Origin of the sequence: Deinococcus betulae (assembly GCF_020166395.1) — a bacterium.
Taxonomy (GTDB): Bacteria; Deinococcota; Deinococci; order Deinococcales; family Deinococcaceae; genus Deinococcus; species Deinococcus betulae.
Window position 1 is genome coordinate 1 of record NZ_JAIQXU010000031.1, and the last position, 57276, is coordinate 57276.

Below are 57276 nucleotides of genomic sequence, written 5' to 3' on the forward strand. Positions count from 1 at the left end.
GGACACCCGACTGCCGAAACAGGGCGAGGTCATGCATGGACCCGAAGGTAGTGGCGACGCACATGATCCTGCGTGTGGACACGTTGATCTCAAGGTGTGCTGTGCCGCTGTACCAGCGGCGTTGCTTGCTGGTTGGCCGCTCACATGGGGTTTCAGCAGCATCCACTGCGATGATCTGGAAGACGTTCTCTTCCCGTTTCAGGCTCTTGCAGCCAGGAAGTCGGAACTCCCCGCTCTGGATCAGCGCCGTTTCGACACGCTCCACCGTGCAGCGCACGGTGGTTTCGTGGATGTTCCAATCGTGCGAAGGTGCGGTATTCCTGCAAGAATTCGAGGGTGAGGAGGAGCTGTTCACACGCGCTGAGGGCCGCGGGTCGACCGGGCTTTTCCTTGAAGCGTTCTCGCTGGCCCAGGACGATTTCCATCTCGGCGAAGGTTTCGGGGTAGATACTGGTGTGCCGCTTGAAGCGCGTGCGATTCAGCGGTCGGATGCGTTCCAGACGGTCGTGACTCACTCATACAGCGTAACGGGGACTTTCGCAGGAGGTCCATTCAGTTGCCAGAACCGATCCAAGAAAATCCGCGCTCGCACGTTCACCAGACGCATTTTAATAATTAGAAAGAAAAAGGCATAGGAGAGCACCTAGCGCTGGAAGAGCTTGAACAAGGAGAATACGCCGAGAAACTGTTATAGCACCATAAACTCCAGCAACCACAACACAAGTCAGAAAGAAAGTCTGGAGTGGAAAGGCGAGGGCTGCTGGCGCTAGCAGAGACCAGACAAGGCCGACAACTAAAAATCCGTTGTAAAGTCCTTGATTCGCAGCCAGGCTACGTGTGGTCCGAGCTTCTTCGATGGTTATGTTAAAAGCTGCGCGTCCTCGAGGGGAAGTCCATAAAAACATCTCTAAAATCACAATATAGATGTGTATTAAGACCACAAGGCTCGTGAGTAGTATGGAAATCAGTTGCACCTAGGTCATCCTCCGAAGATCAGACTTGTTATTCACAAGCATTGACTCTGTTGAGAGCGGAAATGGATGGGTCTTACGGTTTTACACCGCAATAGCCAATCTTTATCGTGTGTCCGGCGTAGGTCTGGAGGCCATCACCGTTAATCCAGCGAGACACATCTCGTCTTGAGATCCCTCCCCCCAGACGATGTATTTCGGCTGAGTGTCCCGTGTATTGTCCCAAGTACAGCTGACGCGCAAGACATCACCTTTCTTCAAAGCGATCGGGGCCTCATACCAATACACGCCCTGCCAATGAAAATCCCAGCGCGAAATGTCCAGCAGCACTTGTTCTTCTGGCGTTCCTGCATTCAGGACTAAACTTGCCGCTTGGCCCCGAGTATGGAGGTGAAGCGTCACACCAACCGCCAACACGTCCTGCTGCACTGGGCGATCACAGGTCGAAGTCGCTGCCTCCGCTCGCTCGCTGGCGTAGTCACGCAGCGTTTGGCCACACAAGGCCAGGAGGCCGTCCACCCGGCGCTGTGCCTGCGGTCCATGCTGCTGGACCGCTCGGGCCACCACCACATCCCGCTGACACGACGGATCAGTTCGCGTGGCCGCGCATGGAATTTCTACAGGTGCCACCACAGACAAGCTCTTGAGCGGCTTCAACTCCGCCTGGACTGGTGCGTACTGAACGGTCATGCGCGTGAGATCGGGCGCCCTCCCCGCCAAGGTGTTGTAGTGCACTTGCATCACCAAGAAGTTGCCCTTCTCTAATCGCCGACCTGTCCCACTGGGAAATACGGTGGCCTCTGCTCCCGGCACCCAAGCCCCAATGCCGAAGACCGTACCGAGTGCCGCGTCCAGGGCGTCGTCCGTACTGCCATGAGCACCATCCGACATCCCTCCCAGCAGGCCGGTTTCGGCCAAGGCATACATCAGGCGCTGGGTGTCGCCTCCAGCGTCCCCATACGCCTGAATCGCTTTTAAGGGATCGCTTCCTGCCTGCTGATACGCCTTCAGCAGTTTGAGCGTATGGACGCCTTTAGCTTGCAGCTGGGGCAACACCCGCAGGAGGGACGGGCGAGCCTTGGATGGGTCAGCGCTGACCGTGTCCAGCCCAGTGCCCCCGAAGCACGGCCAACCCGGCTGCCCGTCCTGTCCGTCCTGAGACTGTGCTTGCGCAGCCTGAAGGGCGGTGACCTGGTTCACCACCACGTGATGGACAATCTCTGGATTCCCTGGTTTAACTTCAAATCCCTCAATGAAGCGGTCCGTGGTCAGACCAGGATTGAGTAGAAAGCAGCGGTAGTCATCCGTCAGGGTGCTTGAGGGCGTATACGGTTGGCCCATGGCCAGGGTGGCGTCCGCCCGCACTTGTGGGGCCGTGGTTTTCACCGCTGGGGTCGTGGGTGAGAGTTGTGACGAAGGATGAGCCTGATGGTCATGCGTGGGTTGATTCTCTCTGGGCGCTGTTTGCGCGAGGACCACACCGATGGCGGCGGCGCCCAGCAAGAAGAGGGTGACGGTCCGTTTCATGGTTTCCCTCCCTTGGGCGCCCCGGCTGCTGCCCAGGCGGCGAAGGTGGCAATCTCTTGGGTCGACAGTGAGCGGTCAAACTTCAGTCTCGGTGTCTTGCCCCCTGGCGGCCAGGGTGGCATGACCCGCTCGGCAGTGACATCGGCAATCAGATCGGCCAATGGGGCTGCTTGCTCATAGGTGCTTAGGGCGAAAGGCGCAATCCCGCCAGCGCGGTGGCAGGAGCCACATTTAGCATCCAGCAAGGCCTTGACTTCACCCTGATAGGTGGGAGGCAAGCGAGATGAACTTGAGGGCACAGTTCTCGCAGTGGCCAGGACTGTGATGCTCAGCCCAGCGAACGCAGACAGCAACAGGAGAAAGGAGCGTTTCATCGTCACGACCTTAATCCGCACTTGTTGAGGAGTTGTGGAGCCTGTGTGCTGCTGGCCGCCGCAACCCACTAGGCTGTGATGGTGCGGGTACTACTCGTTGAGGATGATCCAGAGATCGCCCGGGCCGTGTGCGCTTACCTCCGCCGGGACGGTCACCTCGCGGTTCATGCGGATCACTTCGCAGCAGCGGAGGACGCCCTGCACCGAGAGCAGCCAGAACTCCTGATCCTTGACCTGCTGCTGCCCGGTGGGCATGGGTTTCAATTGCTTGATCACCTCGCCACGAGTTCCACTCGACCCGCAGTGATCATTCTGTCGGCCAGCGGCGATGAGGCCACGCTAGTTACGGCTTTCCGGCTAGGGGCGGATGACTACGTCACCAAACCGTTTCGACCGGCGGAACTGATGGCCCGGGTGGGCGCCGTGGGCCGGCGCCTGGGCGCGCAGCACACAGAACTCCAGGGGCCAAATGGCATCTGCGTGGATCTGCGCACGCGCCGTGTTCAGCGGGCAGGGCACATCCTGGACCTCACGGCCGCCGAGTACGAGGTGTACGTGCGCTTGGTGGCGGAGAAGGGCGCACCGGTCTCACGTGAACGTCTGGCGACGGCCTTGGGGCTGGCTGGAGAACGGGCGGTGGATTCGCATATCCACAATCTCCGACGAAAACTGGGCGAATCGCACGGGATTCGCACGGTGTTTGGGCTGGGCTACCGTGTTGAGGTCGGATGAGTATGCAGTCACACCTGACGTTTCGAGGCCGCGCCATTCGGTTGGCGGGGCAAATTGTGGGCTTGACGCTCCTCTTCCAGGGACTCGCCGTGGGGGTGGTGCTGGGGGGGATTTGGTATCTGGTAGGCCCCGAGCCCATTCAAGCCGGCCAACAGTTGGCCAGAACGGTTTTCGGACCTCACCCTCACCCAGTCCTCCAGGTCATGTTGCCCGTGTGCATCGGCGCTGGACTCTGTGCCTTAGGAGGGGCGTTGGTTTTAGCGTCTCGTTTGGCGGTCAGGACGGCAGCGCCTGTGCTTGAGGCGGCCTCGACGGTGCACCGCTTGGCCCAGGGCGACCTAAAGGCCCGAGCGCAACTGCTGGCGGGGTCAGACGGCGAATCGCGGCAACTCTTGAACCAACTCAATCATTTGGGCGCCTCGTTGGACCGTTTGGAAGGGGAACGCGCGTATGAGGCGGCGGCCGTGGCCCATGAGTTGCGCACTCCACTGACCGCTATGCAGGCCCGCCTGCACGCGCTTCTGGATGGCCTCTACCCACTGACGACGGTGGAGCTGCGGCCCCTAGTGACGCAACTGGATCTGCTCACGGCGCTGGCTAACGACCTACGAACCTTGACCTTGGCCGACGCGGGCCAACTTGCGTTGCAAAAGGACGAGGTGGATCTCAATGAGCTGCTGACGGATGTCGTGGCGGCCGTGCAGCCATTGGCACAAGTGAAGGGAGTGACCGTCCTACTCAGACCTGGCCCTGAGCGTACGGGTCGGGTGGATGTGCGCTATTTGCGCATGGCCCTGGGCAATGTACTAGACAATGCAGTGCGGCATGCCCGGACGGAGGTGGTGGTCAGCGTGGACGCAGGCCGGATTGAGGTTCTGGATGATGGGCCTGGATTGACGGCTGCAGAAGCGGCGCGAGTGGGAGAGCGCTTTTACCGTGCTGACCCGTCGCGGACACGCCAAACGGGCGGCAGTGGTTTAGGCTTGGCGGTGGTGCAAACCATCATGCGGGCGCATGGGGGGCACGTCACTGCAGAGGCAGGCCGCAGGGGACGGTTTATCCTGTGCTTCCAGGAGCTTCACCCATAGCAGGCCAACGCTCTCGTTCTTGACGGCGAGACCGCGCCTCATATGTCACTGGTTGTGGCAAGTTGTTGGGGTAGGGTGACGCAGTGCTGAGTGGTCAGAAGCTTCCCGGCTACCGATTCCCGCTTGAGGTCATTGGGTACGCCGTTTGGCTCTACCACCGCTTCACGCTGAGTTATCGGGACGTTGAGGAGCTCCTGCTGGAACGCGGGATCGCTGTCACCCGCGAGTCCATCCGCACCTGGTGCATCAAGTTCAGCGACCTGTTCGCTCAGGGCCTGCGCCACCGGGAACCCCGATGGGGTTCCCGGTGGCACCTTGACGAGATGCACATAGACGTCGGCGGCGTCACCCACTGGTTGTGGCGGGCCGTCGACGAACACGGTGTGATCTTGGACGTATTCCTTCAGCGTCATAGGGATACAGCAGCGGCCAGATCCTTCTTCACCCGGCTTCTGGGTGAGCAGGGCATCCCGGTCACGATCCACACAGACAAACTCTGGAGCTCTGGTGCAGCCCTTCGTGAACTTCCGGTGCTCTACGGTGTGGAGCATGTCCAGGTGGTCTCCGCGGCTCGCTGCAACAATCTCGTTGAGCAGTCCCATCGTCCCACACGACGACACGAGCGCCAGCAACGCGGATTCAGATCACGGCGACGAGCACAGGGATTTCTCAACCTGCATGCTCGCATCACGAATCTGCACCATCCGGCCCGCTGCACCCTTCCCGCTCACCACCGTCGTCACCACCAGAGACGAGCATTCGTGCTTTGGCGCGACGTCGTGAGACAGGTGGCCTGAACTTCAGGCCATCTGTCTCACCGAAGCTCTTTCATCGCTCCAACGGCAACAACTTGCCACAACCGGTTGGCGGATAGATATGGCCGCCCCAGCCTTCCGGACCAACGGCCGTTTTCTGGCAAGTATTGGCCTGGAGGTGGCGTACGCAACGGCCCTCTCCACACCCGTACTCGTGAGCGTTCTGCAAGTCCTGAGTCAGACGGCGAGGACAATTTCTCGGGACCTAGGGTACGCACAGGAGTGGCAGGCGGACGCAGAATTTTTTCTTCAGATTCTCAAAGGTATAGGCATGATTTCTGTACAGGCGGATTCGGATATCGGTAGTGACCTTATCGCTTATCAGTAGCTGGAACGGTTCTGGCAATTTAACCTCGTCGTAATCGGAGTTACCCAAATGGCCGCCTGATTCTCAGGCAGCCAGCTTCATGGCGGCGATCCAGTGACGCTGCGCTGCGGACTGGTTGATTCGCCTGGTCGTTGAAGGGACGGTGGTTCGGGTCTGGCGGTGAAGATTCGTGGTTCGAGCGTGCAACGCGAGAAATTCCTGAGCTCGCCGTCGTCGCTTGAACCCCAGTTGAGCGCGTTCCTGCTGCCGTGCCCTGCGGTGCGACTGTTCGATCACGTTGTTGCATTGAGCGGTCGAAAGCACTTGGACGTGCTCCACAGCGTGGAGCACGGGAAGCGCTCTGATCGCTGCTCCGTAGCTCCGCAGCTTGTCCGTTTGAATCGCCATTGGGACGTCGTACTCCCGCAACAGGTGCGTGAAAAAGGACGTTGCGGCCTCGGTGTTCCGGTCTTCCTGAAGCAAGATGTCCAGGATCTGACCGTGCTCATCCACGGCTCGCCACAACCAGTGCGTGACCCCACGAACGTTCACATGCACCTCGTCCAGATGCCAGCGAGAACCCCGGCGGGGTTCTCGCTGGCGCAGTTCTTCCGTCAAGAGTGGAGCGAACTTGATGTTCCACTGACGGAGCGTCTTGTGGCTGACGTGTATGCCTCGCTTTTGGAGTAGTTCCTGCACATCACGCTGGCTGAGGGGGAATCGATGATACAGCTACGGCACGTATCCGATCACGCTCAAGGGGTAACGGTGGCGATAAGGCTTCCAGTTAGTCACGGCTCATCACCCTATCGGGCTTAAGTTGCCAGAACCGTTGTCCGAAACGTCTTTGGACAGCTGAATCCTGAAGGTTGGCTTCCGTTGCGCCTTCATGCCATCAAAGCATTCGAAGCCCAGGAGGTCCACTCACGGTAGCCACCGCCAGTTCCTCCATGTCGCCGTCACTCCCCTGAAAGACAGTGCTGGCCGCTCAACTTACTGGCCGGGTCTATCCTGACGGAAGAGGGCTTCAAGTTCAGTAACCGCTTCATCTCTGGGAAAGGCCAGAACGACCTTGCCACTGGTGCGCTGCGCTTCCGCCCACACCCAACCGCCGTGTCGGGCCAGAATGCGCCGCACCTGCACCAGCCCACTTCCCTCCAACACGGGCACTTCTTGATCGGTCCGTACCGCCAGGTCGAACAGGGTGGCCGCCTCCTCCCCCGTCAGCCCGATCCCATCGTCCTCCACCGTGATATGAGTTTCACCCTCCACGTCACGACTCTCCACAGTGACGTACTGCGCACCGCGTGTCTCACTCAACGTGAAGGTCATCAGCACCTCCAGCGCTTGCTTCAGGAGCGCCCGGTCCCCCCGCACAATGGGCAGCGGTCCCACATGCCAATGCAGCCGTTCTCCTCTTATGGTGGCCGACACCTCGGCCCGGACCGCCTCGAACAGTTCCCCCAGCGGCAGGAGGTCCTTCATGACCTCCTGCTGTTCCAGCCGGGCGAGTTGCCGCAGATCCTGGGCGATCCCCTTCAGCCGCAGCACCTCGTCCTGCAGCCGCTCTGAATCCCTGGGCGACAGGCGCTCCACGCCCTCTGAGTCGGTGAACCCTTCCGCCAACAACAAGTGTCCCAGCCGCCGGGCTGGGGCTTCCAGGTTGTGGGCGGTACGAGTGATCACGTTGCCCAGTTCCGCGTTTAGGTCGGCCAGGCGGCGCGTGCGCTCGGCCACTCGGACTTCCAGTCCTGTGTTCAGCGCCTGCAGGTCCTCCTGCGCCCACTTAAGGGCATCCACATCCATGACCATCAGCACCTGTCCCGCGACCTGCCCTGCTGGGTCTCGCAGAGGCAGGGCCGAGACCAGGGTCCACAGCTGCGGGCCGTCATCAGAGGTGTACAGCATCTCGAGACCGGGCACAACCCGCTCCCCCCGGAGCGCCCGTGCACCGGGGAAGTTGTGCGGTTCAACGCGCCGGCCTTCACCATCGAAGCCCACCCAGCGCGCCTGCCTCGCAGGGTCCCGCGAGGGAATCAGGCCCGTGGGCAAGAAGCGGCGCATCTCCTGGTTGTTCAACACCAGCTGGCCGGCCGTGTTGACGAAGCCAACGCCCACCGGCAGCACGTCGAAGATGGCGGCCAGGCGCTCTTCACTTAGGCGCAGGTCCTCTTCCGCACGTTTGCGTTCCGTGATGTCGTAAGACACGGCCAGCACCGCAGAGACGGTGCCCGTTTCCGTTCTGAGCGGCACCCCATGGGTGACGAAGGCGCGACCATGCGAAATATGCTCAAGCTCAAACCCTTCGCCGGTCAGCGCCTGCCGGTACAGCGCCTCCTGGCCCTCAAGCGGCGCAATTTGAGTGACGGTCTGACCCACGAGGTCGCCAGGCTGAAAGCCAGCGGCCGCCAACGCTTCGCCCTGCGCCAGCACATACCGCAGGTCGTGATCCACCACAAACACAGCGCTGCCCGGCAGGTGTTCAATCAGCGCCCGCAGGCGGCTTTCCGATTCGGTGAGGGCCACCGCCGCACGGCCCCGTTCCACGGCAGCCCAGACCCGTTCGGCGGTTTCTTCTGCCAACCCCAGCTCAAACGGCGTCCAAGGCCTCGGTGTGGCTTGCGTGATAGCCAGAATGCCAACGGGCTGCCCGTTCTTGATGACTGGCACGTTGATGAACGAAATGATGTCCAGCCCCAAACACACCTGCCTCAGCTCCTCATCTAACAGATCGGTGGTGTGGGTGTCCGCGACACTGAACGCACGACCCGCATCAATGATTGCCTTGAACATGGGAGCGTCGCTTAGGGGATAGACGCCCACCACTGAAAACACACCTTCCTTTGTGGCGTCTCGCCGGACGAGAGCGCTGTCATTCACAATCTCGCAGTAGTAGCAGCGGTCTGACCCAAAGAAGTCCAGGGTGCTGCGCGTGACCGCCCCTTGAATCTCCGTGGCATCTGAAAGAGGGCGCAGCGCGTCGCCGAGTGCGAGCATAAAGGCCTGACGCTGCTGATTCTCCCGCTCTCCCTCCTCAGCGAAATGAAGTGCCGTCACCTGGGTGACCTGGTGGATGATGGCGTACACCTGACCAGCGGTGTCCAGCAGCGGCGCATTGATAGCCATCCACCAGTGTGACTCGAAGCCACCATCAGGCGTCACCATGTCGTACCGGACGCGTTCCATCACATCGGTCTGTCGCGTCGCCAGGACACGGTCCAGGGAGTGGGCGAGTGCCACTGACCCGAGTGGACCCGGACGGGTCGTGTCGTCGGGAAACATCTCGAAGAGAGCGTGACCGATCAGCCCTTCACGGGTCTTGAGCGTTGCCGCCAGATAGGCGTCGTTGGCGGCGAGGATAGTGAATGGCGGCGTCGGTTCCAGCAGTATGAACGGCACTGGAGAGGCAGTGAACAGCATGTCATACCGCGCAGACTCGGCCCTCTCCCGCTCCTTTTCCCTGTGTTGGAAAAGGCCAACCTGCCGGCCCGCCAGCAGATCGGTGATCGTGGGGCCCAGCGCTTCCCACGGCTGCACCAGGTCAGCCGCGCTGGCGTCAACCACCGCGCGTGGCAGCTCTGCAGGGTCGGCCACGTCTGGCACCACGGTGGTGGCGCCTACGCCACGCAGGGTGCATGCACCTCGCACACCATCAGGTGCCGGCCCAGCCAGGATAACCGCCAGCACGCGCGAACCGAAGCTCAGCGCGAGTGAGGCCAGCAACCGGTCGAGTGGGCAGTCCAGCGAGAGGTCGCCGGTGGGCGGCGTCACGGTGCAACGGCCATGTGGCCTCACTTCCAGGATCATCTGAGGCGGCGCAAGATAGAGGTGACCAGGTTGAAGAATGGTCCCCTCTTCCGCCTGGTGAGTAGGCCGTGGCGTGCAGCGGCTCAGGACCTCCTCGGCGCCCTTGCCCATCAGGGAAGCGCCAATGAGCACCGGCAGAGGCAGATCAACTGGGATGGCCGCGAGCAAGGCAACCAGCAGCTCTACCCTGTCACCGGGTGTGAGGAACACCAGCACGTCAAAAGGTGCTGCGGTGAAAGCAGGGAGGGAAGCCATAGATGGTGGCATTGTAGAGACGCCCTCGCGTCGGGGGTCGGCAATGATGTTCAGTACCCTCAATGTATTTCGAGGATGGCGGTCATCCCCGCGCTAGACCTCCATGTGCGATCTGCTCACAAACGGTCATAGGCGAGACGAGGACAGGCAACTGAGGCCACCCTGCCGTGCTTAAGTCGGTGCTGGCGTCTTGGGCCAGGCGAACCAGAAGGTGGCGCCTTGGTCTACTTTACCTTCGCCCCAAGCCCGCCCCCCGAAGCGCTCACATAGTCGCCGGACGACCGCCAAACCCAGGCCCGTACCCTCGTAGCGCCCACCAGCGTGCAGCTGGCCGAACAGCTCGAAAGCCTTGTCCTTTTGGCGCATGTTGAATCCAATGCCATTGTCTTCCACGCCGATGCGGTACTCGCCCGCGTCCTCTTGAACCAGCACACGGATTCGGGTCTCTGGTCGCGTTCGGGTGAACTTCAGGGCATTGTGGAGGTACTCCAGCAAGATGATCTGGAGGACCTGGCTGTCCCCACTCAGGGTGGGTAAGGGCGTGCTGATGATCAACACGTCGCGGCCTACCCGCTGACTCTCGACGTCTTTGAGCACCTCGCGGAACACCCTGTTCAGGTCCACGCTCCGCAGTCGTGTGCGCAGGAAGCGCATCTGCATATAGCGTTTCAGGGAGTTCAGCAAGCTCTGCGTCTGTTGCAACCCCTCTTGGGTGTGCCTTAAGTGCTCGGACTGGTCCGGCTGCTGCCGCGCGAGAAGCAAAAAGCTCTGGGCGCGGGTCAAAATCCCCTCCAGGCCTTGGCCGAAGAGGAGCACAACGCTCTCAAATTCCTCCTGAAGGTGCTTCAACTGGAGGGTCTGGCTATGAAACTGAGCCTCCTGGACGTGTTGGACTTCTAAGAGGGCACGGTGCGCCAGCTTGAACGCGGTCACGTCGGTCAGTGTTAGGTGATATTCGGGCGACGCCCCTTCCCGAACGTGCAGCGCCGCTTCAACAGCCACCTCCAGCACTTCTCCTCTTAGCGTCAATAATTGGAGCTCACCCTTCTGCCGACCTCGGCCTTCAAACACGTGGCTCAGGAGCACCGCGAACGCCGTCCGGGAGGAGGAGGAGAGGACCTTGGCAAAGTTCCGTCCGAGCAGACCTTCCTGAGACGACCCAATCAGAGCAGCGCCACACGCGTTGACGGCCTGAATACGGCTCTGGTCGGTCAGCAGGAAGGCCGCTCCGGGACTCTCTTGAAACAGTCCTTGTGCCTGATGGAGGGATGCCTGGAGGTGCAGAACCTGGGCTTGCAGAGACTCAAGTCGACCGTCCAGCGTGACGGGGACATCTACGGACGTCCCCACTTGCGGAGGTAAGGGATCAGGATTCATGGCACTCCCTGAAGATGATGAAGAGCGGTGCCCGAGATATCGGGGGAACCGCCGTACGGAGAGTGACATGCTCTGCACAGCTGACCGAAAACAGTGAAAGGGCTAAAGCCAGGGGAGGATGCAGAGGAAGTGCAAGAGTTCGCCAAGGTTACAAGGAGAACAATCCAGCTAGGAAGCTTATGTCGAAGGACAGGCGAATGCAGTGCCAGTGTAGAGGGTGGGCAACAATACACCTTGAGCTGAACATGAAGATTCTTAGAGAAGAAAGGGGCAAGATATAAGTTATTGCTCAAGAAAACTTCATTTAAGGGACGGGAGGAGTGGATTTGTGGGCAGGCAGGAGAAGAGAATCACATCTTCTGGACTGACATGAGGAATGTTAAGGTTTTGGAGCTTCAAGTATTGGAAGGCTTGCCTGCAGAGCAGACCAGCGTGCCGGAGTTGATGCGCGCCCCGCCCCCAAACAGGCGCACCCGCTCCTGAATGTACTCGGCAGCAGGCGTGTTGCCGGCGGAGCCCCATTAGACAGCGCGCGCAACTGCGGTGCTCCGCCCAAACGTAAGGCGGCGGGCACGCGGCTCCCCAGAAAGCGCTTCAGGGTGTCGTGGTGTTTGGGATCCAGACTCACCGCCACCTGAGCAGCCTGGAAGTCGGCGCTGATGGTGTACGCTCATTTCTGGTCGTCCAGCGCGTCCTCAACGAGAGGGGCGTAACGGGCGACCTGATGGGCGCTGTACGCTACGGTGACGGTCTTTAGAGGGTTGTGGCAAGTTGTTGACTTCAGGAGACCGGAGGAATCTCAGAATGGCAGGCGGTCTGACCCTCAGGCCGCCTGCCACACAGTTTCGCGCCACATCTGAAAGGCAATTCGTTCATGATGACGACGGCGGTGAGCGGGAACGGTGGAGCAGGCCGAGTGGTGAAGATTCGTCAAGCGGGCGTGCAGGTCAAGGAAACCCTGAGACCGTTTTCGGGATCTAAACCCTCGCTGTTGCCGTTCATGCCGCCGTGCCCTGCGATGGGACTGCTCAATCAAGTTGTTGTACCGTGCGGTCGAGACCACCTGAACGTGCTCCACGGCGTGGAGCACGGGGAGCTTGCGAAGGGCGGCACCGTAGCTCCAGAGTTTATCGGTGTGAATACCCTGTGGGACGTCGTATTTACCCAGTAATCGCCGGAAGAGCGCTCGGACGGCCTCGGTATCCCGGTGTTGTTGCAGAAGGATATCCAGCATGGCTCCCTGGTCGTCGACGGCCCGCCACAACCAGTGCGTGATGTCGCCTACGTCCACGCACATCTCATCAAGGTGCCATCGGGAACCACGACGTGGTTCCCGATGACGGAGGCCCTGGGCGAACAGGTCGCTGAATTTGATGCACCAGCTGCGGATGGACTCGCGGGTGACGGCGATCCCTCGTTCCAGCAGCAGTTCTTCGATGTCTCGGTCGCTGAGGGTGAAGCGGTGGTAGAGCCACACAGCGTGTCCAATGACCACGAGGGGAAACCGGTAGCCGGAGAGCTTCTGACCACTCAGCACTGCGTCACCCTACCCCAACAACTTGCCACAACCGCCTGACGCAGTTTGGTTCGAAATCTGTTGGTATGGAACAGCAGTATTCCGGGCAGGTCGGCAAGATCACCAACTGTCAATGTTTGGTCTCGGTGACATTGGCTCGGGATAAGAGTCTGATTTTCCTCCGTCTAAGACTCTTCCTTCCCGCTGAATAGCCCTTTGACCCTGGGCGCTGTCTGGGGGTGGGTGTTCCTGTGGAACACCCACTCAGATCCACCAAGTGGCAGATAGCCCAAGGTTCTCCACATGTTCAAAAATGCCGACACCAGCCAAACCCGGCACTTTTTGAAACACTTGTCTAGATCGATGGCGGATGGTCGCAGCTTCCCGATACCGTTGGCGAAGTTGGCAGGGGCAGCTCACACTGGGGAATGTTACGATCCGAATCGTTGGCTCCAATTCCCGAAGAAACCGCGCGGGTCGCGCGCCTGGCGTTTCCGAAGGGCAACCTTTACCTTCGGCTGCGCGACGAATTAGGCGTTCTGTATGCCGATGAAGAGTTTGCCGCACTGTTTCCCACGCGCGGCCAACCTGCGCTCCCTCCTTGGCGACTGGCCTTGGTCACGGTGGTGCAATTCCTCGAAAACTTGACGGATCGGCAGGCCGCTGAACAGGTTCGGGCACGTCTGGACCTGAAATATCTGCTGGGACTGGACTTGACGGATCCTGGTTTTGATTTCAGTGTGCTCTCGGAATTTCGAGCCCGCCTGGTGACTGGTCATGCCGAACACCTGCTCCTGGACACTCTATTGTCTCGTTTTTGAGCGGCAGGCCTGCTGAAACGATGTGGGCAGCAACGAACCGATTCAACCCATGTGCTGGCCGCAATTCGGTATTTGACGCGGATTGAATTCGTGGCGGAATCTTTCCGTGCCAGCCTGAATGCCATCGGGCGCGTAGCGCCCGACTAGTTGGTACCCCATATCGACCCACGGTGGCGGGAATGGTATGACCACCGGATTGAGTCCTACCGCTTTCCCAAAGGCGAAGCGGCTCGCCTCGCGTATGTCCTGCAGATCGGGCAAGACGGGTTTACGCTTCTGGACGCGCTGGACACCGATCTGAACGCGGCACATCTGGCCCAGCTTCCCGCCATCCAGCAATTGCGCCTGGTGTGGTTCCAGCAGTTCATGCGGACGGATGGTGTCGTGCAGTGGCGACCTGGGACGGCGGAACCGCCGTCCGCTCAGCGGTCAGAGTCGCCGTATGACCCTGAAGCTCGATATTCGATCAAGCGGGGTCGCGCCTGGCTGGGTTACAAACTGCACTTGACCGAAACGTGTGATCCTGCATTACCGCACCTCATCACCCACGTGCAGGTCACGGCCGCGTGCGTCCAGGATATTGACGCGCTGCCAGCTGTCCATCAGGCCCTTGAGCGGAAAGTCTTGTTGCCCACGCGACATCTGGTGGATTCGGGCTATGTGAGCGGGTCATTGATGGCGCAAAGTCTGAAAGACTTTGCGGTAGAGCTGATTGGACCACCCCGCGCCTCGTCAAGCTGGCAACAACAGGATCCCCATGCCTTCAAAATCAACGAGTTTGTCATCCATTGGGACGAGCACTTCGCTGTGTGCCCCAGAGGGCACCGCTCCTCAAAATGGCAAACGGGTCGAAGTAAACAGGGTCTTCCAACCACAACCATTTCTTTCCGAAGCGGATTGTGTAACCGATGTCCTGAAAAGACGCGCTGTACGCAGTCTACGCGTCGTGGTCGCAGTTTCACGGTGCAGGATCAAGCTGGATACGAGGCGTTGGGGCACATGCGCAGTCAACAGGAGACCGACGCCTGGAAGGTGATGTACCACCGGCGGGCCGGGATTGAGGGGACCATTGCCGTCGCGGTGCGGGCTTATCAGGCCAGGACCGCTCGATACCGAGGCGAAGCAAAAGTACGGGTTCAGGGGATGGCCACCGCCGCCAGCATCAATCTGGAGCGGGTGTTTGCCTGGTGGTTAGAGCGGCCACGAGCCACGACCAGAACCGCGCGATTTGCTCGTCTTCCACTCTCAGCCTGACTTCGCCAACGGTATCGCTTCCCTGGTGGAGCCCCTGACTGCGTCTTCCTCCGACAACCTCACACACCCTCTGGTCCCTATCCATCAAACTGTTCGAGCTGTTCCAGCAGCAGCACGCGCAGGAGGCCTTTCCAGGGACGGAGGTGGGCCTGGCGCTGGTGCGGCGGATTGTGCTGCGGCACGGGGGTCAGGTCATGGCTCACAGTGATGGGACAGGCGCGACCTTCGGCTTTACCCTCCCCAAGGCCACACACAGGGCTATTGAATCCAGGTAGGGGAGGTGCCAGGAGAGCTGCCGTCTGACGCAACAGGGGCGTCCACCAGAGAAGCTGCGACCATCTGCCATTGATCTCTCCCTCACCCAGTCAAAAGGAAGCGGCGGCCTAAGGTGAGGCCGCCGCTCGTCTCTCCCGTTTACTGCCGGTGCTCAGGATGCGGATCTTCGCTCAGCCACTGCTGGTTCACCTGTTCGTGATTCAGGTTGAGATGGACATGCGCGTCCACATGATCGACCGCACTCAGCGGTAGCCAGTGGTGCTGACCCGAATCATCCTTGGTTAATTTGATGTAGTCCCCATCCACCCGGTCGACTTCGCCGTGGGGAATGGCCATCCGCACAAAAGACGGGCATGTGCTCTTTGATCTGTTCCTGTCCAGTCATCGTTTGTCCTCCTGGCCCTGAGCGTAAGGGGCAGCTTCCCTTCACCTGATGAAACCCCGCCAAACCTACCTTCATATCTGAGTAGATTTACATATGAATGGTGGCTCAGCTATCATGGGCGTATGCCGCCCTCCCCGAACCGGCCTGCTCCACCGGACCCCCTGACCTACTTCGTAGACGGGATGGACTGCGCCAGTTGTGTCCAAAAGGTCGAGCGCATGGTGGATACCCTCCCAGGGACTGAAGGGGTCAAGACCAGCTTTACCAAGCAGACGCTCACCTTGCAGTTGGACGAGGCCCAGACCCCCCGGGCCACCCTCGAAAAAAACCTCAAGGCTCTGGGCTACACCCCGTCTCTGGTGGTGTCCAGGCCCGCCAAACCTGCGCCTGAGCACGCCGGGCAAGATCACCCTCACGACCACAGCGCCCACGATCATGCCGGGCACACCCACGAGGTGGCCCCAGCCGGTACCCCCTGGTACCGCACCGGGCAGGGTCGCCTCGTGGTGATCTCCGGCCTCCTGCTGGCCGCTGCCTGGCTGCTCAGCTTCGTCGAACCCCGCTTCGCCACCGCCGGCTTCGTGGCCGCCACCCTGCTCGGGGTGTGGCCCCTGGCCCAGAAAGCCGTGGCCAGCGCGCGCCTGGGCGATCCGTTCAGCATCAACATGCTGGTGAGCCTCGCGGCCATTGGCGCCGTGGCCATTGGAGAAGCCCCGGAAGGCGCCGTCGTGGTGTTCTTCTTCGCCGTCGGCGAACTCCTGGAAGGGGTCGCCGCTGGCCGGGCCCGCGCGGGGATTCAGGCCCTCGCTGCCCTGGCGCCCAAGACGGCGCTCCTGCTGGACGGGGGCCAGACCCGCGAGGTGCCTGCGGACGCCCTGCAGGTCGGCCAGACGGTGCAGGTCAATCCAGGCGCGCGTGTCCCTGCCGACGGCACCATTCTGACGGGCACCTCCAGTCTCGACGACAGCCCCGTGACTGGCGAAAGCGTGCCGGTGGTCAAGACTTCCGGAGACCCTGTATTCGCCGGCAGCATCAACACCGACGGCACCCTGACCCTCCGGGTGGACAAGGCCGCGTCAGACAACACCATCGCGCGGATTATCCACATGGTCGAGGAGGCCGAAGGCAGCAAGGCCCCCACGGCCCGCTTCATCGACCGCTTCAGCCGGTACTACACGCCTGGGGTGGTCTTGGTCTCGGCCTTGGTCGCGCTCGTGCCGCCGCTCCTCTTCAGTGGGGCCTGGCACGACTGGCTCTACAAGGGCATCAGTCTCCTGCTCATCGGCTGCCCCTGCGCCCTCGTGCTCAGCGTGCCGGCGTCCATCACCAGTGCCATCAGCGCCGGCACCCGGCGCGGCCTGCTGATCAAGGGGGGCGGCGCCCTGGAAACCATCGGCACGGTCAAAACCGTGGCGTTTGACAAGACGGGCACCCTGACGGCAGGGAAACCACAGGTGACGGACGTGGTGGGGCTGGGCCGCACAGAGCATGAAGTCCTGCGCCTGGCTGGCGCCGTCGAAGCGGGCAGCAGTCACCCCCTGGCCAAGGCCATCACGGCGGCCGCCAGCCGGGCCGGCCTCACGCTGCCCACCGCCACCGACGCGCAGGCCCTGCCCGGCAAAGCAGTGAGCGCCACCGTGGAAGGCCGCCCCTTGAGTGTGTCGTCGCCCCGTCACGCGGCATCCCTGGCCCCGCTGAACGCCGAACTGCAGGCCACCATCACCCGTTTTGAGGAGCAGGGCCGCACGGCGGTGGTCCTGCTGGACGGATCTCTGCCCCTCGGGGTGCTGGCCATCCGTGACGAGCCGCGCCCAGATGCGCGCGCGGCCATCGCGGAACTGCGCCGTCTGGGGGTCCAGCCCGTCATGCTGACCGGGGATAACGCCCGCACCGGGCAGGCGATTGCCCGCGACCTGGGCCTGGACGTGCAGGCGGAACTGCTGCCGGAAGACAAGCTCCGCCTGATCGCTGGGTTCAAGGCTCAGGGTGGCGTGGCGATGGTCGGCGACGGCATCAACGACGCCCCCGCCCTGGCGCAGAGCGATGTGGGCATCGCCATGGGCGGCGGCACGGATGTGGCGCTGGAAACCGCCGACGCGGCGCTGCTGCAAGAACGGGTCTCGGGCGTGGCCGACCTGGTCAACCTCTCGCGGGCGACCATGGGCAACATCAAGGTCAATATCGCCTTTGCCCTGGGGCTCAAGGCCATCTTCCTGGTGACCACCCTCCTGGGCTACACGAATCTCTGGATGGCGATCCTCGCCGATACGGGCGCCACCGCGCTCGTGACTGCCAATGCCCTGCGACTGCTCGGCTGGAGCGCGCCTCGCCTCACCCTTACCCCAAAGCCGACGCCTCAGCATGCCTGAGATCACTCTATATACCGTCCCCAACTGCGCCGACTGTGAAGCGGTCAAACGCCTGCTCAGCCGGTGCGGCGCTGCGTTCCGTGTTCGGGACCTCCGACAAGACCCCAGTGCAGTGGCTGAGCTGCAGCAGGTCACGGATGTTCGGGTCGCGCCTGTCACGGTGATTGGGACCCAAGTGTTCTTCGGTCCAATCGATCAGCAGCGGCCCGGCCTGTTGGCGGCGTTGGCAGGCCAGGCATGAGCTCTGTCCGGCCGGTCCTTTGGGCTCCACTGGCCCTGATCGTCCTCCTGCTGGTGCTGGAAGGACTGCTCAAAGCCTGGGCCGTTGAAACCCTCAGTCCGGGGATCAACCGTCCCCTGATGCCTGGCGTCCTGCACCTTGGGTTCACGTATAACACGGGCATGGCGTGGGGCCTGCTAGGCAGCTTCGCTGTACCATTGGCCATCCTGCGGCTGTTGGTCGGTCTGGGCCTGATTGGTGCACTCCTCATGTCTCGCGTGCGGCCCCTCTTCACCTGGCCAGTGGCTCTCATTGCAGCGGGCTCTATAGGCAACGCACTGGACGGCCTGGCGCGCGGCGCGGTGGTGGATTACCTGACCTCACCACTGCTGGACCGAGTATCAAACATACTGAGCAGTCGCCCCTTTCCCATTTTTAACCTGTCTGACGTCCTCGTCTGTGTTGGCGTGGCCGCGCTGCTGGTCGCGTCCTGGTGGCAAGAGCGGCGTACCCAGCGCCAGACCTCACCCACGCCAACCACCTCTCTTCAGGAGAACATATGAAACGATTGATGCTGCTGTCCCTGACTGTATTCCTCGCAGCCTGTAACCAGACGGGTGGTGACATCGAAGGCGTTCAGTCCTTCAAGTTCGAAGGCGGCGCCCACAAGTCCGGTCGCCTGGAGTACGCCCAGCGCCCGCCTGCGGGGGGCGAGCACAATGCCGCCTGGCAGAACTGTGGGATCTACGACCGGCCTCTGTACGACGAGTACGCCGTCCACAGCATGGAACACGGGGCGGTCTGGATCTCGTACCAACCGGGTCTGAGCGCCAGTCAGGTGCTGCAGCTCAAAGACAGCCTGGCTGGGCGTACGTACATTCTGCTCTCGCCCCACGAGTCGCAAAAGGCGCCGATTGTGCTGAGTGCCTGGAATAAGCAGCTGGAGGTGCAGGACGCGTCAGATCCGCGCATCAAGTCATTCGTCCAAACCTACGAGCAGGGCGGTGAAGCCCCGGAGATTGGAGCCTCATGCAGCGGCGCGTACGACGACACGGTCTGATCGGCTGGATTGGCGTGGCTGTGCTGGCGGTGGCTTTGAGTGTTGGTGTGGCGGTAGCGTGGCCCCAGCGGCCATCTGAAGCGAGTCCAGAGGTGACGTTCGCGCGGGATATGGCCGCGCATCACGCTCAGGCTGTCAACATGAGCGTCACGCTGGTCAAACGCGCGGCTGATCCAGAGATCCGCTTGCTGGCGCAGGACATCCTGCTTACCCAACAGGCCCAGATCGGCCAGATGCAGGGCTGGCTGATGGCGTGGGGCCGCCCACTGGCCGGTCGTGAAGCGCCCATGGCCGGCATGAACCGCTCTGCGATGGGCATGGCGTCCGCAGCCGACGAGGCGTCCCTGCAGACACTGCCTCCCCGCACGGCCGAGACCCGCTTTCTAACCCTGATGCGCCGACACCATCAGGGCGGCGTCGAGATGGCCACGTCGGCCCTGGGCACCGTGCGTCGTCCAGAGGTGCGGGCCTTCGCCCAGCGGGTCGTCACGGCGCAGCGCTCTGAGATTCAGGCAATTGACGCCCTGCTGGCCGGGCGCGGCGTGACGCCTGAGCCGCTGCCCACCCACAACATGGACATGATGAATCATGAGTGAACACAATCACGCGCATAGGGCGGCCGCCGGCGCCCGTCAACTGACGCTGGCCCTGCTCCTGACCGGGAGCTTCCTGGTCGTTGAGGTGGTGTACGGGCTGCTCTCCGGCAGCCTGGCACTCCTTTCGGATGCGGGCCACATGCTCACGGACGTGATGGCACTGGCCTTATCGCTCTTCGCACTCAAGCTCGGGCAGCGCGCGGCTGACCGACGCCGCACGTTCGGGTACCGCCGCGCCGAGATTCTGGCGGCCACAGTCAATGCAGCCGCACTGTTCGCGGTCGGGTTGTACATTCTGATTGAGGCGTACCGGCGGCTGCAGGAGCCGGTCGACGTTCAAACGACCCCCATGCTGATCGTGGCGACGGCGGGTCTGATCATCAACCTGATCAGTGCCCGCATCCTGACCCAGGGCAGTCAGGACAGCCTGAACATCAAGTCGGCGTATCTGGAAGTGATGGGTGACCTGCTGGGGTCTGTGGCCGTGATTGTGGGGGCCATCCTGATCCGGTTCACGGGTCAGAGCTGGATTGATCCGGTGCTGGGCGCCTTGATTGGGCTGTGGGTGTTGCCGCGCACCTGGGCGCTGCTCAAAGCCAGCGTGAACGTGCTGCTCGAAGGCGTGCCGGAGGGACTAGACCTAGATACCCTGCGCGCCGACCTGTTGGCGCTGCCAGAGGTCACGGGCGTTCATGATCTCCATGTGTGGAGCGTCACGAGTGGCCAGCACAGCCTGACGGCTCACGTTGTCAGTGCCGCGTCCATGCCACTGGTGCAGCGTCAGGTGGCTGACATTGCCGCCAAGTACGAGATCGACCACGTCACTGTCCAGATTGAGCCGCCTGGGGAGGCCTTGGGCGCCCACGATCATCTGCATTCCTGATCTTCCAGCTGCAACGAGCCTCTATGACCCTGACCAATTCCACGAATACCCTCCGCTCTCGCCCCTGGCAGCGCTCTGTGACGCTGGCCCTCCTGGCGGTCGCGGCGCTGCTGTCGGCTACTCTGCTCTTCAACCGTCTGCGTAATCCACAGGGCCTGCTGGGCACAGCCTATCCATCAGGGACCGCTGCACCTCCGCTAGAGGGCACTGGAGATGATGCCCAGCCGCTGGCCTTAGCTGATTTCAAGGGGAAGACAGTTGCCGTCTTCTTCGGCTTTCTGAACTGCCCGAACATCTGTCCGACGACTCTGGCGGCACTCGAACGAGTCAGGCAGACCTTGCCTGAGAATCAGCGCCAGGAGCTGGTCAGCCTCCTGGTCACCGTGGACCCGAAACGGGACACGCCGGCCGAGTTGCGTACGTACGTCCGCTCCTTCAGCGCCAACGCGCGCGGTCTGGTGATTCCTGCCGCCCAATTGCGTCAGGCGGCGGCTGCCTGGGGTGTGGGCTTCGAGTACTCGAACGTGACGGCTCCAGACCGGTATGACGTCAACCACACGACGGGGATTTATCTGGTGGACCGGGAAGGGCAGCGCCGGGTGGTCTGGGACTACACGCAGCTGAACCTCACGGACCGAATTACGTCGGACGTGCAGACGGTGCTGCGGTGACGGCGGGTCAAGCGGTGAGCGTCTACACTGACGTAATGAGAACAGCCTCTCAGGACGACGTATGTGAAGTGCCTTGCCTGCATCCAGAGGCCGTCCAACTCGCCCGCACGCATCAACCCGAAGAGGGATGCATTGAGAACGCGGCCGCCTTCCTGAAACTGATGGCAGATCCGACTCGCCTGAAAATCCTCAGTGCGCTGCAAACCACCGAGCTGTGCGTGTGTGACCTGGCGGCCGTGGTCGGCATCAGCGAGAGTGCCGTCAGTCATCAGCTGCGCCTGTTGCGCACCGGCCGCATTGTCACCTTCCGCAAAGATGGCCGTGTCGCTTATTACCGCCTCCTGGATCACCATGTCACGACAACCATCCGCAATGCCCTGGACCACGCCCGCGAGTAGAGGTAGAGGACTTTCCCTCGCGTTGGCCCTCTTGGGGGGCGTGGCTATTGCCCTGCCCACCGGATGGTGGCTAGCCGACACGCTGCGCTGGCGCTCACCGCTGTACTGCATTGAGCGCCCCGGCACGCTGTGGAATGGTCTGACCCCCCTCCCTTCTGGTCTGACGCCCACCTGCCCGAACAGCGCGAGCTACCGTCAGGAGGTGCGCGACGGGGAAAGCCGCGTTGAGCAGTACCTCGTGCCAGGCTGGCAGCCCCTGGCGGCAGCCGAAACCCTCAGGGCGAAAGGCTACGTCCTGCTGGACGACGAGCTGATGGCTCCAGATCACTATTCCGCCTTCATGGGCAAGACACTTCCAGCTGAACTTCATTACACAGCGGTCAAGCAGGGCAACCAGACCTTGATCACGATCAGTGGGGCGCCGCGTTGACGAAAGGCTGGGTCGTCGGACCGTCGGCGGCTGGGGGCTCGGCTGACGAACCCTCCCTGCGGCTCTGGACCCCTCAGCCGAGGCGCGTTGGGTGTGCCCAGGGGTGAACCGTTCCTTGCAGCCCTGGGTGCTGAGCCTGCTGAGTCTGCTCGGCGCGTTCGTGTATCTGGTTCGCGATCCAGTGGCGCCGCCTGCGCCGGCGAGGCCAGCCCATCAAGGCCACGCTCCGGCGGCAGGTCATCAGGACTCGGCAGAGGCCCACGGGCCTCACTGCGTGTACTGCTTCTCGGCAGCCTTTGCACTGGCGCCAGACCATTTGCCGGAGCCAGAACACAGACTTAATGGGCCGGCCCTCAGGGTGCAGTCCCCTGACACTTTGGCTCTTCGCCTGGTGTGGCGCGTGCAGGCCCGGGCGCCACCCAACATGGGTTGCAACCACAGCGCCAGACCCAGCGAAGGGTCACGCTGCTCGGCCACTCACCTCTTTCTCCAGTTATGAAGGAGTCCCATGTTGCGTCTTGTCCTTACACTGCTGTCTACCACGTTGTTGTCTGTCGCTGGCGCTCACGCCACTGTCCGTACGGAAGCAGGTTTGGGTGAAAGCAAGGTCGGCATCACCGAAACCTACCGGTTGAATGTCCCCACTGAAAAAGAGATCAGCACGACCCAGATTCGGCTGGTGGTGCCGAGTGGGGTCAGTCTGACCCGATTCGAAACGGCGCCCGGATTCACCCGCACCGTCACCAAGAACGCGGATGGCCTCGTCACGGAAGTGGTGTGGAAAGGTCGCGTGGCTCCAATGGAGTACGCCCGCTTTTTCTTTCAGGCCCGAAACCCGGCGGCGGCTGGTGACGTGGTCTGGAAGATCTATCAGACCTACAGTGACGGCTCGGTAGCGGCTTGGGATGGCAGCAATCCTGAGCAGGGGCCGGCGAGCACCGTGACTATCAAATGAGGCGCCACCTGCTTGGGCTGATCGCCTTGACGCTGGGCACCGCGCAGGCGCACGCGGCCCTCACCCGGGTGATACCGGCGCCTGGCAGCACGGGGCCGGCGCCTGTAGCCGTGACGCTGCAATTCAGTGAACCGCTGAGCACCCGGTTCTCCAACTTCCGCGTAATGCGCGTCCCTGCGTCAAGCACGCCGGCGCAGGCGGCGACATCAGCTCTGTCGTTGAAAGCCGATGCTTCCACGCTGGCCACAGCAGCGGTGAGCTTGCCAGCCACAGCGGCCCTGATCCGGTTGCCGTTGAAAACGGCGCTGCCCAAGGGCGTGTACGTGGTGGCCTGGAAGATCCTGTCGGATGACAGCCATCCAGTCACGGATTTCCGGACCTTCACCATTCGGTAGGGCGGCGGATGTCTGTTCTGGCACTGACGAAGTTGCTGATGTATCTGGGGTCTGCCCTCTTGGTGGGTGGGATGGCGGCGCGAGCCTGGCGGCTGGACGGCCAGCCCGGTGGCGGTTGGCTGGCATTCGGGGCGGCGCTGGTCTCGGCCGGTGGCCTGCTCCAGATTGGGGTCACCCTGTTGACGCTGGGCTACCTGACCTGGCCGGATGTGCCGGTCTATCTGCAGCAGACCGTGCCGGGCCGGGCCGCCCTGACACTGCTGCTGGGCACAGCGTTGCTGCTGGCCAGTGCCCTCTCCCGCTGGCCGACCTGGCTCAGTCTGTTGGCGGCCGGCACGCTGCTCTGGGGGCTGGGTGGGCTGGGCCACGGCGCCACCCACGGCCCCAGTGTGCGGCTTCTGCATGCGGTTCACGCCGGCGCGATGGCCGTGTGGTTGGGCGGTGTCCTGACCCTGCTGAGCGGGCCTGAGGAGCGCCTGCCCGCCTTGCGCCGCTTTGCACCCGTGGCAACGGTCTGTGTGGTGATCCTGGGCGTGACGGGCGTGGTCGCCACCTGGGAACACGCGGGTGGGTGGCCAACGCTGACCACCCGCTACGGCCAGCTGCTGCTCCTCAAACTGGTCTTCGTGGTCCTTGCCCTGGCGGCCGCTGGCGTTCTGCGGCGTTTCCTCGCTCAGCGGAAACAGGTCTACAGCCTCCTGTCGCTGGAGCTGGTGCTGCTGGGACTGGTCGTGACCCTCACTGCGTCTCTGTCCGTCACCCCAACACCCGCACACGGCGCCGTACCGACGGCCCTGCTTCTCGGGTAGGAATGATCAGCAGGCCGAGGGGGACATGTCCCCCTCGGCCCTTTCCTTTTCAAGCCGCGCCCTTCTTACTCGTGCGGTGGCGGCTGATCAGGATCACAATAATCAATGGCTGCACTTTGGAAGGCCCCAGTCACAATTTCACGCTTGAAGGGATAGCCGACCCGGACGCCTTCGGCCGCGCATTCGAGGGTGAAACGCTCGCCAACCGCCACGGCCGTGTCGCCCAACACGAGGGGCCGCTGAGCTTCAAAAATAGAAGCGTATGGGGTGCAGAAGTAAAAGCCGACCGGCTGACCTTTCTTGCTCTTGGCCAGTGCGGCGCCACCTGTCTCGACGGCTCGCCGGATCTCGTCCCAGAGGGCGACGCTGGCGGCTGGATCAGGGTCGAGCGACCACATCTCACCAATGACCCGAGTCGCTTCCGGGTTGCGTTTCAGCGAAGCGACAGAGGCCGCGTCCGTCATGGCCCAGGGGTCAAACCCTGGCTCGCCCGGCAATGGCGTTCGGTGAAATGGGCGGCCATCCCGTGATGACCTCGGCTGGGCGCTCTCAGGAACCCGCTCCCCCAAAAGGACGGGATAACTGATCAGCTGCCCCACACGGTAGAGCGCCTCAATCGCCGCCTTGGCCTTGGTTTCAATCTGTTCGTGAACGTCAGTCGACACGCCTGACCGGTACATACTCGCCGCGTACTGAGCCCCAGACATCGCGGCAGCGAATTGACCCCTGAGTTTGGCCACTTTGGCCTGATCGGCCGCTGGAGTGGCCTGTTCAAGGTTGTGCATCGCGGCTTCGGCATGCAGCTGCAGAGCATCCAGGGCGGCCATCATGGCGCTGAGGTGCGGCTGAGGACAGGGCTCGACCGGCGACCAAGCTGGAAGAGCCGCTGGGAGGGTGCCCGGGGGCAGATCAAATTCCGGATCGTGCTCGGCCTGACTCGCGTACCCGAGCCAGCGCTGCACTTGTTGATAGTAGGCCTCAACCTGGTCATAGGTCACGGGCGGCACGAAGCCCACCGTGTCTGGGTCGGCGGTTTCGTCAGCCGCCAGCATCTTGTCGCCCAGGGTTTGCAGCGCGAAGGCATTCCAGGCGCAAGCGAGCTCCAGTCCGACGTGACGCTGGAGGGCAAACGGACTGACGCCGCCGACCAACAGATCGAAGCGGCGGCGCTCGGCGGCATCAAGTAAGGGATGAACGGCGGCGCCAGCCTGCCGGTATGCGTACAGGGTCTGCGCGTCACGCTCGCCCCGTGTAAAAGCGCGCACGCGCGCCCAAATGCCTGGCGTATCCATACCACTCACTGTACGGGGAGTTACACACCTACGTTGGCAAATTGCTTGAAGAGATGCAGGCGCTCTCCGCCTACGATGTGCCAACACCTGATCGGATGACCAGACATCCTGTTGACATAGGCCACCTAGCGTGCCGGTATGACTGTGATCAAAACCACGCTGTTGACTGGCAGCCTGCTGACGCTTCTCGCTGGCTGCGGTCTCAACAGCCAGACCACGACCGGACCCACCCGCCAATGGTTGGCGGGTGACTCCCATATCCACAGCTACTACAGCCCTGGCTATGACACCAAGACCACGCCGCCCACGCCCATCGTGGGCGGGCCCGACGGTGACGCGCAGTACACCATCGGCAAGAACGCCGAAATGGCCGTCAAGTATGGCCTGAATTGGATGGTCATTACGGACCACGGCGGCCCCAACCATTCCAAGTTAAACATGGAGCGCGCTTACCCGGAGCTCCAACAGGCCCGCACCCGGTTTCCCCAGCTCCTCAGCTTTGTCGGCATGGAACTGAACATGCCGGCCATGGACCACCACACCCTGATGATTCCCCGGAGCGAGAAGGAATCTCAGACCCTCGCAGAGATTGAGAGCCGCTGGGACGCCCGCGAAGCATTTCCAGTCGACGCCTCCCGCAACACAGAAGAAAAGGCGCTCCAGACCATCAATTACATCAAGACCATGGACGGCACCAAGCCCATTCTCATGGCCAATCATCCGGCCCGGTCCGCCACGGCCCTGGGCACCTACGGCAGCGACACCCCACACGAACTGCGCAACAACAACGACGCAGCGCCCAACGTCTACGTCGGCTTTGAAGGCGCGCCAGGACACCAGGCTGGGGCCCTGAACCCGGACGGCAGCCTTAAGGCAGGTGCGGGCAACCGGGGCGCTTACGGCAACGCCCCCACCTACGGTGGCTTTGATCAGATGACGGCCCGTCTGGGGGGCCTCTGGGACTCCATGCTGGGAGAAGGCCGGCGGTTCTGGATCGTGGCGACTTCAGATTCTCACGTGCATTACACCGAGGGGGGCGCCGACTTCTGGCCTGGGGAATACCAGAAGACATACGTGAAGGCTGAGCCGTCCTATGACGACATCCTTGACGGCCTGCGCAGCGGCCGCACCTTCGTGACGTCTGGTGACCTGATTTCCGAGCTGGATGTGACGGCCTCGACTGGACCGTCCAGTGCTGCGACAGGTGGCACTCTGAAACTGGGCGGCGCCAAAGACGTCACGGTCACCATTCGGCTGCGGGACCCCGCGGGCAAAAACTTCCACAATGACGCCCCCGAAGTCAAACGGGTGGACCTGATCGTCGGCCGGGTCACGGGCAAGGTGGCTAGTGCGCAGTACGACAGCGACACCAACCCCACGACAACCGTCGAGCGCCGCCTCAGCGCGGCCGATTGGAAACGCGAGGGCGAAATTGTCACCATGACCTACACACTCAAAAATGTCAGCGCTGACATGTATGTGCGGGTGCGCGGCACCACCACCGACCAGCAGGAACCGGCAGCTGATCCCAAGGGCGAGAACCCCTGGGCCGACCTGTGGTTCTATTCAAACCCCATTTTTATTGAGCAGTAATTGAAGGCCAGCGGGACCAGCTCCAGGCTGGTCCCGCTGCCGTGCCCTGAGAGGTACAGCCACTCACAGACCGCGCCCGCCGCCCTGTGGGGCGTTTTCAAGCTTCGTCTGAGGTACTTTTATGCCGACCATTGTTCTCTCGACCCAAGCGCTCAACCGGATGCTGATCTGGATCTTAGCTCTGGGCCTGGCTGCTGTGTCTGGCCGCGCTGAGGCGCACACCACCTCGGACTATCAACTCGATCTCTCGGTCGAAGGGGCGGCGCTGCAGGGCACCTGGGACGTGATGCTGCCTGACCTAGCCGGAGCCGTTCCGCTCGATGCAGATCAGGATGGCCGGGTCAGCAATGAGGAACTGACCCGCTCGGGGGCCTTGGCGCGGGATTACATGCTCGCCCGGCTCCAGGTCAAGGCCGACGGCCAGTCCTGCACCCTCACGGACCAGGCCATGCAGGTGGGCAAGAAGGATACGGGCCGCTTTCTGCGGTTGCAACTGACTGGGCAGTGTCCGCTGATACCCAGCACGGTTGAGGTGACCAGCCGGCTGTTCATGGACCAGAAGGACACGGCGCTGCACCGTGGTTTCCTGAACTTGGAAGCGGGCGGCCGCGCCTCGACCAGTGTCTTCACCCCGGCGTCCATCACGGCAGAAGTAACGCTGACCCGGCCAGGGGCGTGGCAGAACTTTCTGACCTTCATCTGGTTGGGCATGACGCATATCTGGGCGGGGCTGGATCACGTGCTGTTTCTGCTGACTCTTCTCTTGCCGACCGTACTCAGACGTCAGGGTGGACAGTGGCAACCCGTCGGTCACTTCCGCGAAGCGCTGGTCAGCGTAATCAAAGTGGTCACCGCCTTCACCGTCGCCCACTCCGTGACCTTAACGCTTTCGGCCTTGGGCATCCTGACCTTCCCGTCCCAAGTGGTGGAGTCGGTGATTGCCGCGTCCGTCGTGTTCGCAGCCCTGAACAACTTGGTCCCACTGGTCCAGGAACGGGCCCGTTGGGCGGTTGCGTTTGGTTTTGGCCTGATGCACGGCTTCGGCTTCTCCAGTGTGCTGAGCGAACTGGTGGAAGACCGGCAGGCACTGGTGCAAAGTCTCCTGGGCTTCAACATCGGCGTTGAACTAGGCCAGTTGGCGCTGGTGGCCGTGGCGGTCCCCCTCCTGTTCTGGATTCGGGCTACAGTCTTTTATCGCCGGGCGGTGTTTGCCCCGGCCTCGGTTGGCGTGGCCGTGGTGGCGACCGTCTGGTTTGTGCAGCGGGCGTTACCGGCTGGTTAAGCGGGGAGCGGACTGCTCAATCATCACTGAGCGATGTGAGCGGAGGAGGCCGAAAACCTCCCCCGCTTACGTTGTGTATCACCGCTCCGACGCCGTGACGTCCTGTACAGGGGCCAAACCCAATTGAAGCGTGTACCTGGCTTTGTTGGTGCTCGAACTATCACGTCCAGCGGCTCGCATGACATGGGTCATGTACAGCTGGACCAAGTCTTGCTGTAGTGCTTTTGCCTCCTGTGGGGTGAGTCCCACCGTCACATTTGTATACCAGGCCGCCGATGCCTCTGATTTCAACAGATCTTCTTGACGCCAATCGGGATCGTGATCTGGCGCGGCCTCCCAGTTCAGTGAGCCGTTTGCCTGCTGATACATCCGCACATGCCAGCCGCCCCCCTCACCTACCACCGCTTGAATCAGGCCTCGACCAAACTCCTCGCGCCGCTGACTGTCGTGATGCATGAACAGCGCGAGCAGGGTCTCTGCTTGCAACGCGGTGAACGGCAAGATGAAGCGGTCGCCCACAGCCTGATACCGCTTGACTTTTCGGCCTGGGCCAGACGAGAGCGGCAAACCCTTCAACAGGCCCAGCTCGCTGAGCCGCTCGATTTGATACAGCATCGTGTCTAGCCGCACGCCGGCAGAACGGGCCGCTTGGCTGGCTGAGAGTGCCGACCCCAGAAATGGCCGGAGATATTTCAGCTGATCCCGGTGAGCCAGGACTTGTGCAGCCCGAGGGTCGCCAATGCGATGCCAGTCTTTCGTTGAAAACGACGCTTTCTTTTCGACCATAGTGCGACCTACTTTACTCAAGGCGCATAAAACTCATCTGTGAAACCGATCTGCAGTTCGTCCTGCAGAAGGATTTCCTGCGTCCTAGAGAGGAAGTTCCATGAAGACATTCCATCTGATCGCGCTACCGCTCCTCCTGGCGGCCTGTGCCCAGCCCACGCCACCCACCATCGAGACCCCACCGGGCAAATTTGGTCGCTTGGCTCTTCCAAAAGACGTGTACGACACAGATCTTAAAATGGCTCAAGCCAGCAACGGCTACACCTACGTCACCACCGAAACCGTGGTCGCTCAACTGAACAAGACTGGTCTTCAGTTCCCCGTCACCGGAAGTCTGCCGGAATGGGCGCGTGCTCTGGTGGATAGCCGACACCAACTGACTGCGGGCAGTCTCACCACTGGGCAGCCGATTGACGTAGCGTCCCCTGTTCAAATTACGGCCGCTGAAGGTGAGGCCAGGGTCTCACAGCGCGCGCTCTCTGAACTTGGCAATGCGGTACTGGTGCCTCTGCATTTGAAGGATGGCCGCACGGCTGGTCTGGCTCGGCTGCCGCTCTACCGGGACAATGAAGTGACGACCTCGAATACGGAGTTCATTCTGTTTGAGGAGCCCGTTCAGCGGTTGACCCTGGAAGTAGACGCACGTGAGTTCCGACCGGCAGAGCAGGTGCGTCCAGTGGGCAAGGGTGAACTTACACCACAGCCGACTGAAGATGGACCTTCTGTCCTGTTCGCTGTGGCCATGACGGCAGCTGGCACGTATTCGCCCTTTGATATTCGGTGGGCGATTGTGCCGACTGAAGGTCAAGCCGTCACATTGATTCCGCTGGGGCTCCCCGCGTTCTACACCAGCGGCGGTGAGTATGTTCCCGCATCCGACGAATCAATGTCCTCCGTGGCATCGCTTCGGTCCATACCACCTGAAGAAGCGCAGCGCGTGCAGGACTCGTTCACTCGACCCAGCAAATCACCTTACATGTTTGAAGGCAAAAAAGGACGGCACTTATGATCTGGCTCTCAGCCCGTGTATTGCTCACCACCCTGCTCCTGACTGGCGGCACAGCGTATGCGTGGAAGCCCATTACCCATAATTATTTAGCAGAAGAAGCGCTGCGAGATGCGCTGGACGACGGCTTCGTCACCATTCCCGTGCTGGTCAACGGGGCGCCGCAAAACCCGCCCGTCACGCAAACGTACAGAGTTGATCCTGACCTGCTGCTGGCCCTTCGTGCCAATATCGCCCAGTACCGGGCCGGCGTGCTCGGGCCAGATGCCTACCCAGATATCGCCACGGGTCAACAGGTCATTCATCCGCCACACTCAGCCAACAAAGACGACGGCTCTGTTCGGAAAGGTTCTGATGACTGGCTCCAGCACTTGTATACCAAAGGGCAACAGTCGCAAAGTGGAGCGGTCAAGGCATTCGTCACCGGCTACCTGACTCACGCAGCAGGCGACGTCTTCGCGCACACCTTCGTCAATGCATATGCTGGCGGTCCATTCGATGTGGATCCACATACCAATGCGGCAAAACATTTGGTGATCGAAGGCTACATGGGCAAGAGAACGCCGAACTTGGTCGAGTATGACTATTCCGGTACGGTCACCAGTGGCCGATTCGATGGCGGACTCAATAACCGAATATTCTATCCGAGCGGAGATTTCAGTATTAGTGGCGTAGAGAATTTCATCTATGATGAGATGATTGACATTTCTCGAAACACATCTCTCAAAACCCTCTATGAGGGTCGAACGAATGTTGCCTCTATTCCATATATTTACTCAAACCTTCGAAATGTTTTGGGTAAACATATTGACTGGTATTATGACGAGAAGAGATCACTAGAGACAAAAATTAAGAATTGTAAATTTTATGATATCTGGTGCATGAACAAGTACAATTTTCTTTACCTCAATCATGTAACAGTGGTTTGGGCGACGAAGGAATATGCAATTGAGTGGCAGCGCGACATTGACGATGGCCTCAAGGAATGGGCCAAGACAAGTCATGAGCTGGCCCTTCAGATGATTTATCCCTCCTCAGACGGCAACCCGGCTAATGCCGGGATTGATACCGACCGACGAGCGAAAGTCAGCGCCATTATCGATGATTATCTGTTCAACCATCTGGCCAGTATGTCGGGTGCCCCGGACCAGGCCGGCCGCGTGGCTTACTGGGTGCTCAAGTTTATTGACGAACAGTTCAATATGCCGGAGTCCATCAAGAAGGCGAAGGCTAATCTGATCGACTTCATGCTCAAGAATGCAACAGGCAAGACCAGGACTGAATGGGAAAGTTACATCACCAGTCCAGAGCAAAAATTTGATCCCGTAATGACGATGGCATACGGCATTGACAAGGACACTCGTCTGCCGCAGCAGGGCACGCTCATCAATCTCCAGCAGATGAATCAGACTGTGCTGAATCTGCCTCTAGACAGCAGTGGTCAACCCGATCCTGCTTACAACCGCCCAGAACTCCGCTTTTCAATTGATAAGTTTTCGCCCGCTTACAATACCCTGATCATGAGCAAATTGGTGCTACTGAGCCCATCTGAGTTCTCCCGCTTTGTCCAGGGATTGCCATTCGAGGGAACCCGGCCCACCTCAGTTCGGCCCAACGCCATGCTGGGTTTCGTGTATTCCCTGGATGGCCGGAAAGATAAGCAAAATCCACGCGTGTTATCAGAGGTCTATGGGGATTGTGGAGCCTATAACGCTGTCTTCAAGCCTCAAATCGGGGATGACCGCTGCACCAACCGAAACACGACGCCCGGTCAATCAGTTCCTGGAAATCCCAGTGGTCTGACCGCAACGCCAGAGGATAGCCGGGAAGTGTCGTTGGCGTGGGTCGCTGGGTCCGGGGCAACTCAGCATACGGTGGAGCGCCGAGCCCTCCCCTCAGGCACGTACGCAGTGATTGCCACTCTGGGTGCAACTGCTCAGGGGTTGACTGATCTGAATGTGCAGCCATCACGGCGCTACGCCTACCGAGTCAAAGCTGGGAACGCGGCGGGCTACAGCACGGGTACCGAAGTCAGCGTGACGACGCCAGCGGATCAGGCGCCTTGCCGTCCCACCGGCACAGCAACCGGCCAACCGTCAAGCAAAACCGACGAGGCCGCACCTGATTTCGTCAAACCCTGCTGAACCCTGATTGAAGGGCCCGCCTCTGACTTCGTGTGTCAGAGGCGGGCTCTTTGAATCTCAGACAAGATCGAGAGACGCTTTCAGCCAGGCATGAACGTTTGAAACAGGAGATAGGCGTTCAAGCCGATAATCAGGGCCGCGATGCACCAGCCAATCCCCTGAACCGCGCGCGAACTGACCAGTTCCCCCATGACCTTCGGCTGAGCCGTAAAGATCAGGAGTGGCACCAACGCGAACGGAATCCCGAAACTCAGGATGACCTGCGACAGAATCAGCGTGTCCGTTGGGTTCAGGCCTAACAGAATCACGGCGAAAGCGGGCAGCATCGTGATCGTGCGCCGCAGCCACACGGGAATGCTGAACTGCACGAAGCCCTGCATCACCACCTGGCCGGCCATCGTGCCGACTGTGCTGCTCGACAGCCCAGAGGAGAGCAGCGCCAGACCGAAGGCGATGGCCGCCGCGCCACCAAGCAGGGGCGTCAGGGTGCGGTACGCCAGAGTCAGATCCGCAATGTCAGTTCGGCCCGACGTGTGGAAGGCGGCGGCAGCCGCCGCCAGCATGCTCATGTTGATCAGGGCGGCCAGCCCCATCGCCAGAAAGATATCGGTGCGCGACATGCGGGCCACCTGCCGCTTCTCGGCGGCGGTATGTGCCGGAATCCGGTTCTGCGTCAGCGCACTGTGCAGGTAGATCACGTGTGGCATGACGGTGGCCCCGATGATCCCAACAGCCAGATAGAGGCTGTCTGGACCCTCGAAGCGCGGCACAAAGCCGCTGAGCGCCTCAATGCCAGGGTGACTCAGCACGATCTGCACGAGATACGCCAGCGCGATCACGAAGACGAACCCGGAAATTGCCAGCTCCAGTGGACGAAAGCCGCGTTTCTGCAGGGTCAGCAGACTGAAGGTGATGATGGCCGTCAAGATCGCGCCCCACAGGAGTGGAATGCCGAACAGCAGCTGAAACGCCAGCGACGCGCCCAGGAACTCGGCTAGATCGGTCGCCATCGCCACCAGTTCCGCTTGAACCCAGTAGGGCCAGGCGAGTCGGGGCCAACGTTCCCTGATCATCTCCGGCAGATTCTTGCCAGTGGCGATGCCCAGTTTGGCGCTGAGATCTTGAATGAGCATCGCCATGAGGCTGGCCGCCAGAATGACCCAGAGCAGAAGGTAGCCGAACTGCGCGCCGCCCTGGATGTTGGTGGCAAAGTTCCCCGGGTCCATGTAGGCCACCGAAGCCACGAAGGCGGGGCCCAAGAAGGGCAGGAGCCGGGCCGCGCCGCGCCGCGTGGAGCGGCCACTCAGGACATCGGTCGCTTCGGTGGTCATCCGCTCATCGAAACTTGGGGCTGGAGACTTCATGCAGAAACCCCCTGGGCCACGCGAACTTGACGGGCCAGCGTGACTGACAGCACCAGGGGTGCGGCGCCGCTGACCTGTACCGTCACCGTGCCCAGCGCTGGACTGGTCTCGAGGAGCGTCACCGTGACGCCCGGCGTGAGGCCGTGTGCCATCAGCCCTTTGAGGGCCGCCGGGTCATGAGGGACGCGCAGGATGCACACAGGTGCGCCAGGGGCAGCCGCAGTCAAACTCACTTCACTCCGGGAAGGAAGGGTTCCGTCGAGTCCTGGAATAGGGTCGCCGTGTGGGTCAAAGGCCGGCTGGCCCAGCCAAGCGGCAATGCGGGCTTCAAGTTTCTCACTGATGACGTGTTCGAGTTGCTCGGCTTCCTCATGCACCTCGTCCAGCGGAATACCGAGGGCTTCATGGAGGTACAGCTCCAGCAACCGGTGATGCCGCAACACTTCGAGTGCCACGGCTTCACCTTCCGGCGTTAGGCGCGCGCCCTTGTACGGGAGGTGGGTCACCAGGCCCTGCTCGGTCAGGCGGCGCAGCATCCCGGTCACACTGGCGGGATTGACCCCAAGCGTGTCGGCCAGCGCCTGCGTGTTCACCGCGCTCTGCTGTCCCAGGAGATAGAGGTATTTGAGGTAGTCCTCGACGGCGGAGGACAGCGTACGGTGCGTCATGCCCCTAATTTAGCTCAGACTAAAACTGGAGGTAGGCTGCGCCTAATACGTCGACCATGAGGTAGTAGAGAAAAGGATAGCCATAGTTTGAGCTGCACCTTGACATTTTTTTAGGTCTGCCTAATATGAAGTATGGTCTCATCTAAAATAAAGTCGTCTGGTCACCGGCGGCTCCCGTGAGTTGGCTGCGCTCGTTCTTGTCGCGGCGCGATGTGCTGCGGGTTGGCGCTGGCGGCGCGGCTGTTCTGGCGGGCAGCGCGGCTCTCGGGCAGGGCCGCACGGCACACGGTGCTGGACATGCTGAAGCGGCTTCTCCCGGCTCAGCGGTTCCAGCCGCTCACGCGGGCCATGGCAACAACCTGATGGTCGGAACCGTCAACCACAAGCGAAACGGCTTCGACCCTATGGCGATGCTCACTGACTGGGACTGGGGCAAAGCCAGCATCCTCCCCAGTGGGCAGACCTTACGCGAGTACACGATGATCGCCCAGAACAAGGACATCGAGATTGCGCCGGGTGTCTTTTTTCCTGCCTGGACCTACAACGGCCGGGTGCCTGGGCCCACCCTGCGCTGCACGGAAGGTGACCGGCTGCGCGTCACCTTCATCAACCAGACGGCCCACCCCCACACCATTCATTTCCACGGCGTGCATGCTGCTGAGATGGACGGCGTGCCTGGGGCCGGCCCTGGAGAAATCCAGCCTGGCGGCCGGTTCGTCTACGAGTTTGACGCCGAGCCGTTCGGCTGCCACCTCTACCATTGTCACGCCACCAGCCTCAAGCGCCACATTCACAAGGGCATGTACGGTGCCTTCATCGTGGATCCCAAAGGTGGGCGGCCGCCCGCGCAGGAGTTCGTGATGGTGCAGAACGCCTTTGACACCAATTTCGACGGGGCCAATGAGATCTATGCGGTCAACACGGTGGGCTTCGAGTTTGCGCGTCGCCCTATCCCGGTGCGCAGGGGCGAACTGATCCGCATCTACCTGGTCAATATTCTGGAATTCGACCTGATCAACTCGTTTCACCTGCACGCGAACTTCTTCAATTACTACGACACCGGCACCACCCTGGAGCCGACCAGCCGCATCGTCGACACCATCACGCAGGCCCAGGGCCAGCGCGGCATTCTGGAATTCAAGTACAAGTTCACGGGCAACTTTATGTTTCATCCGCACATCAGTGAATTCACGGAACTCGGTTGGATGGGCTCGTTCCAGGTGGTCGAGCCAGAGGCGTATCCAGCGGCCTTGAAGGCCGCCGGAGTGGACGACCAGTGGGCGCGGCGCAGCCGGCAGGGCATCGCCGGAGGCCAGTCGTGAGTGCGCCGGCGGCGCCCGCTGGCCGCTGGGCCAGCTTGTGGGGCCTGGCGGTGGTGCCCCTGTTGCTGCTGGGCGCCGTGCTGGCCTACCTCGTGGCCACAGGCGGCGGCCTGAAGACCTTACAGGGCCCGCCCGTCGAGCAGCTCAACATTGGCCGCGTGACCCTGCCGGAACGCGGCGTGATTCAAGTGCAGGTCGTCAATGATGGGCCGCAGACCGTGACGGTGCCGCAGGTCATGGTTGATGACGCCTTCTGGTCGTTCACTGCTGATCCCCCCGGGCCCATTCCCCGTCTGGGCCGCGCCACCTTCATGATTCCGTACCCCTGGGTGGAGGAGGAGGCCCACAAAGTCGCCCTGCTGACCACGCTGGGCACCGTGTTCGAGGCGGAGATTCCCGTGGCCACCCTGACGCCGCAGCCGGGACGCGATCTGTTTCTCCGCTTCGGGCTGGTGGGGCTCTACGTGGGTGTGGTGCCGGTGGTGCTGGGCATGCTCTGGTTTCCCTGGATGCGCCGCCTGAGTGCGGGCGCCATGAACTTCATCCTGGCCCTGACGGTGGGTCTGCTGGTGTACCTCGCCGTGGGCACGTACCTGGACGCCCAGGAGTTCGCGGCGGCGCTGCCGGCCTTCTGGCAGGGCACGCCGGCGGTGCTCCTGATCGCCCTCTTGACCCTGGGTGTGTTGCTGGCGCTGGGAAGCAAACGCCGGACCGAGGAAGCGCCCCTGGGCCTGTCGTACCGGATCGCCACCGGCATTGGACTGCATAACCTCGGTGAAGGCCTGGCCATCGGGGCGGCGTTTGCTCTGGGCGAAGCGGCACTAGGCACCTTCCTGATTCTGGGCTTTACGCTGCACAACATCACGGAGGGCCTGGGCATCGTCGCGCCCGTGGTGCGCCAGCAACCGAAGTTTGTTCAGTTCGCCTGGCTCGCGCTGATCGCGGGCGGGCCGGCCATCCTGGGCACCTGGCTGGGCGGCTTTGCCTTCAACCCGGTTCTGGCGACGGTCTTTCTGGCCGTGGGGGTCGGCGCCATCGTTCAGGTGGTGTGGGAGGTGGGCCGCCTGGTGGCGCGCAATACGGCGGCGCTGGGCGCACCGCTGGTCGGCTGGTCGACCCTGGGCGGGTTCACGGTCGGGGTCGCCCTGATGTACTTCACGGCGTTCTTCGTCAAGTTTTAAAGGGAAGGGGCCCAGGGAAAGACGCTCTGGGTCTCTTGCCTGGCTTTATATATGAATGTATGCTCAGATATGGAATCTCAAGTGTCTTATCCGGCGCTGTTCGCCCTCACGCTGCTCTACCTGCTGCTCGCGTTCGTCTGGCGCTCGGTGCTGGTCTGGCGGCAAACGGGGGCCAATCCGTACGTGTTGCCCCAGGATGATAGTCCGCAGGGATATGTGGGCGCGGGCATGCGCCTGCTCATGGCTGCTGTCCTGCTGACCACGGGGGGACTCGCCGCCGCGCCCCAGGCAGCGGCGCTGGTAGGGACGCTGCCCTGGTTGGTCAGCCCCGCGCTTCAGGGTGGGGGCTGGCTCCTGATGGCCGGTGCCCTGGGGCTGACCGTGGTGGCCCAGGCCCAGATGGGCGCGTCCTGGCGAATCGGGCTGGATGCGCGGGCGCGGACCGCTTTGGTGCAAAGCGGCGTGTTTGCCCGCTCGCGCAATCCGATCTTCCTGGCCATGCGGCTCATGCTGCTGGGTCTGTTCCTGGCCGCGCCACAGGCGGTGACCCTGACGCTGCTGGTGGCGGGGGAGGTGCTGATACAGGTTCAGGTCCGGCTAGAGGAGGCCTACCTGCACGGCGTGCATGGGGAGACGTATGTCGCTTACCGCGCGCGGGTACCGCGCTGGCTGTGAGCTGCCTCCGACGAGACCGTGGCGGCCCTCTGGCGGAGGCAGACAGCTGCAGCACACGCACGCCACTGTGCCGTCAGACCGCGCTGGCCAACGTCCCCATGAACGGGCTGGTGAAAACCCGATTCTCCGGCTCATTGCTACTGCAATGCCACTACCGAACCACACGCGAAAGGGCGACACCTGACTGCCGAAGCGCAGAAGTGAGGGCGTTCTCTGCTTGTCGTCTAGAACGCAGAAAAGCCATCTGGCGCTGACCAGCGCTGGCGACCAGATGTCGTTTGCTCTGAGGGTCAGGACGCGAAAACCGGAACGCTACAGTGCCTTTACTCCACGCGTCACGATTCAACCGGACTCACCCACACGCGCGGCCTCTGGAGGTGTCGTTTCACAACCTGACCCCACGTGCGTCCACAGGTCACCAGCGGCCCTGCTTCGCCAGGCGCTTCCCCAGACTGTCGCTCGTGAGGCGACCGACGTTCTCGTTTCACGGAGTTCTCTGATGGCCTATACCATCCCCCAGGCGACACGGCCTTTCACGGCGGCGGAGCAGGCGCTCAGGCCGCGTGCCCAGCAACAACTGCTTCAGAAACGGTTGAACGCTCACACCCTTGAGCAGCGGGGCGAGCAAGCATTCCGCCGCGCTCTACGCAGCACCGAGCAGCCCCTATTCTTTGCCGCGCCGCCTCCTGTCCATACTGCTGCGCCGCTCCCTCCGCCGTCAGCGCCTCAGGTGATCCCAGCCTCCCTGGATACTGCGATGGAACGTATCCGACGCCCCGGGCCGGGACACTCGGCACAACGCATTCATGGTCTACCGCGCACTGGCCCAGGCGGTCTACGCGCTGATCCAGGTGCGGGCGCAGCAGCACATGCACACGACCACGTACACCTTCTTCACCGTGCTGGACCTGCTGCCCGTCGTGACTGGCCTGTCCAGTGACCAGTGTGAACGCGCCACCCGGCGCCTGCAGGACCTCGGCCTGATCTACAAGACCTCCGGGGCCTTGCCCACCCAGACGACCAGGACGCGCCACTACCAGGGCGGCACGTGGGTACCGACCACCTTCCTCAACGCGGAGACTGGCGAGAAGGTCTCCACGCACGCCTGCGCCGGCACGTGGGTGGCGGTGCTGCTGCGCCCTGCCCCAGGCATCAAGGCTAGGGTCGTCAGCCATGAATTGCCGCCCTGCCCCCGGGATCTGACCACCGACCGCAAAACGGGGCGCACCGCTTGGCAGCGCCTGCAGGAAGCCAAGATCAAAGTGCGGGAGTCAATACTCTTTTCAGGAGATAAGTTCGATATCACTTCCCTGTTCCAGTGGTCGTTACCAGAAAGCAACCAGAAATCCCTGGGTACTATAGATTCCCGCACTTCCGTGTTGGGAGACGCGCAGACGCCGCAGGAGCTGGTGTGGAGCCTCAGCCGCATCGCTAGCGTGCACCCACATCACCGCCGCGAAGCCGTGCAGGAAGGTGCAGCCTGACTGGTTCAACTGCTTGATGACGCTGGATGGGAACGGCACTACTACCGTGTGCTCTGGCGGGCCACCGAAGCAGAATTCCGGGGGCACCCAGCCTATACGCGACTCGCTGCGGCGCTCCAACCCACTCTGATCTCCAAAGCGGAACTCGGCCTGTCGCGACCAGGCGCGTGGCTCATGCATCAACTGCGTGAATCCACGTGAAATCTGCGTAAGCGACTGCGGTAGGTCACGGATTTCCAAGAGCACGATCTGAGGACAACGTACTTGGTGGCAAAACCACAGCACGTAGAGACCCACAGTTCGTTGAGGACAGTGTTTGCCGGAAGTGGGGTCGCCCGCTGGATTCTTTGACGTGTTCAGCAGTGAAGCGAAACTGGAGAGGCAAGAGAGGACGTCTAGCGTCGGAAAAGGCGCGATAATTACGCGGAATGACTACTGCCGAGTCCACCATCACACTGCCAGACGGCATGATTTTTGATTACATCACCAACAAGCCTGTCAAGGACTCTGCCAAAGAACAGGTGCGCCAGCGCACGGCGCACGCCATCCCCAGAGAGTTCGGCATCAGCCTCGCTGACATGACGATTGACTTCCCCATTCCGGTGGGTGGCCGCAAACGTAAGGCGGACCTCGTCGTGTTCTCGCATGGGGTGGACCACACGCTCGAAAACGTGCAGCGTATCGTGCTCGTTAAAGCGGAACCCACCAAAAAGAGTGCCGCTGGCCTGCGAACGCACGAACAGGCCGAAGAGGACCTGCGCGAACTGGAAGAGCTCCTGGCGGCGACCCCGAACGCCCGATACGGGATGTGGACGAATGGAATGGAATTATTCTTCCTCGAACGGTATTCCACAAAGTTCGAAGAGCGCTTTGAGCCGATTGCCGACTGGCCTATGGGTGATGAGAGCCTCAGCGACCAGAACTTCGCGAGTGTGCAGCGGCTGCGCCGGGCAGACGCAGAAATGCTCCGCACGACTTTCCGCCGCTGTCACAACTTCATTCACGGGAACGAAGGCATGCCCAAAGACGCCGCCTTCTGGCAATTCCTGTATCTGATCTTCGCGAAGATGCAGGACGAACGTGCTCCCCGCACCGGCCGGCGCTTCTTCGCTGATCCTCGGGAACCTTACGATCCGGCCGGTCAGCAGAAGATTCGTGACCGCGTCATTCCCCTGTTCAATGCTGTGAAGAAAGACCACCCGGAGATCTTCAAAGGGGATGAGCAGCTCATACTCAGCGACCGGGCTCTGTCGTTCATGGTGAGCGAACTCGGCCGGTATGAGTTCACCCGCGCGGAAATCGACGCAAAGGGCGCCGCGTACCAGGAGATTGTGGGCACAAACCTGCGCGGCGACCGCGGGCAGTACTTTACCCCGCGCGGCCCGATCAAATTGATGGTCGACATGCTCAATCCGCAGCCGCACGAGAAAGTTCTTGACCCGGCCAACGGCACAGGCGGGTTCCTCGTCTCTACCCTCGACCACATCCGTCACCTACTTGAGGACGGCCTCGATCCCAGCCAGACGGAAGACCAGAAAACCGTGCAAGCCAAACTGGCCCAGTACGCCAGTCAGAACCTCTTTGGAGCAGACTTCGATCCCTTCCTGGTTCGGGCCACAATCATGAACGTCGTAATGAGCAGCTCGGGCGAGGTGAGGCCCAACATTTACAACATCAACAGCTTGGAATTTCCTGGAGGCCACCTCAGCGGCACCGCAGAAGCCCGCCAGCACATTCCGCTGGGCAGCATTGACGTGCTAATGGCCAACCCACCCTTCGGCAGCGACATCCCCATCACTGACAAGAACATCCTGCAGCACTATGACCTGGCGTATCAGTGGAAGAAACAGGACGACGGCTCTTTCATGAACACCGGCAACCCGCAAAGTAGCGTCGCGCCGGAAGTTCTGTTTGTGGAACGCTGCATCAAATGGGTGAAGCCCGGCGGTCGCCTCGGCTTAGTGCTGCCTGACGGCATCCTCGGGAACCCCGGTGACGAGTACATCCGCTGGTGGATCATGCAACACACATACGTCCTGGCCAGCGTTGACCTGCCCGTCGAAACCTTTATCGTCGAAGCGAACGTTAACATCCTGACTAGCCTGCTCCTGCTGCGCCGCAAGACCGAAGCCGAGCGGAACTCGGAAATGTTTTCGCCGATTCCCTTCGAATACCCCGTCTTCATGGCGGTCGCCGAGAAAGTGGGCTTCGACCGCCGAGGCAACACGTTGTACAAGCGTCACCCGGACGGCGAAGAAATCATCGAGGAATACGACGAGGAACAGGATGTGCGGATCGCCGGACGAACCGAAACTCGCACAGTTCGCAGACGCCGCAAACTGCTGGATAACGACCTGCCTGTCATTGCGCGGAAGTACCACGAATTCCGCGCGCTGCACCCCATGCCCAGCGCCCTGGACGAAGCATGAAAATCGGGAATCCACATCGACCTGTCACGAGTGCTTGGCTGACGAAAGAAGGACACCGCCTGGATGCCCCGCCTTTCCTTTCGGGAGCGGTTGAAGCCCGAGTGTTGCTAGATAAATTAACGGTACCAAAGCAGCGCCTTAGTGATGTGACCGCTGGTTATAACGGAGGTATATATAACGGTCCCCAGTTCAAGCGGAATTACGTGACCAATCAAGAGCACGGTGTGCCATTTTTAGGAAGCTCTTCGATGCTACAGGCTGATTTAGGCGACTTGCCACTCATCAGCAAGAAATTGGCGAACTCACCAAAACTCCTGCCCTTACATGTTAAGGAGGGAATGACTCTCATTTCCTGCTCCGGCACGATTGGTCGAACAGTATATGGGCGATCCGAAATGGTTGGCCTGCTCACTTCACAGCACATCATGAAGGTCGTGCCCGATCCGTCTGCTATCCTACCAGGCTACTTGTATGCATATCTGAGTAGTAGATTTGGTAAAATATTAATAACAAGTGGAACCTACGGCGCAATTATTCAACATATTGAACCAGAGCATATATCAGAACTTAAAGTCCCGCGATTTGAATCGGATTTTGAGATGCGTATACACGAGATGATTGAGGAGGCTGGTCATTTGAGAAGTAGCAGCGCTAAACTTATTCAGACTATATCTGAAAATTTTTTAAGATATATGGCTTCAGACATCGAAGCAGAGACAGATAGCATCAATCTGGGCTTCCCATCATCTAATAAAATTTTGAAGAGAATGGATGCATCTTTCCATAGTGATAAACATAATTCGGTAATTCAATCGATTTCTACGGTGAAGCACGTTATGCTGGGCGATATATGTCATGATATAAATGAACCGCCTAGAATAAAACGCACTATAGTAGATAAAGGCGAATGGAGTGTGCCATTCTTTGGCACTTCCGCAATAATGAATGGTGAGCCAGAACCTAGCTACTATGTTAATAGGAAAAATTTAAGTGACTCATTTATAGTTAAGGAAAATCACATACTATTGCCAAGGTCTGGCCAAGTGTCAGGCATTATAGGATGGCCGATAATGCCTGTTGGGACGGTTAAGCTGGGAGCGGTTTCAGAAGATGCAATTAGAATCGTAATGCCAAATATTGACCAAGCATGCTTCGTGTTTCTATTTTTGAGAACCCGGTTGGGCCAAACACAACTAAAGTCTAGGGCTTTTGGTAGTTCTATTCCCCACCTTAATCCAAAGGAAGTCGGTCAAGTACTCGTACCGTGGCCATCCGACTCCGAGGTTGAAGCGATCGGTAGTGAAGTTTTTCGCGCTATCCAGATGCGAGATAGAGCCATCGGCTTAGAGGCATCTGCACGTCATTTGATCGAGCAAGCAATTGAGGAGAACTATGTGCCACCCGAGGTCTAGACTGCACTGAGATCACTCCCGAGGTGCACCTGTGGCTCATGTGTTTCCAGTTGGTCAACCAGTCAACGACGCCGAGCGCAGGGCCATTGCGGCCCTGCGCGACGGCTTACCGGACGATTACGTCCTGATCCATAACTTCGAGATCGACTATCAGAATCAGGTTTTTGAGGTCGACCTGGCGATCATGGCTCCGCATGCGCTCTATATCGTAGACATCAAAGGCACGCGGGGCCGCATTGACGTAGTGGGTGGAAAGTGGCTCCCAGATGGCCGGGCACCCTTCCCGTCTCCGCTGGCGAAGGTGCGGCATCACAGCAAGGTGATCAAGGATCTCGTCAAGAAGTATGGCGAGACCCGTGGCTTTGATATGTCGGCCATGTACACCGACGCGGCGGTGATCCTGACGGCGCCGGACGCCCATCTGGTGGACACAAGCGAGCGCGACGCCCTGCGGACTGTTCGCCTCGCGGACGCCCCTGCTTATTTCCAGGATCGGTTAACCCTGCCGCACTGGGTGAATGGTGAGATGCAGGGGCTCTACCGCGTGGCGTCAGGGGCCTTCGAATCGGTGCTGCAGGTGCCGCCTGAGAAGTCCCTACGGTTCGGCTCCTGGCTAGTGGATGATCACCTGGGGTCAGGGCCGGATTTCGAGGAGTACCGGGCGCACAATGAATTGGCGTTGGCGGGTCGCTCTGCTCGGTTGCGGGTGTACCGTCTGGATAATTACCTGCCGGTTGAGGAGCGTTCGTTGCAACGCGCTCAGTTGATGAACGGTTTCCAGATGCTTGAGCGCCTTCCGCCGCACCCAGCAGTGCTGCCCGCTCGGGAGTTCTTCGAGACCCCGGACAGCGACGCGTTCGTTCTCGTCACCGAGGACCCTGCAGGTCGCGCGCTGCTGCTACACCTGCGCCGACCGGACCTGCCGCTGACGTTCGATCAGAAGATCCGGGTGGCGAAAGATCTCCTGGGCGGCCTAGCACATGCCCACGCCTATCATGTGGTACACCGGGCAGTCACCCCAGACCGTATCCTCGTGACGCCGGACGGCACTTCGCAGCTGCTGGGCTTTGAATATGCCCGTCTGGAAAGCGACGAACGCCGTGAACACACGCGGGCGTTGGGCCTCCTTGAGGACGTCGAGAAGCCTTACCTGGCACCCGAAGTGCTTGATGATCCCAGTGGCGCGACGGCCAGAAGTGACGTGTTCTCGGCCGGCATTGTCCTGTACGAGTTGTTCACAGGCGAGCTGCCCTGGCGAGACGTGACCGAACTGCAGGAACGGGCCGGTGTGTTCGCCGTGAAGCCCAGCGAGTTGCGCGCAGACTTACCCGTGTGGGTGGACGAGTGGCTTCAGCTGCTCTGCCGGGTGGACCCAGCGGACCGCCCCACGGCAGCGGAGGCCCTAAGCGCCCTGGAGACGCACCTCAAGCAGGTGGCAGTGACTGACGTGACCCAGCCCACGCTGGACACCGTGGGCGAGCCGAACTACATGGATCTCCCAGCGAACTTCCGGCTGTCAGAGAAGTTCCGTGTGTTGGGCCGTCTGGGCAAACCCGGGTCGTTCGGCGCGGTGTACGCGGTGGTGGATACCTTCGGGGACGTCAAACGCGCCATCAAACTTCTGCGGCCGGACCGCAGTGCTCAGCTGGAGCGCCTGAAGACGGAATACAAGACCCTGCTGAACTTGCCGGAGCACCCCCGCGTCGTGCGGGTGTACGGCGCGGAGCAGTTCCCGAACAAGATCCTCTCGCTGGTATTCGAGTTCGTGGACGGCCATGACATCGGGGCGCTGCTGGAGAATGACGGGCGCCTGGCGGCCAGCGACGTGCTGATTCTGGGGCGTCAGGTGGCCGATGGCCTGCGGCACATGCACGCCCATAAGGTCTTCCACTGCGACATCAAGCCGCGGAATCTGATGTGGTCGAGCGGCGGCGTCAAAATCATCGACTTCAACGTGGCCGTGCGGACTGACCTGGTGGACGAAGATCACTTGGGCGGGACCCGGCGGTATTTACCGCCGAATGCGGATACGACAGATCTGTCTCCAGAAGCCCTGGCGGACCGGGACGTCTTCGCGCTGGGCGTGACGCTGTACGAGGCGCTGTCGGGCGTATACCCGTGGGATCCGTCCAGGACCCCAGCGGCCGGGCGCGCGCCGCGGCCCCTGACAGAGTTGTCCGGCCTGACGGACCTGGACGAGGACTTCGCTGGCGTGCTGATGAAAGCCATTCATCCTCAGCGCACGCAGCGATACCCCACGGCGGAAGCCTTGTTCCAAGCGCTGACGGGCGTGCGGGACACGCGTCGCCGCGCCCTCCCGGTGCGTACGCCAGGGCCAAAGCCCCTTCCGGACAACCTGCTGCAGCCGGAGCAGCCCAACACAAACCCATTCGTGGTTCACCTCAGCACCCTGTACAGCCAGAGCCGCCGGAGCAACAGTGGCACCCGTGGCCTGTCTGAGTACGGGAACCTGACGTACGCCGCTACGGCCCTGGACCGCGACCTGCTGCCGGCCGTACGGGACGGCACGTACCGTCTGGTGATTGTCACTGGCAACGCTGGAGACGGGAAGACCGCTTTCCTGCAGCAGTTCGAAAGTTCAGCCCGACGCGAGGGCGCCGCCGTCACGCCGCTGCACAACGGCTTCCGTGTCGAGTGGGGCGGGCGCAGCTTCCTGGCCAACCTCGACGGCAGTCAGGACCAGGACGGCCAGTTGAACGACGAGGTCCTACTGGACTTTTTCGCGCCGTATAAGGATGGGGCCGCGCCCATCAGTGAGTCTCACACCCGCCTAATCGCCATCAACGAGGGCCGGCTTATGGATTTCCTCACCACGCACCATCAGGCTTTCAGCACGCTCCGCGCCAGCGTCGAAGATGGACTGCGTTCCGGCCTGCCTCAGGGAGACACGGCCGTAGTGAACCTCAACCTGCGCAGCGTCGTGGCCCAGGTGCCGGTGATCGAGGGCAGCAAGGTGGAGTCGGCGCAGATCCTGTCGATCTTTGACCAGCAGCTGATAGCGCTCACCAACCCGGCGCTTTGGGCCGCCTGCGAGGGATGCGACCTGAAGCTGCAATGCTACGCCTTGCACAACGCCCGGACCTTCAACGATCCCACCAACGGCAGCCGCGTTCGGGAGCGGCTGCGGACGCTCTACACGCTGGTGCACCTGCGGGGTCGCCTCCACATTACCCTGCGTGACCTGCGGTCTGCGTTGGCGTTCACGCTCACGTCGGGTCGCGACTGCGACGAAATTCATGACCTGTACCGGCAACGCGAGACGCGCCCGTACCTGCAGGGCTTTTACTTCAACGCCTGGATGGGCGGGGACGACAACGCGGACCGGCTGCTGAAGGAACTGGCGGAATTGGACGTGGCGCGCCTGAATGAGCCTCAGCTGGACCGGTCGTTGGACTTCCACTTGGACCAGAGCCACCGGCTGTTCACCTTTGACGGCCGCACAGAGTTTGACCGTGAGGTCCTGAACACGCTGTTTGCATCCCTGCCGCGCCTGGCCGGGACCAACCCTGAGCAGCTGCGTGAGCGCTTCAACATCCACCGCACGTACGTCGCCAGCATGCGGCGGAAACTCTTCTTCGAGCGGCGAGATCAGCAGTGGAGCGACATGATTCCGTTCCGGTCCGGGCAGCAGCTACTTGAGCTCCTGCAAGCGGGCGCCGAGAAGATGAGTCAGGCCAAAGACGGCCTACTGCGGGCGCTGAATCGCAGTGAAGGCATCATCAATCCGGCCATGATGACCGGGCAGCTGGCCCTTCAAGTGCGGGAGGTCGAGCGCGGCGCCATCCGGAGTTACCGCCTCTTCCCGGCGGACCGGATGATGCTCCGCGCGCAGGACACTGCCGACCGGGCCAAATTCGTGGAGCACACGCCCACGGGCCTGACCCTCGATTACCGCGAGGAGGACCACTCCGCGCAACTGGTAATCAACCTCGACACCCTGGAAATGCTCGGACGCCTGAACGTCGGGTACGTCCCGAGCGTCGAGGAGCGGGAAGGCCGGTACCTCAGCCTGCTGGCCTTCAAGAACGTCCTGGCTTCGCGGCCCTACGACGAAGTCCTCCTCGCCGTCACTGACGAGGAGCTGTACCGCCTTAACCGCAAGGAAGGCGGCGGCTTAACCCTCCGTCCGGCCACCATGGAGCTTTGAATGTCACTGACCCTGACGAAAACCGACAAGGACTTTGTGTACAGCAAGGTCACCCTCATGGACTTCAAGCCCGTCTCCATGGAACGTGTGCTGGTCTCCTTCCTGGCTCGACTGCGCAACAACGGCAACACCAGCACTGTGATTCGGCGTGAAGGCGTCGAGCTCACGATTCCAGGACTGGTGGAGGAGTATCTGAACAACCCGGAGCTGTTCGAGGGATTTCAGGAACACAGAGACGTCGTGCTGAGTTGGTTCGAAACCCACCTCGTGGACATCGTGAACCGCGGCAAGAAGAACGCCGCGTTGGCCTCCCCCCGTCCCCTGCACGGGTACGTCTACCGGTTCCGCAATGCGAAGTACTCCAAGGTTTATGGCATCGACCGGCAGCTCTACGAACTGCTGTCCTCCGCTGGCCGGGAGGGGCAGCTGGCCTTGAGTTCCCTGCGGGCCTTCTTCTTCCCTGAGGAAGACCCCATGACCGGTGCAGCGACCCGCCAAGCGTCTCTGGTGGACGTTGAAACGGAAACGCTGCAGTATCTCAAAGATCAGGTCAAGCGCGACACGGCGACGAAAGACCGCGAGATGAACTTCAAGCCGCTCTGCTACGTGGCTCCCAAGGTGCTGGCGGAGGATATCTCCCGGCTGTTGGCATACCGGAACCATGTGCCGCGCAGTGTGATGGTCGAGTACCTAGTCACCTTACTGGGGTTCCACCTGGGCCTGTACCTGCTGCGCATGATTCACGTGGTGCCCCGCATGGTGGAAGCCCGAGGGGAGCTGGGGCTCTGCGGCCACGGTGACCGCTGCCGTTGTCGCCAATCCATGCTCGTTGACGTGGCCGGCCTGCCGAGAACCAGCATGGCCCGGTTAGCACAACAGAGCATGCAAAACCATATCGATCAGATTCCTGTGTTCATCCGCGCCAACTTCGCGGCCCGCAAACTGGAAGATTACGCTGCCCAGCTCCGTAAAACGCGGGGCCTGACGCTCGAGAGCCTCAATGACGTGCTGCGCCTTAGCCACGACCAGTTCATGCCGGACCGAGAAGGCTATTTCCAGAATCGGCTGGGGCGCCTGCTGGACGATCAGCCCGAAGATGAGCTGCCGCCGGAGCAGCACCGGCTGCTGCAACTGGCCACCTCCAATATGGACAAGTATCTGGAGCTGATTGTGTTTGAACGGTCGGACTATCATCGGAAATTCGTACAGAATGCCATTGACTCGTTCTTCTTTAAGAACTCGGCTTCGGCTTTGATTGTCCAGCCCAGTGGCTTTGGCGCGCCCAGACGCTTCGTGCTCGGAGGGCGAATCCTTGAAGTGCTTCTGCAGATCATGCTGCTCAAACCTGGTGGTCAGTACGGTTTCCATACGGGGCCGCTGCGCTTCACAGAGCTTCTGGATGAACTCCGGGAACGCTACGGCATTTTCATTGACCGGCTCCCAGAGGAACTGGGCGACGCCAGCGTGAGTGATCACGCGGCCCTGCGCGGGAATATCGACGCCATGAAGGTCCGGCTGCGCGAGCTGGGCTTCTACCGCGACCTGTCGGACGCCAGCGCCACCCAGTTCGTCACGCCGCGCTACACCGTGGCCAAGACGGGCCGCTCGAAAGGGACCGCATGACGCGCGTCAAGAAAGGCATGCGCGCCATAACGGCCGACGATATGAACACCCTTCTGGCCTCTCTGCTCGCGCCAGCGCTGCTCTCGCTGGTTGGCCACCGCGCGCCCGGCCACTGCATGCGCGTGACGGACCTGAATCCCGATCTCGCCCGGCAGATCTGCGCGCAGCTGCACCAGACGCAACCGGACGTTGAGGTGTACGTTCTGGTGGGCGAGCAGCCCGAGCACCTGAATGTCCAACCCTACGGGGTGACCGGCACTCGCCTGGTAGAACTACGCAACCCGCTGTCCGATGGGTCCTTACGCCCGCCATTGCTCGTCTTCATTCCGGCCGGACTGCACGCCTCCGCGGAAGACAGCTTCAGCGTCGCGACCTTCGAGAACATCACGTTCCCCCACCTGTACGAAGACGCGCGTGACCTGCTCCTCAGCGGGTTTCCCATGCACACCCGGACGCTGACCGAGGCGGTCCTGACCCTCAATGAGGCCAAGCCCAGCCGCGTGGATATCGTCCGGTACCTGCTGACCATCGCCTTGAATGAGCACGACCCGAGTGTCGTGGGCGCCGCGCTCTACGAACTGCACCTGCTGCCTGACTTCAAACTCCACGTGGCGGGCGACGCCCTGGCCCTGCGGCTACGTCAGAACCTGGACAAGGCCAAGATCATCCTTGATCAGAGTCAATCGGAGCGGCACCGGGCCCTGAACGTTGGTGTCACCGATCTCGCCTTCCGCAAACACATTGCCAACTCGCTGATGGACTTCCGCACTGAAGGCGTCGGGGCGTGGCTTAGGCACATCGCCACGGACCCCGCGCTGTGGCCCCTGGCGTTTGACCGCTGGCCGCTGCCCGACGCCGTCGCGCAGGATCGGATTTTCATTCAGATCACCGGCACCACCCTTCCTCAAGCCACTGAGGGCATGCTGGGCCTGCAGGCCGGTGAGCCGTACCTGCCCATCGGTGACGGGGCCCTCAAAAAATTCAGGATTGATTTCAAAACCGACCCTGCGCCGAGTCAGCTGCCGAAGATCTCCAAGTTCGTGCTGGAGATCATCTCGCAGGACCAGGGTCCGGTCGGCGTGCTCACCACCCGCAAAGCCTGGCCCAAAGGGGACAAAGCGTACGCCGAGTTCGCGATGACCAAACTGGCCCGGGCGGAGTGGGGACCGGGCCTGCACTACGTTCGCATTCGGCCCTATGCCGCAGACGGCAGCATCATTGACCTCGTCGACGAAGACAACGTCAAACTCCCCTGGGGCGGCAGTCAGGAAGACGAGTCGCGTACATACCCCAATGAACAGTGGTTCTTCGTTTCCTCCGACGCGGAACCGGATGACGCTCCGCCGCAGCGGGCCATCCCGCGCCTCCCCAGCCTGACGGCGGCCTGGCTACAGCTGAAAGCCAGCGAGAACGCTCAGCAACGCAAACGCCCGGTCGCGCTCGAACGCCTCACTTACAAAGGCGAGGACAGTGTGTTTGAAGCCTTCTTCGGTCGAGATGGCCTGCGGCACATCATGGCCCCCACGCAACTGGCTGAGCTGGAGCGCCAGATCATGACGCTGGCTCCCCAGGAGCGAGTGAGCGTGCTGACCACCCTGCCTAAGCAGCGTACGTCCATCCTGTCCAGTGACCCGGTCCCTGACTTGAGCCTGAGTCCGGCCACGCGGGCATACCTGACCGAACGGCAGCGCATGCTGGAGCGAATCCGCGGTTCACACGGCGACGGCCTCGTGGCCGCGCTGGACTTCCAGGACCCGGAGGTGCAGCAGGCGGTGCGGAGCCTGGTGCAGACGTATCAGGACGTCCTCCAGGCCCTCTGCCTGCGCGGGGATCAGGAGGCGCTGGTGGAACTGCGCCAGGTGTTGACCTGGGACACGCTGCGCACCCTGATTTCTCAGCAGCGGTCGCTCAAGGACGTGCTGTTAATCGCGCCCACCCACCCCCTAAAACTGCTCTGGAGCGCCAGCTGGGCTTGCCTGGGCCAGCAGTGGACGCAGGAGGCCTTGCCGCCCGCTGTCCGGGAATTCTACTTCACCAGCCTGCGGCCCCACGCCTTTCCGGTGCTGGGCAGCACGGGAGACGGCAGCTTGATGGTGCCGGTCACGGAACTGGCCCCCGGGTGGACCCTATGCACCGCCCCGGCAGAGCGCGACCCGCGCGGGATACTCAGTGACCTCTGCGCGGGCCTGCAACTGCCCGAGCCTGTAGGTGAAGACGGGCTGCGGGCAGAGGAACTCGCCCGCCGCTTCAGGCGGTACCTAATTCAGCACCCGTACCTCAGCGTCCTGGCCATCAATGCCTTCAACGCCGGACAGGCGGGCCTGCTGGCGGACGCGCTCGTGCTGCTGCAGAAGTCACCCGAACTGCGCGACATGGCTTACGACGTCCGGTTGTTCGTGGACGATCCGCTGGCAGCCGGCGTGGGACAGGGTCTCCTCAACCTGCTTAATCACGGTGGGAAGACCACGGACCGCAACGCGGAAGCGTTCGGCATGTCAACCGGCGACACGCTGAGGCCGAAACTGGGTCTGGCCATCCGGCCTTTCAGTGAGTTCCAACGGGACGGCCGCCAGCACACCGCCCACGTCTCGTTGCTCTTTGATCTCTTTCCAGCCGGGGAAATCAAAGCGCAACCCGCCCGGGATGAGGACCAGCTGCTGCCCTTCCACGGACTGATGCAGGATTTCAGTACCCAGTACACCGAAACCGATGAACTGGCTCGGTGGGAGCGGCAACCTGTTTTCGGCACCGCAGAACCGATCACCGGAGATGATCAGCTGACGCCGTACCTGGGCAGCCTGCCTAAAGCGTTGTCCGCTAGCTTTACGGCAGTCGCCACTGGCGAGTACCAACCCCAGCTCAAACCCACCGTGACCCTCACGCTTGGGTCCGAGCAGCGGGCTCTCCTGCACCAGATTCACGAGGTCAGCGACTGGGTCATCACCATCGACCGGAACCTCGGCGTCGAGTTCTTCGACCATGGCCGGGAAGAACGCCCCGAGTACCTGATTGACCACGCCTCGAAAACGTCCAGCAACTTCCAGTTGGTGGTCAGTTCCCGCGAGAACGAAGAACTTGAGGTGATGCTGCGCCCGGTCCTCAAAGAGTACGGCCTGCCGCAGGGCCGGGCGCTGGCCACCCTGACGGCCCTACACGCCTTGTCCGGTCGGCTGGCCCTGAAGCTGCTCTCCACCAGCAACGAGCAGGCGGAAGTCCTGGGACTCGCGTTGGCCAAGCTGTTCCTGGAATACCAGGGCGCCCTCCACAACCAATTGATTGTTCCCCTCGACACGCACCCCGAGCTGAACCAGGCCGAGGACGCCTTGGACCTCCACGTCCGCCGCACTGACCTCGCCTTGATCGACCTAGACGCGGAGACCCGGACCATCACCGTGCGCCTAGTTGAAGTGAAGTGTTACCGGCACGTGCACGGGTTGTTAGGCTACGAGCAACTCAAGCTCAACATCGCCGAGCAGGTCAGGGACAGCGAAGTGCGCCTGCAGCGCCTATTCGCCCCTCAGCGCAAGGAGACCCACCCGGCGCTGGCTCCACTCCGGGCGCGGCAGTTCGCGCAACTGCTCGCGCCGTACCTGGACCGTGCGCAGCGGTACGCCCTGATCGAGCAGGGCGCCTATGACAGCGGTCACGCCCTCCTCAGCACCTTGGAAGAGGGATACGAACTTCACTTCGAGCGTTCCGCCGTCATCTTCGACTTCAACGCCGATCAGTACGAAATGACCGTGGAAAGCGGCATCGAATATCACCGGGTCGGTTTTGACGCCATTCAGGACCTTATGTCCATCGCCCCGGAGCAACGCGGGCAGGCTGTAGACCTGGCCCTCACGGAAACGTCGACGCTCCCCAAACTCAACGACGTCAGTTTCCAGCCCAGACGAAGGAGACAGTCCACCGGAGAGAACGAGCCGCCGTTCGAACCGCAGGATACGCGCGAACCACCCAGCCCTTCTCCTGACCAGCCAGCCGTGCCGCCCACCGGTGGTCCGGCGGATGAGCCCCCAGAACGTGAAGCGCGCGTGGCCCCGGTGCTCCCTCGGTCCCCAAAGACGCCACCACCTGCTGTACCTGTGGATCCTGTGTCAGTGGCTGAGACGCCCGAAGCACCGGTCGCCGACGAGCGTCCCGTACCGGTACAGGTTACGCCGGTAGTGGAATCACCTCCGCAGGGCCTGACCTACGACTTTATCCTCGGATCGACAAAAGACACGCCTCAGTTCGGTCTGTTGGGTGAATACGCTGGTCGCAAAGTCGCCCTGGACCTGAACGAGACCCACACGATCAGCCTCTTCGGCGTTCAGGGCGGCGGGAAGAGCTACACGCTGGGCACCATTATTGAAATGGCGACCATGCCCATTCCTGGCATCAACCAGTTGCCTTCGCCCCTGGCTTCGGTGATCTTCCACTACAGCAACACGCAGGAGTATGCCCCGGAGTTCGTGAGCATGAATCAGGCGAACACGGAAGCCCAACAACTCGCCATGCTGAAGGCAAGGTATGGCGCGGATGGGCACCCCCTCCAGGACATCCTGCTGCTGGCTCCACAGGACAAAGTGGAGGAACGGCAACGCGAGTACCCAGAGCTGACAGTCAAACCTCTGCTGTTCTCCGCAAGCGAGTTACAAGTCAGCCACTGGCAGTTCCTGCTCAATGCCATCGGGAATAACAGCATGTACATGCGGCAATTTAAGTCGCTGATGAGGGAACACCGCAAAGACCTCAAGATCAGCGTGCTGCGCGAAGCAGTGGAGAACAGCACTATGACCCCCCCCGCGAGGGAACTGGCGCTGGTTCGGCTCGACCTGGCGGCCGATTACATCCATGACGACGCGCAGATCAGCAGTTTCCTGAGGCCAGGGCGCCTGCTCATCGTCGATCTCAGGGACGAATTCATCGAGAAAAGTGAAGCGCTGAGCCTCTTCGTGATTCTCTTGCAACTCTTCGCCGACGCCAAGGTCGACGGTCGACCATTCAACAAGCTGGTGGTGTTTGACGAGGCACACAAGTACATTGACGATCCCGAGTTGATTGGGAACGTCGTGGAGATCATCCGCGAAATGCGCCACAAAGGCACGAGCATTCTCTTGGCCAGTCAGGACCCGTCGTCTGTCCCCGTTAAGATGATTGAACTCAGCACCCAGATCATCCTGCACAAGTTCAACAGTCCGGCCTGGCTCCGCCACATCCAGAAAGCCAACGCGGCGCTGGCGAGCCTTACGCCTAACGGCATGGCTGAATTACGCCCCGGCGAGGCGTTCATCTGGTCGAGCAAAGCGTCAGACGCGGCCTTCACCAGCCGGGCCATGAAGATCTCCGGTCGCCCGCGGGTCTCACGTCACGGCGGCGACACCAAGCAGGCCGTTAGGAGTGACTGACGCAACCCGGTCACTCTAAACTGTCAAATCTCAATACCTGACAGATAGAAATTTTTATCATCCAGGAGCAGGTAAAGGGGATTTAAGAAGGTCGAAGTATGTGTAGGCCTGACTACCAATAGTTTGGACAGTTTTCAGGCAAGGCGATCATGACATGAGCAAAACGTCGTCTGGGAGGCTCGTTACGCTGCCCTCCATCTCAAACTCTCCCACAAGTGAGAGAAGAGAAAACAGCGCGCTCTCCGGGTCGATCTACGCGGACCGCTGAAACTGTTGAGGGTTTGTAAAATAGGATTTCTCTTAATAAGAGAAAAACTGTTATACAATCGTGTCATAGCGCGTTCTGGTCACCTCTGGTTTTAAAACGCTGACAGACCCCAGGGAAAAATCAATTTATAGGCGCTGGATCGGTGTTTTTTTATCTAGGCGCCGTGCTCTCTCCTCTATTTTTATGAGGTGTCTTATGAGTGTTCGCTCAGAGCGGGTACGTCATGCGCTGGAGATGTTCCACGCAGCAGGGCAGCAAATGCCCATCCATACTGACGGAAGTGTTGATTGGCTCAGTCTTGGGTTATGGATTGGTAATGAGCCAGATATCTTCCAGCGCTATTCAAAACTCAAAACGCTCGTGTTCGCGAAGATGGCTGAGCATCTGAGAGGGCCAGCCAACCCAACTCTGACATATGAAATACTGCTGACCTCAGGCGCCCAAACTGCTCTATCAGATTCGTCACTCGCAGTCTATAGAAGCACCATGCGTACTTATCTTCGGACATCAGGCACCTCTTTACAGAATTCTGTCTCCACCGAATTACTTGATTACAGGCATGCTCTCAGCCGGGCCATCTTGATCGAAATGCAGGTCCAACAGCCGAAATGTAATCTGAAATCTCTTAGATCCATTCTCCGCTGGTGGCGAAAGCAAGCTCTTACTCTGCTTTTCCAAAGTCATTCCCAAGCCCAGCCGTTCCAAACGCTTTTACTCATTCTGAATGAATGCGGCTTTACTTCTGATGAATTGGACTGCAACCTTCATCTGGATGTCGGTACCATTCGGACCATCCTTACGCAACCGTGTTTTGCCCCCCAGACTAGTGAGTTGATCCAGCAGATTGAGAGCCTATTGGATCTTCCCAAAGGCTTATTGATATCTTCTCCTGGGCAGGACTTCAGCGAAGCGACTGTATCTTGGCCAGAGGATTTTTGTCAGGTAAGCCGACCTGGAATAGTAAAGCGCCGCCAGAGAGTTCTTGACTTGCTTCCTTATCACTTTGAAGATCTTTCAGAGAGTGAAAGAGAAGAAGCATTTCAAACTGCATTAACGAAGGTGCGCGACGACTCTGATCTGACTCAAAACCAACTTCGCAGAAGAAGATACTACCGTACAATGTTGCTTAAAGCAATTGAAGGGTTGAGTTCACCATGGGAAGAAGAGATTGAACAGCTTGTTCAATTCAAGACTGAGGATGTTCTGCTGGACATCGATATGCATAGAAATAATAAATGGAGTGAGGCTACAGTTGAAATAAGAATCCGAGGCGTTAAGACTTTTATAGCTTTTTTGCATCTATCTCGAAGTCAACAGCCTGATCTGAGTGGATTAGGTATAGACGCGCATTTCCTAACTCTTCTATATTACTGATATATCGGCTTTAGTTAAGTTCACTAAATTCCTACGATTACGTACTGGAGCTTATAACGAAACGGTTATAAGTCATTTATCAACATTAAGTTCGTTGGTGAATCCAAATGTCGGGTGGATTACGCAAACTCCGTCCCTTTTAAGCAAACTTCCTGTGCCCAATCAAGAAGAAATTCAAAGTATTGGAGGATGGCGACAAGCATGCCAAAGAGCTTATAAATATCTTTCGGAAATAAAATCAAGAGCGAAGAGGGAGATTGTTTCGACTTCAGATCGCAAATCTAATATTTTGCCCTTATTAATATTAGACAATCCACTTGACTTTGTTCAAGAAGCACTAAGGCTCACACGCTCGTCCCTACCATTCTCGGTGGTTCCATCTTTGAAGGATGCATTGATATGGCAAAGATACATCTTCGTAAGTATCTTAGCTAGCTTTCCATTGCGAGCAAGGACTATGCGAAGCATTACCTATCATCATGATCAAAAAGGAGAATTGGCTCTTAGGGATGGCGTCTGGTCACTCTCTATTCCAAACAGCAAATTAAAGAATGGTCAAGCAAACTCGTCTCTCAAGAGAGAGGAGGTTATTTCTATTAGACTATCAGGTCGCCGGTGGTTTGATCGACTTTTACCTGATTTGGAGAGATTTTTAACCTTCTATCGACCTTTGTTATGCCAAAATAATTCATTCCTTTTTGCATCTTTCGAAGGAAATCTTCGAAACATGTCTTATGATATGGCAATTTCATGGTCGAGGGAATACCTTTCTCAATATTCCAAAGTGGGTGTCTATATTCCTGGGTTACGGCCCTTTGGTCCACATTCATTCCGCGATATCGTAGCTACACACTTCGTTCAGCATGGCGAATATGAAAAAGCGGCAGCCGCACTGATGGAGGATGTGCGTACTGTGAGGCGTCATTACGCCCATGACCCTATGCATCGCCAAGTTGGTCGTGCGTTTGGTTACTTGGACGAGACCGTAAAGCCACGTCCGAGCCCATTTTCGTAAGTCCCAAGAGCCAGTCAGTGGTCACGTTCAACGTGTACGCAAACGCCAGTAATTCGTAATCCTGGACACTGCGGCTCCCTGTCTCAATCTTGGCCAGCACACCTGGAGAGACCTGAAGACCAGTGTGTTCATAGAGCGCCACACAAAATGCCTTGAGCGTTCGCGCCTCCGTTCGGTTTTTTCGGGCCTCTCGGAGGCGCGCCCCAATCAAGTTCTGCTGGTCTCCAAGTCCTGGTAGCCTTGTCTGCAGTGAACGCCGACGCGTCGTGCTCATGTGGCCGTACCTGACGGCCAAGGTTTAGACGGATTGGAGACCTCACTCCATTCACCCCTACGACGTTCCGTTTTCACTCAGCTCACCTTCAGGCGCCATCAGGAGGTCAACGACGGAAGCGCCGACGGCGTGCGCCAAAGCGTCCAGAATATCGATGCCTACGTTCCGTTTCCCGCGCTCAATTTGGGAGATATACGACCAGTCCATTTGACTGGCCTGCGCCACATCAAAGATC

Annotated in this window: 46 protein-coding genes and 3 pseudogenes; 35 read left to right on the forward strand and 14 right to left on the reverse strand. The window is 60.6% G+C overall.

Features of this window, described 5'->3' with window-relative positions; translation table 11 throughout:
- Positions 1–265: pseudogene (locus K7W42_RS18640) on the reverse strand (IS5 family transposase); the annotation flags it as partial.
- A gap of 1 nt (position 266) precedes the next feature.
- Between K7W42_RS18640 and K7W42_RS18645 the strand changes: the two are divergent.
- Positions 267–635: a hypothetical protein gene (locus tag K7W42_RS18645; protein WP_224576551.1), complete on the forward strand. Its 369-nt coding sequence runs from the start codon at positions 267–269 to the stop codon at positions 633–635.
- Here the strand turns inward: K7W42_RS18645 and K7W42_RS18650 are convergent.
- Positions 609–905 carry a DUF1304 domain-containing protein gene (locus tag K7W42_RS18650; RefSeq protein WP_255639476.1) on the reverse strand — a complete coding sequence of 99 codons (297 nt, stop codon included), beginning with the start codon at positions 903–905 and terminating at the stop codon, positions 609–611. The two genes, K7W42_RS18645 and K7W42_RS18650, sit on opposite strands and share 27 nt — an antisense overlap.
- A 171-nt stretch (positions 906–1076) precedes the next feature.
- Complete coding sequence (locus K7W42_RS18655; protein ID WP_224576553.1) at positions 1077–2312, reverse strand: monooxygenase; 1236 nt, start codon at positions 2310–2312, stop codon at positions 1077–1079.
- 638 nt (positions 2313–2950) lie between these two features.
- On the opposite strand from K7W42_RS18655, the gene K7W42_RS18660 reads away from it, so the two are divergent.
- The 3 genes from K7W42_RS18660 to K7W42_RS18670 all read left to right on the forward strand — a co-directional run bounded on the left by K7W42_RS18660 (position 2951) and on the right by K7W42_RS18670 (position 5489).
- Positions 2951–3604: a response regulator transcription factor gene (locus K7W42_RS18660; protein WP_224576555.1), complete on the forward strand. Its 654-nt coding sequence runs from the start codon at positions 2951–2953 to the stop codon at positions 3602–3604.
- 293 nt (positions 3605–3897) lie between these two features.
- Positions 3898–4692, forward strand: a complete 795-nt coding sequence (locus K7W42_RS18665; RefSeq protein ID WP_224576558.1) for a sensor histidine kinase — start codon at positions 3898–3900, stop codon at positions 4690–4692.
- An 83-nt stretch (positions 4693–4775) separates the two neighbouring features.
- Entirely contained in the window at positions 4776–5489 is a 714-nt protein-coding gene (locus tag K7W42_RS18670) for an IS6 family transposase (RefSeq protein ID WP_439648870.1), read from the forward strand.
- Between the two features lie 409 nt (positions 5490–5898).
- Here K7W42_RS18670 and K7W42_RS18675 read toward each other — a convergent pair.
- The 4 genes and pseudogenes from K7W42_RS18675 to K7W42_RS18690 all read right to left on the reverse strand — a co-directional run bounded on the left by K7W42_RS18675 (position 5899) and on the right by K7W42_RS18690 (position 12790).
- Positions 5899–6609: pseudogene (locus K7W42_RS18675) on the reverse strand (IS6 family transposase).
- Positions 6610–6807: 198 nt separating this feature from the next.
- Positions 6808–9876 (reverse strand): PAS domain-containing protein, encoded by a 3069-nt coding sequence (locus K7W42_RS18680; protein ID WP_224576560.1) that lies wholly within the window; start codon positions 9874–9876, stop codon positions 6808–6810.
- 171 nt (positions 9877–10047) lie between these two features.
- Positions 10048–11253: an ATP-binding protein gene (locus K7W42_RS18685; protein WP_224576562.1), complete on the reverse strand. Its 1206-nt coding sequence runs from the start codon at positions 11251–11253 to the stop codon at positions 10048–10050.
- A gap of 823 nt (positions 11254–12076) precedes the next feature.
- Positions 12077–12790 carry an IS6 family transposase gene (locus K7W42_RS18690; RefSeq protein ID WP_439648871.1) on the reverse strand — a complete coding sequence of 238 codons (714 nt, stop codon included), beginning with the start codon at positions 12788–12790 and terminating at the stop codon, positions 12077–12079.
- Between the two features lie 35 nt (positions 12791–12825).
- On the opposite strand from K7W42_RS18690, the pseudogene K7W42_RS23340 reads away from it, so the two are divergent.
- From K7W42_RS23340 to K7W42_RS18705, 3 genes and pseudogenes are all read left to right on the forward strand, one after another.
- Positions 12826–13059: pseudogene (locus K7W42_RS23340) on the forward strand (transposase); the annotation flags it as partial.
- Between the two features lie 138 nt (positions 13060–13197).
- Positions 13198–13590, forward strand: coding sequence for a transposase (locus tag K7W42_RS18700; protein WP_224576564.1), 393 nt, complete (start codon positions 13198–13200; stop codon positions 13588–13590).
- 147 nt (positions 13591–13737) lie between these two features.
- Complete coding sequence (locus K7W42_RS18705) at positions 13738–14844, forward strand: transposase (RefSeq protein ID WP_224576566.1); 1107 nt, start codon at positions 13738–13740, stop codon at positions 14842–14844.
- Positions 14845–14921: 77 nt separating this feature from the next.
- Here the strand turns inward: K7W42_RS18705 and K7W42_RS23345 are convergent, their stop codons facing one another.
- Complete coding sequence (locus K7W42_RS23345) at positions 14922–15047, reverse strand: hypothetical protein (protein ID WP_369411391.1); 126 nt, start codon at positions 15045–15047, stop codon at positions 14922–14924.
- On the opposite strand from K7W42_RS23345, the gene K7W42_RS18710 reads away from it, so the two are divergent.
- Positions 14988–15119 carry a hypothetical protein gene (locus tag K7W42_RS18710; RefSeq protein WP_369411389.1) on the forward strand — a complete coding sequence of 44 codons (132 nt, stop codon included), beginning with the start codon at positions 14988–14990 and terminating at the stop codon, positions 15117–15119. The two genes, K7W42_RS23345 and K7W42_RS18710, sit on opposite strands and share 60 nt — an antisense overlap.
- 139 nt (positions 15120–15258) lie before the next feature.
- Here K7W42_RS18710 and K7W42_RS18715 read toward each other — a convergent pair whose 3' ends face one another.
- The gene (locus tag K7W42_RS18715; protein WP_224576569.1) at positions 15259–15456 is read right to left on the reverse strand and encodes a DUF2171 domain-containing protein; all 198 of its coding nucleotides are present in this window, start codon (positions 15454–15456) and stop codon (positions 15259–15261) included.
- Between the two features lie 171 nt (positions 15457–15627).
- Between K7W42_RS18715 and K7W42_RS18720 the strand changes: the two genes are divergently transcribed.
- The 12 genes from K7W42_RS18720 to K7W42_RS18775 all read left to right on the forward strand — a co-directional run bounded on the left by K7W42_RS18720 (position 15628) and on the right by K7W42_RS18775 (position 24291).
- Positions 15628–17874, forward strand: coding sequence for a heavy metal translocating P-type ATPase (locus K7W42_RS18720; protein ID WP_224576571.1), 2247 nt, complete (start codon positions 15628–15630; stop codon positions 17872–17874).
- Positions 17867–18115, forward strand: coding sequence for a glutaredoxin family protein (locus K7W42_RS18725; RefSeq protein WP_224576572.1), 249 nt, complete (start codon positions 17867–17869; stop codon positions 18113–18115). The genes K7W42_RS18720 and K7W42_RS18725 overlap by 8 nt, the downstream gene beginning before the upstream one ends.
- Positions 18112–18657, forward strand: a complete 546-nt coding sequence (locus K7W42_RS18730) for a signal peptidase II (protein WP_224576574.1) — start codon at positions 18112–18114, stop codon at positions 18655–18657. The genes K7W42_RS18725 and K7W42_RS18730 overlap by 4 nt, the downstream gene beginning before the upstream one ends.
- Positions 18654–19154 carry a thioredoxin-like domain-containing protein gene (locus K7W42_RS18735; protein WP_224576576.1) on the forward strand — a complete coding sequence of 167 codons (501 nt, stop codon included), beginning with the start codon at positions 18654–18656 and terminating at the stop codon, positions 19152–19154. Before K7W42_RS18730 ends, K7W42_RS18735 begins: the two co-directional genes overlap by 4 nt.
- Entirely contained in the window at positions 19124–19750 is a 627-nt protein-coding gene (locus K7W42_RS18740; RefSeq protein ID WP_224576578.1) for a DUF305 domain-containing protein, read from the forward strand. The genes K7W42_RS18735 and K7W42_RS18740 overlap by 31 nt, the downstream gene beginning before the upstream one ends.
- Entirely contained in the window at positions 19743–20633 is an 891-nt protein-coding gene (locus K7W42_RS18745) for a cation diffusion facilitator family transporter (protein WP_224576579.1), read from the forward strand. Before K7W42_RS18740 ends, K7W42_RS18745 begins: the two co-directional genes overlap by 8 nt.
- Before the next feature lie 23 nt (positions 20634–20656).
- Positions 20657–21304: an SCO family protein gene (locus K7W42_RS18750; RefSeq protein WP_224576581.1), complete on the forward strand. Its 648-nt coding sequence runs from the start codon at positions 20657–20659 to the stop codon at positions 21302–21304.
- Positions 21305–21339: 35 nt separating this feature from the next.
- A complete protein-coding gene (locus K7W42_RS18755) occupies positions 21340–21702 on the forward strand; it encodes an ArsR/SmtB family transcription factor (RefSeq protein WP_224576583.1) in 363 nt (120 codons plus the stop codon).
- A gap of 40 nt (positions 21703–21742) precedes the next feature.
- Positions 21743–22132, forward strand: a complete 390-nt coding sequence (locus K7W42_RS18760) for a hypothetical protein (RefSeq protein ID WP_224576585.1) — start codon at positions 21743–21745, stop codon at positions 22130–22132.
- A 508-nt stretch (positions 22133–22640) separates the two neighbouring features.
- Positions 22641–23087, forward strand: coding sequence for a DUF1775 domain-containing protein (locus tag K7W42_RS18765; RefSeq protein ID WP_224576587.1), 447 nt, complete (start codon positions 22641–22643; stop codon positions 23085–23087).
- Entirely contained in the window at positions 23084–23482 is a 399-nt protein-coding gene (locus tag K7W42_RS18770; protein ID WP_224576589.1) for a copper resistance CopC family protein, read from the forward strand. Before K7W42_RS18765 ends, K7W42_RS18770 begins: the two co-directional genes overlap by 4 nt.
- Positions 23483–23490: 8 nt before the next feature.
- Positions 23491–24291 carry a CopD family protein gene (locus K7W42_RS18775; protein ID WP_224576590.1) on the forward strand — a complete coding sequence of 267 codons (801 nt, stop codon included), beginning with the start codon at positions 23491–23493 and terminating at the stop codon, positions 24289–24291.
- A 65-nt stretch (positions 24292–24356) separates the two neighbouring features.
- Here the strand turns inward: K7W42_RS18775 and K7W42_RS18780 are convergent, their stop codons facing one another.
- Positions 24357–25583: a hypothetical protein gene (locus K7W42_RS18780; RefSeq protein WP_224576591.1), complete on the reverse strand. Its 1227-nt coding sequence runs from the start codon at positions 25581–25583 to the stop codon at positions 24357–24359.
- Positions 25584–25721: 138 nt separating this feature from the next.
- Here K7W42_RS18780 and K7W42_RS18785 point away from each other — a divergent pair, with 138 nt between their 5' ends.
- Together K7W42_RS18785 and K7W42_RS18790 are read left to right on the forward strand one after the other, a co-directional pair.
- Positions 25722–27176, forward strand: a complete 1455-nt coding sequence (locus K7W42_RS18785; RefSeq protein ID WP_224576592.1) for a CehA/McbA family metallohydrolase domain-containing protein — start codon at positions 25722–25724, stop codon at positions 27174–27176.
- Between the two features lie 121 nt (positions 27177–27297).
- Positions 27298–28458 carry a HupE/UreJ family protein gene (locus tag K7W42_RS18790; RefSeq protein ID WP_224576593.1) on the forward strand — a complete coding sequence of 387 codons (1161 nt, stop codon included), beginning with the start codon at positions 27298–27300 and terminating at the stop codon, positions 28456–28458.
- A gap of 78 nt (positions 28459–28536) precedes the next feature.
- On the opposite strand, the gene K7W42_RS18795 is transcribed toward K7W42_RS18790, so the two are convergent.
- Positions 28537–29244: a hypothetical protein gene (locus K7W42_RS18795; RefSeq protein WP_224576594.1), complete on the reverse strand. Its 708-nt coding sequence runs from the start codon at positions 29242–29244 to the stop codon at positions 28537–28539.
- Between the two features lie 100 nt (positions 29245–29344).
- On the opposite strand from K7W42_RS18795, the gene K7W42_RS18800 reads away from it, so the two are divergent.
- Together K7W42_RS18800 and K7W42_RS18805 are read left to right on the forward strand one after the other, a co-directional pair.
- Complete coding sequence (locus K7W42_RS18800) at positions 29345–30253, forward strand: hypothetical protein (protein WP_224576595.1); 909 nt, start codon at positions 29345–29347, stop codon at positions 30251–30253.
- Positions 30250–32394 (forward strand): fibronectin type III domain-containing protein, encoded by a 2145-nt coding sequence (locus K7W42_RS18805; RefSeq protein ID WP_224576596.1) that lies wholly within the window; start codon positions 30250–30252, stop codon positions 32392–32394. Before K7W42_RS18800 ends, K7W42_RS18805 begins: the two co-directional genes overlap by 4 nt.
- A gap of 80 nt (positions 32395–32474) precedes the next feature.
- On the opposite strand, the gene K7W42_RS18810 is transcribed toward K7W42_RS18805, so the two are convergent.
- A complete protein-coding gene (locus K7W42_RS18810) occupies positions 32475–33758 on the reverse strand; it encodes an Nramp family divalent metal transporter (RefSeq protein WP_224576597.1) in 1284 nt (427 codons plus the stop codon).
- Complete coding sequence (locus K7W42_RS18815; RefSeq protein WP_224576598.1) at positions 33755–34426, reverse strand: metal-dependent transcriptional regulator; 672 nt, start codon at positions 34424–34426, stop codon at positions 33755–33757. Before K7W42_RS18815 ends, K7W42_RS18810 begins: the two co-directional genes overlap by 4 nt.
- Positions 34427–34602: 176 nt before the next feature.
- Here K7W42_RS18815 and K7W42_RS18820 point away from each other — a divergent pair, with 176 nt between their 5' ends.
- The 11 genes from K7W42_RS18820 to K7W42_RS18870 all read left to right on the forward strand — a co-directional run bounded on the left by K7W42_RS18820 (position 34603) and on the right by K7W42_RS18870 (position 56767).
- Positions 34603–35748 (forward strand): multicopper oxidase domain-containing protein, encoded by a 1146-nt coding sequence (locus K7W42_RS18820; protein WP_224576600.1) that lies wholly within the window; start codon positions 34603–34605, stop codon positions 35746–35748.
- A complete protein-coding gene (locus tag K7W42_RS18825; protein ID WP_224576602.1) occupies positions 35745–36929 on the forward strand; it encodes a ZIP family metal transporter in 1185 nt (394 codons plus the stop codon). Before K7W42_RS18820 ends, K7W42_RS18825 begins: the two co-directional genes overlap by 4 nt.
- Positions 36930–36998: 69 nt before the next feature.
- Entirely contained in the window at positions 36999–37604 is a 606-nt protein-coding gene (locus K7W42_RS18830; RefSeq protein ID WP_224576604.1) for a methyltransferase family protein, read from the forward strand.
- Between the two features lie 806 nt (positions 37605–38410).
- On the forward strand, positions 38411–39088 hold the full coding sequence (locus K7W42_RS18835) for a hypothetical protein (RefSeq protein ID WP_224576606.1): 678 nt from the start codon (positions 38411–38413) through the stop codon (positions 39086–39088).
- 467 nt (positions 39089–39555) lie between these two features.
- On the forward strand, positions 39556–41517 hold the full coding sequence (gene mads2, locus K7W42_RS18840; protein WP_224576609.1) for a methylation-associated defense system DNA methyltransferase MAD2: 1962 nt from the start codon (positions 39556–39558) through the stop codon (positions 41515–41517).
- On the forward strand, positions 41514–42929 hold the full coding sequence (gene mads5, locus K7W42_RS18845) for a methylation-associated defense system restriction endonuclease subunit S MAD5 (protein WP_224576611.1): 1416 nt from the start codon (positions 41514–41516) through the stop codon (positions 42927–42929). The genes mads2 and mads5 overlap by 4 nt, the downstream gene beginning before the upstream one ends.
- A gap of 31 nt (positions 42930–42960) precedes the next feature.
- Complete coding sequence (gene mads6 / locus K7W42_RS23350; protein WP_224576613.1) at positions 42961–47097, forward strand: methylation-associated defense system protein kinase MAD6; 4137 nt, start codon at positions 42961–42963, stop codon at positions 47095–47097.
- Positions 47098–48720 (forward strand): methylation-associated defense system protein MAD7, encoded by a 1623-nt coding sequence (gene mads7, locus K7W42_RS18855; RefSeq protein WP_224576615.1) that lies wholly within the window; start codon positions 47098–47100, stop codon positions 48718–48720.
- The gene (gene mads8 / locus K7W42_RS18860; RefSeq protein ID WP_224576617.1) at positions 48717–54110 is read left to right on the forward strand and encodes a methylation-associated defense system ATP-binding protein MAD8; all 5394 of its coding nucleotides are present in this window, start codon (positions 48717–48719) and stop codon (positions 54108–54110) included. The genes mads7 and mads8 overlap by 4 nt, the downstream gene beginning before the upstream one ends.
- Positions 54111–54573: 463 nt before the next feature.
- The gene (locus K7W42_RS18865; protein WP_224576618.1) at positions 54574–55752 is read left to right on the forward strand and encodes a hypothetical protein; all 1179 of its coding nucleotides are present in this window, start codon (positions 54574–54576) and stop codon (positions 55750–55752) included.
- A 97-nt stretch (positions 55753–55849) separates the two neighbouring features.
- On the forward strand, positions 55850–56767 hold the full coding sequence (locus K7W42_RS18870; RefSeq protein WP_224576619.1) for a site-specific integrase: 918 nt from the start codon (positions 55850–55852) through the stop codon (positions 56765–56767).
- A gap of 331 nt (positions 56768–57098) precedes the next feature.
- Here K7W42_RS18870 and K7W42_RS23355 read toward each other — a convergent pair whose 3' ends face one another.
- Entirely contained in the window at positions 57099–57266 is a 168-nt protein-coding gene (locus tag K7W42_RS23355) for a helix-turn-helix domain-containing protein (RefSeq protein WP_224576623.1), read from the reverse strand.
- Positions 57267–57276: the final 10 nt, after the last annotated feature.

What these genes read in the sequence shown, in the direction of transcription:
- K7W42_RS18650 (WP_255639476.1), bottom strand. Translation starts at nt 905, where the DNA reads ATGTTTTTATGGACTTCCCCTCGAGGACGCGCAGCTTTTAACATAACC.
- K7W42_RS18655 (WP_224576553.1), bottom strand. Translation starts at nt 2,312, where the DNA reads ATGGGCCAACCGTATACGCCCTCAAGCACCCTGACGGATGACTACCGC.
- K7W42_RS18660 (WP_224576555.1), top strand. Translation starts at nt 2,951, where the DNA reads ATGGTGCGGGTACTACTCGTTGAGGATGATCCAGAGATCGCCCGGGCC.
- K7W42_RS18680 (WP_224576560.1), bottom strand. Translation starts at nt 9,876, where the DNA reads ATGGCTTCCCTCCCTGCTTTCACCGCAGCACCTTTTGACGTGCTGGTG.
- K7W42_RS18685 (WP_224576562.1), bottom strand. Translation starts at nt 11,253, where the DNA reads ATGAATCCTGATCCCTTACCTCCGCAAGTGGGGACGTCCGTAGATGTC.
- K7W42_RS18700 (WP_224576564.1), top strand. Translation starts at nt 13,198, where the DNA reads ATGTTACGATCCGAATCGTTGGCTCCAATTCCCGAAGAAACCGCGCGG.
- K7W42_RS18715 (WP_224576569.1), bottom strand. Translation starts at nt 15,456, where the DNA reads ATGGCCATTCCCCACGGCGAAGTCGACCGGGTGGATGGGGACTACATC.
- K7W42_RS18720 (WP_224576571.1), top strand. Translation starts at nt 15,628, where the DNA reads ATGCCGCCCTCCCCGAACCGGCCTGCTCCACCGGACCCCCTGACCTAC.
- K7W42_RS18725 (WP_224576572.1), top strand. Translation starts at nt 17,867, where the DNA reads ATGCCTGAGATCACTCTATATACCGTCCCCAACTGCGCCGACTGTGAA.
- K7W42_RS18730 (WP_224576574.1), top strand. Translation starts at nt 18,112, where the DNA reads ATGAGCTCTGTCCGGCCGGTCCTTTGGGCTCCACTGGCCCTGATCGTC.
- K7W42_RS18735 (WP_224576576.1), top strand. Translation starts at nt 18,654, where the DNA reads ATGAAACGATTGATGCTGCTGTCCCTGACTGTATTCCTCGCAGCCTGT.
- K7W42_RS18740 (WP_224576578.1), top strand. Translation starts at nt 19,124, where the DNA reads ATGCAGCGGCGCGTACGACGACACGGTCTGATCGGCTGGATTGGCGTG.
- K7W42_RS18745 (WP_224576579.1), top strand. Translation starts at nt 19,743, where the DNA reads ATGAGTGAACACAATCACGCGCATAGGGCGGCCGCCGGCGCCCGTCAA.
- K7W42_RS18750 (WP_224576581.1), top strand. Translation starts at nt 20,657, where the DNA reads ATGACCCTGACCAATTCCACGAATACCCTCCGCTCTCGCCCCTGGCAG.
- K7W42_RS18755 (WP_224576583.1), top strand. Translation starts at nt 21,340, where the DNA reads ATGAGAACAGCCTCTCAGGACGACGTATGTGAAGTGCCTTGCCTGCAT.
- K7W42_RS18765 (WP_224576587.1), top strand. Translation starts at nt 22,641, where the DNA reads ATGTTGCGTCTTGTCCTTACACTGCTGTCTACCACGTTGTTGTCTGTC.
- K7W42_RS18770 (WP_224576589.1), top strand. Translation starts at nt 23,084, where the DNA reads ATGAGGCGCCACCTGCTTGGGCTGATCGCCTTGACGCTGGGCACCGCG.
- K7W42_RS18775 (WP_224576590.1), top strand. Translation starts at nt 23,491, where the DNA reads ATGTCTGTTCTGGCACTGACGAAGTTGCTGATGTATCTGGGGTCTGCC.
- K7W42_RS18780 (WP_224576591.1), bottom strand. Translation starts at nt 25,583, where the DNA reads ATGGATACGCCAGGCATTTGGGCGCGCGTGCGCGCTTTTACACGGGGC.
- K7W42_RS18785 (WP_224576592.1), top strand. Translation starts at nt 25,722, where the DNA reads ATGACTGTGATCAAAACCACGCTGTTGACTGGCAGCCTGCTGACGCTT.
- K7W42_RS18790 (WP_224576593.1), top strand. Translation starts at nt 27,298, where the DNA reads ATGCCGACCATTGTTCTCTCGACCCAAGCGCTCAACCGGATGCTGATC.
- K7W42_RS18795 (WP_224576594.1), bottom strand. Translation starts at nt 29,244, where the DNA reads ATGGTCGAAAAGAAAGCGTCGTTTTCAACGAAAGACTGGCATCGCATT.
- K7W42_RS18800 (WP_224576595.1), top strand. Translation starts at nt 29,345, where the DNA reads ATGAAGACATTCCATCTGATCGCGCTACCGCTCCTCCTGGCGGCCTGT.
- K7W42_RS18805 (WP_224576596.1), top strand. Translation starts at nt 30,250, where the DNA reads ATGATCTGGCTCTCAGCCCGTGTATTGCTCACCACCCTGCTCCTGACT.
- K7W42_RS18810 (WP_224576597.1), bottom strand. Translation starts at nt 33,758, where the DNA reads ATGAAGTCTCCAGCCCCAAGTTTCGATGAGCGGATGACCACCGAAGCG.
- K7W42_RS18815 (WP_224576598.1), bottom strand. Translation starts at nt 34,426, where the DNA reads ATGACGCACCGTACGCTGTCCTCCGCCGTCGAGGACTACCTCAAATAC.
- K7W42_RS18830 (WP_224576604.1), top strand. Translation starts at nt 36,999, where the DNA reads ATGGAATCTCAAGTGTCTTATCCGGCGCTGTTCGCCCTCACGCTGCTC.
- K7W42_RS18835 (WP_224576606.1), top strand. Translation starts at nt 38,411, where the DNA reads ATGGTCTACCGCGCACTGGCCCAGGCGGTCTACGCGCTGATCCAGGTG.
- mads2 (WP_224576609.1), top strand. Translation starts at nt 39,556, where the DNA reads ATGATTTTTGATTACATCACCAACAAGCCTGTCAAGGACTCTGCCAAA.
- mads5 (WP_224576611.1), top strand. Translation starts at nt 41,514, where the DNA reads ATGAAAATCGGGAATCCACATCGACCTGTCACGAGTGCTTGGCTGACG.
- mads7 (WP_224576615.1), top strand. Translation starts at nt 47,098, where the DNA reads ATGTCACTGACCCTGACGAAAACCGACAAGGACTTTGTGTACAGCAAG.
- mads8 (WP_224576617.1), top strand. Translation starts at nt 48,717, where the DNA reads ATGACGCGCGTCAAGAAAGGCATGCGCGCCATAACGGCCGACGATATG.
- K7W42_RS18865 (WP_224576618.1), top strand. Translation starts at nt 54,574, where the DNA reads ATGAGTGTTCGCTCAGAGCGGGTACGTCATGCGCTGGAGATGTTCCAC.